The following is a 57,671-nucleotide window of genomic DNA, read 5'->3' as shown; positions in this document are numbered from 1 at the left end:
GAAAAAATCTCGCTAACTCCTATCGAATTTTCGTTACTCGGACTATTTTTGCAAAATACAAACCGTGCTTATAGCCGAGATGATTTAATCGAAAAAATTTGGGGCTATGAAACAGATATCGAATATAGAACAATTGACTCACACATTCGTAATATCCGTGATAAACTACGCAAAAAAGGATTTCCGATTGAAGATTACCTAGAAACGGTCTATAAAGTCGGATATAAATGGAAAAGTGAATAATTACTTCGGTCAGTGGGAAATCGTATACCACTGACTCTTTATTATGAATAAGGTATGGTGAAAAAATGAGTAAACTTTCCCTTAAAATTGGGACATACTTTTTAATATTAGCTTTATGTATTGAAACAATTGCTTTCGTATCTTTTTATAAAAGCCTTTCAAAAATGCGTATTGTAGAGGAAACAGATGCTCTTTTAGAGAAAGGTAATCGCTATAGTAAAAAAATTAAAAGCCGCGAGAGACGGGATGAATATTATAAAGAAATGAAACACGCTGAACATAATAAAAATCCTAAACGTCCTGTGTACCCTGAGTTCGATATTACGAATGAGGCTGCACACTTAGTTGAATCGGAATCAATTTCTAACTCCGATATAGCTATCATTATTACTGACCATAACGGCAAAATTATTTCCACCTCAGAACCCGTAACAAAAGATATGCAAAAACAACTTACTTGTAAAACAGAAACTGTCCCAGACGGCGGGTTGGTCGTTGAAAGGAACTGGAAAAAATCAAAGTTCATCACAACAGTAAGTCCACTTAACACAACAAAGTTTCAAGGAAAGCTATATATGTTATTAAAAACATCTTTCCTAGAAAATATGTTACTTAAACTCATGAACCAATTTCTTATCATTAGCGTTTTAACAATTATTTTAACAACAATTTCTGTCTTTGTTTTTTCACGCGTTATTACAGAACCACTTGTAAAAATGAAGAGAGCGACAGAAAAAATGTCAAAATTAAACAAGCCAATTCAATTAGGTATTAAACGAAATGATGAACTCGGAAGTTTAGCAAAAACAATTGAAGATTTATCGAGTGAACTTACGTATATGAAAAAAGAGCGCAATGAATTTCTCGCTAGTGTCGCTCATGAACTATTAACTCCATTGACCTATATGAAAGGTTATGCGAAGGTAGCAAAGAGAGACTCTTTAACAAAAGAGGAGCGAGAAGAATACTTACAAATCATTGAGGATGAAACGGATAGTGTAACCGATCTCGTCCAAGATTTATTTATGCTTGTACAATTAGAACAACACCAATTTGTTATAAAAAAACAAAAAGTGCTTCTTCAGCCATTTTTAGAACGAATGGTAGAAAAAACAAAAACAACATTAACAAATAAGCAAATGCAGCTTCATGTATATTGCAAAGATGATTTAGAAGTTTGTATAGACGAAAGACGTATGGAACAAGTTATGTTAAATTTATTACACAACGCTTATCAACATTCGCCAGAAAACACAGCCATTACGATACGTGTACTTACAAAAACAGATTCTTTTACAATAAGTGTACAAGATGAAGGTGAAGGTATTCCTGAAGAAGATATCCCGCATATATTTGACCGTTTTTATCGTGTCGATAAATCTAGAACACGAGCTACAGGCGGAAAAGGTATCGGGCTAGCTGTTGCAAAGGAAATTGTAGAATTGCATAACGGTTCTATTCTAGTAACAAGCCAATTAGGAGCGGGAACAAACTTTATAATCGAGCTACCTTTTGAATAATATGCGTGTGAAAACACCAGTAGTAGTAAACACTACTGGTGTTATTTTGTTCATAAAAACAGCTCATATAAGCTAAGCTTTTGAAATTATTCTTATTTCAATATAAAATAAAGGTACATTTGCAAAGATTTGGAGGGTGATATAATTGGATATCCATGTATTAACAAAAGACGAAGCAGAAATTTACTTAGAACTTCGCGTAGAAGGATTAAAGCAAAACCCTGAAGCATTCAGCTCTTCTTATGAAGATATTATTAATAAAGAGTGTGCGATTGAATATAAAGCACAAAAATTAGCACAAGATGAAAACTATACGCTAGGTGCATTTAAAGATGGAAAATTAATCGGGGTTGCAACACTGGAAACGAAACCATATGTAAAACAAGAACATAAAGCTAAAATCGGTTCTGTATATGTATCTCCAAAAGCACGCGGACTTGGAGCAGGAAAAGCACTTATTAAAGAATGTCTTGAGCTTGCTAAATCTTTAGAAGTAGAACAAGTTATGCTTGATGTTGTCGTTGGAAACGATGGAGCGAAAAAACTTTATGAATCATTAGGTTTTAAAACATTCGGTGTACAAGAACGTTCATTAAAATATAACGGACAATATTGGGACGAAGAGCATATGGTCTTATTCTTAGATGAAAATAAATAATAAAAAACATCCTCATGTTTGGAGGATGTTTTTTACTTTCTTGTAAACCATGCCTTATGTAATAATTGAATCGCTTTCGCAATCTCTTCCTCTGATAATATCGCAAACCCAAGTAAAACTACACTCTCAGGTGCCGTACCGTCTTTATAGTACGTAGACACAGGATATATTTTGATACTATGTTTCGCAGCTTCTTGAATTAATTCTTCTTCCCGCATTCCATTATGCACTTTTAATAAAATGTGTAATCCCGAATCTTCTCCTATCACTTCAACACGATTAGAGAAATACTTCTCTATTTCAAAAACAAGTCGATCTCTCTTCTTTCGGTAGACAACACGCATTTTATGAATATGTTTTTCCCAATATCCTTCATTTAAAAATCTTCTAATCACTTCTTGATCTATTCTTGAAACACTTTGTGTATAAAATAAATATTGCTGTTGATACTTTTTAATTAATTTCTTCGGCAACACCATATAGCTCATCCGTAGCGATGGCAATAATGCTTTAGATAGCGTCCCCATATAAATAACTTTCCCCTCTGTATCTAACCCTTGCAGCGCCGGTATAGGCTTTCCAGAATAGCGAAATTCACTATCATAATCATCTTCAATAATATACCTGCTCTCTTCTTTCTTTGCCCATTGTAAAAGCTGCACCCTTCTCGTAATAGGCATAATCATTCCATATGGAAACTGATGGGAAGGTGTAACAAATACAACATTCGCATTGCTATTTTCTAAATCTGCAATACAAATTCCATCTCTATCTAAAGATAACATTTGGACTCTTGCTTCTCCTTGTTCAAAAACAACCATCTTCCTATGATACCCTGGGTTTTCAACTGCATAATTGCTTCCCTTTAACAATTGAAACAATAGTTTCACTAATATTTGTGTTCCCGCTCCTAATACAATTTGACTAGCTGAACAACGCACACCTCTAGATTCATACAAATAATTCGCAATCTCTTCTCTTAAGCTTGCTTCTCCTTGAGGGTGTCCTAGAAAGAGAAGTTCGTTATTATGCGGCTGCCATACTTCATTTACAATTTTCCGATACATATTGAATGGAAAAGCATTTGTATCAATTCCTGTTTGTGTAAAATCAAATTTATAACTCTTCTCCTGAAACGGTACTTCTTCTATTCTATCTCCGCTATCCTCTACATGAACCATTTGCTCAATTTTGCATACAAAATAGCCTTTTCTCGATATCGACTCAATATAACCTTCTGCAAGTAATTGTTCGTACGCTGCCTCTACTGTATTTTTACTTACCTGTAAATGTATCGCTAACTTTCGCTTAGCCGGTAATTTCGTAAAAGGGACAATCGATCCATCTTTAATTTCTTTTTTTATATACTCATACAATTGCACATATAATGCCTTTTTACTATTCATATTTAAATTAGGCGTTAATTCTAACATAGTATCTGACCCCTTAATAAAACTAAAATCTGATACTTTTTATGGTACCAGAAGTTATATATAATTCCTTTTATCATGTCACACATAAAAAATCAAATACTGGAGAGGAGAAACATGATAATGAACAATGGTAGACGTATCGGACTCATTATGATTATTACAGGGGCTACATTATGGGGATTATCTGGTCCAATGATTCAGTGGCTATTTCAGCATACTAATGTATCCTCAATTGATTTTTTAACAATTCGATTGTTGCTTGCAGGAATATTTATTTTGTCTTTCTTACTTATAAAGAAACAAAACATATTTCAAATTTGGAAACACCCTAGATATTCTATACAACTTATTATTTTCTCTATTCTCGGCATGCTTGGTGCGCAATACGCCTTTATCGAAACGGTTCATATTAGTAATGCAGTCACAGCAACACTATTTCAATTTCTAGGTCCTGTTCTTATTACCATGTATGTTGCATTTGAACAAAGAAAATTCCCTGCTTCCATGCAACTATTCGCAATTATAGCCGCGCTAATAGGAACATACTTTATTATTACAAATGGCTCAATTGAAAATATTGTTTTATCCAAAGAAGCTATTATTTTTGGACTATTAACAGCAATCGGATTTGCATTTTATACCCTTCATCCGGCTTCTCTCATTAAAGAATGCGGGACAACTGTAGTAATTGGTTGGGGAATGTTAATCGGAGGAATTGCACTACTTATTTATAATCGTTCATTCGGGTGGAATCAATTTTCACAAACCCTCACACTAAAAACTTTTTCTATGCTTATTCTTATCATTATTAGTGGTACCCTTTCTTTCCTTCTATATATCGGTAGTCTTAAATATTTAGCAGCAACAGAAACAAGCATTTTATCTAGCATTGAACCCCTTGTAGCTGCCATCGTTTCAATCACTTGGCTAAATGAATCTTTTGGAACATATCAATTATTAGGCGGCGTATGTATCGTTCTGTCCGTTATTTTTTTGACGATGCCTCAAAAAGAAACCGAACCAACCTATACAACGGAACAAATATAAAATGAAACTTTAATTAGTGGGGACTATCTCCCACTAATTATTAACCTACACCAATCGGGCTTTTACGGGATAAAAATGTCAAAAGAGGTCGTACAAAACTTACGACCTCTTTTTATACTTTAAAGGAATTGTCCCGCCTTCTAGCAAATACAATTACACTAACAATAAAAACTAGGAGTGTGGCACCATGAAAAAAATTGGAACTATGCTACTTCTCTCCTTCCTCATCACTGGATGCACACAAGCACAACCTGATTCAAAAGCATCTAAAACTGAAGCTGTCGCAACGTCATCCACTCAAGTGAACGCACCTTCCTTCTTTCACCTTAGTGTTTTAAAAGATGTAAATTGGGAAGAAACACCTTCTTTCATAGAAGGAAAAATGCCTTTAAAAGGCATCGAAGGTAAAGTCGCAATGGCTGATAGTCCTATTATCGCAAATGAACAAAATGAAATAATGTGGTACTTTCTAGATTCTGAAATACCAACTGGAAAATTGTCTATTATTGCGCTAAAACAAGGATCTGTAACTCCAACACCAGTACTCTTTCAAAAAGAAACTTCCAAACAAACTTGGACTACTTCAAATACAATCGATTCTACTACAAGCGAACTCCCTCTCGCTATGTCACTACCTTCACCTGGATTATGGTTATTAAATATATATGTGAATGAAAAATATTATAATCAGTTTGTAATCACCGCTAAGTAAAGTGACAAAGATAAATCACTTCCTTACAACAATGTAATTTCTACGTCATGTACTTCGATAGTTGAATTATCTCTCTTCTCTTATACTTAAAGTAAGAAATGAAACGAGGAGAGATGAGAGATGAAAAAAATGATAGAAGTGATCGTAGCAGTAACTGAGGTTTTAGTGAATGGTAAACAAGTTGCAATGGAATTAAATAAATAGTGAAGAAACATAAATAATTCTACACTTCTTCATTATTTTGATTTCTTATCTCAAAAAAGCAGTGCCTTTTAGGCACTGCTTTTCGCTATTAATAACGTGGTATTTTCGTAATTTGCGCGACGCCCGAATCAATAGCTGCTTTCGCTACTGCTTCTGCAACACTTGGAACAACTCTTTTATCTAATGGATTCGGGATTACATAATTCGCATTACGTTCTTCATCAGTAATGATGTTAGCGATCCCATATGCTGCCGCTAATTTCATCTCTTCTGTAATATCAGTTGCGCGCACATCTAACGCACCGCGGAATATTCCGGGAAACGCCAATACATTATTTACTTGATTCGCATAATCCGAGCGCCCAGTTCCTACTACAGCTGCCCCAGCCTCTAATGCATCCTCAGGGAAGATTTCTGGAATTGGATTCGCCATTGCAAACACAATTGCTTTCTCATTCATCGTCTGTACAAGTTCTTTCGTTAATACGTTAGGAGCAGATACGCCAATAAAAATATCAGCTTGGTGAATCGCTTCTTTTAACGTTCCACGCACATGTTCACGATTTGTCTTTTTTGAAACTTCAATTTGTGCTTCGTTCATCCATGTTTCACCTTCACAAACAATACCTTCTAGGCTAACTAGCGTAATGTGCTTTGCACCAGCCTTTAATAATAATTTTCCAATTGCAATTCCTGCCGAACCCGCACCGTTAATAACGATTTTCACATTATCCATTTGTTTGCTAACAACTTTTAATGCATTAATAACAGCTGCTAAAACGACAATAGCTGTTCCATGTTGATCATCATGGAATACAGGAATATTCGTTTCTTCTTTTAATCGTTTTTCAATTTCAAAACAACGCGGTGCTGCAATATCTTCTAAATTAATCCCTGCAAATGTAGGCTCTAAATTTTTTACAAGGGTAACGATTTCATCTACATCCGTTGTGCCTAAACATAATGGGAAAGCATCTACATTCGCAAACTTCTTAAACAAAATACTTTTTCCTTCCATAACAGGCATAGCCGCTTTCGGTCCAATGTTTCCTAAACCGAGTACCGCTGTTCCATCTGAGACAACTGCCACCATATTGCCACGTGCTGTATAGTCATACACTGTTTCTTCATCTGCCGCAATTGCTTTACACGACTCCGCTACACCTGGTGTATACGTCAGGCTTAAATCATCCGCTGAATTTACCTCCACTTTACTTGTAATTTCAATTTTCCCTACTAATTCTTTATGCAATAACAATGATCTTTCATTAATTTGATTTGCTAACATACTTATAATCTCCCCTTAATTTGACAAGCTAGCTATATGAATATAGCTAGCTTGTTTGATCATGAAAACATTTTTAATAATATTGTCGCCGTTACAACCATTGCCGCCCCGCCTAAACGAGTTGAAATTTGCGCGAACGGCATTAATTCCATACGATTTGAAGCCGATAAAATAGCAACATCTCCAGTTCCACCTAAACCGCTATGACATCCAGTTACAATCGCCGATTCGACTGGATACATTTTCATCACTTTCCCTACAAGAAAACCTGATGCTACCATTGTAAGAACAACCGATGCGCACACAACAACATATCCTACTGAAAGAACTGCTGCTACGTCTTTTAACGGAATATATAGCAATCCTAATCCAACCATTAAAGGCCAAGTTAAATTCTTCGAAATAAATTTATATAAATGGAATGCTCCTTGCTCCATTTTTGCTGGCATTAATTTAAAGTATTTCACAAGTGCTGCTGAAAAAATCATAATGATTGCCCCAGGAATACCGATGAACTTAGAAGCAAATCCTCCGAAGATGAAGAACGTACACGCAATTAATAAACCTGCTCCCATTAATGAGAAGTCAATTGGCTTCTCTGTATTTTGTTCTTTTAATAATTCTGCTTGATTGTCTGTTTTCACTAATACACCGTTACCACTAAGCTCCGGTTTCTTCTCACCTAAACGCTTCATATACCCTGCACTTACAATTGCGAACATATTTCCAATAATAGCTGCTGGAATAAGCTGTGATACAAACGTTGCTGATGATTCATTTAAAATATCACTATACGCTAGCGACAATGGTAAAATCCCTTCCCCGATACCACCACTTACAATTGGTACGATGATAAAGAAGAATGTGTGCTTCATTTCAAATCCAAATAATGAACCGACCAATAACCCTACTGCTACAGAAGCTAACGTCCCTACTACTAAAGGAATAAACATGCGAACGAAACCTTGTACTAACACTTTACGGTTCATTCCTAAAATACTTCCGACTACTAAACAAGAAATATATAAATATAAAAAGTTCGATTTTTTCATTAACATAGTCGCAGCTTCCATTGAAGCTGGATTCATCCAGTTAAAAAATACAAGTAATGATGGAATAAATAACGAAAGTATTGCTGGACCGCCAATATTTTTTAAAATTGGAATTCTCATCCCAATATCGCCTAAGAAAATCCCCATGATCATAATAACTGCAAATCCACCAATCATATCTGCTGGCAATTTATTATATACAGATGCCCCATAAATAATAGCAGCCAATACTACATATAACGGTAAAGGTATAACACCGATTTTTACATTCATAATTTTAGAAGCGAAAGATTCTCTTTGTACTTCATTTCCTTCAGAAAATGATACCGCTTCCACATTCTTTTGAATTCCCATATGGCACCCCCTCGTTTTCTTAATAACAATATTAAAACGCTTTCAATAGTAAAAATAGTTTTTGTAAGTTTTGTAATTGATTTTGTAATTAAAAAAAGTATAAGCGACTTATACTAAGTCGCTTATACGTAAAACTCTATTTTCTTTTGATCAACACATCTTAATTTACTTACAGGTCTTCCCACATGTTGGTACATCATTTCGTTTTCTAACACCCCAATGTCAGTCAAAAACATTACATATTTTCGAATAGAAACTCTTGAAATTCCAACTAATTGTGCCATTTCATCTGTTGTAAACACCCTTCCATTCAACGACTCGATCTTCTGCCAAATTAATTGCAATGTTTGCTTCGTTAACCCTTTCGGAAGCTCTTTCGTGACAGTAGGCGCCCTTTTTTCTTTTTGTAAAATTAACGAATCTAATTCCGATTGACTAATTTTTTGTTGTTCTTTCATAAAAGTAAGTTTTTCTCGATATATAGTTAATGCCTCTTTAAATCGTTCAAATGTAAATGGTTTAATTAAATAATCTACTACGCCATATTGTAATGCTTTTTTAATACTTCCCATATCATGTACAGCTGAAATCATTATAATATCGATTTCTTTTTCTTGGTTCCGGATATACATTAAAAGCTCAAAACCAGTCTCTTCAGGCATAAAAATATCAAGTAATACTAAATCTACTCGTGATTTCTCTAATATTTCTATCGCCGACTTTACTGAGTTAACTGCTTGAACAAGCTCAAACCCTCCTACTTGCTCTAAATAATGCGTATTTAACATTGCTACCATCGGGTCATCTTCTACAATTAAAACTTTAATCATATTTGCCTCTCATCCCTACCTTTAGGTATTTCAATTGTTATCGTTGTTCCCTTTCCTACTAATGAATGCATATGAATTTCCCCATTTATTCGCTGTATACTTTCTTTTACAAGATACAAACCATAACCGCGGTTATCTCCCTTTGTGGAATAACCTTTCGTAAATAATTCCTCTATTTCTTTTTCTTGTATACCTTTTCCCGTATCTTGCACTGTAATAGTTAATATATCCCCTTGTTGTATCTTAACTTCAACTTGTTTCTGTTCACAATTCGTAACTGCCTCTAATGCATTATCAATTAAATTTCCAACAATCGTAATAAGTTCATGGATAATACTTTCATCATCTATTTCCGGCATATAAGAATCTTCACTTATAATTAATTTTATATTTTTCTCTCTAGCATAGCTGAGCTTCCCGAGTAAAAAACCAGCAAATACTGGACTTTTTATTCTTTTCATAACTCCACCAATTTCATATTGATGCTCTGATACCATGCCGCTTATATACTTCTGTAATTCTTCATACTGTTTCATATGTGTAAGCCCTAATACGACATGCATCTTATTCATAAACTCATGAGATTGTGCCCGTAATGCTTCTGCATATAGTCTAATACCAGTTAGTTCCTCTGCTAGTTTTCTAATCTCTGTTTTATCACGAAATGTTGCAATTGCACCAACTATTTCTCCTTTTACATATAAAGGAACTCGATTCGTCACAATCGTAATTCCGTAAATATTTTGTTCTTCGTTTAATTGTACTTCTCCCGTTTGCAATACTTCTTTTATACGTGAATTTGGCATATACAACTCAACATCTTTACCGATAAAATCTTCTTCAAGTCCGCTTTTTTTAAATAGACGTTTCGCTTCATTATTAATTAACGTTACTCTAGCCTCTTTATCTACAGCAATAATACCTTCCTTTACAGATTGTAGCATCGTATTTCTTTCTTCAAGAATTTTTGCTATCCTGTGCGGCTCAAGACCGAATAAACTTTTCTTTATATGTCTAGCTAGCAATATTGCTCCTATAATTCCGACTAATACACCAACTCCGACACCAATATAAATGATATGTCTACTTTCCTTAACTCTCTCTTTTACATTATCTGCTGAAATACCAACAGCCACTGCTCCAAGTTGTTCACCTGTTTCAGAAAATATTGGTACAAACACTCGCATGGAAATACCTAAAGTTCCTTCTGCTAACGATACATGTTCTTTTCCTTTCAATACAGGCCCTTCATCCCCGCCAATAAAATGATGACCTATTTTTTGAGGATCTGGATGAGATTTTCTTATTCCATCCATGTCCATAACTACAATAAATTGAACACCTGTGTTTTTTAATATCCTATTTGTATACGTTTGGATTGCAGAGGTATCTGCTTTCCCAACCAAACCATCGATTACAATCGAATCATTCGCCACAATGTGTGCAATTGTTTTTGCCTTCTCTGATTGGCTATCCTCCGTCGTCCGTTCCACATTATGACTAATTAATACATCTGTCACAAGTAAAGAAAAAATTACAACTGTACAAACTAACAATGTAATCGTTTTCCACAAATTCCATAGTCTTTTTCTTTTTTTCATTCCGTTAATGACTCCCCTAATTGCTGAATAGAAAAATAAGTAAGGTGATATTATTTTCACCTTACTTATCTGCTATTATTATACTTTAAATTTACTAGTCATCGCTTGTAGTTCTTCGGCCATCTCAGCTAAGTTTTGCGAAGCTGAACTAATTTCTTCCATGGAATTAACCTGTTCTTCTGTTGAAGCTGCAACACTTTGCATACTAGCTGTATTTTCTTCTGCAGCAGCTGCAATTTCATCAATAGCATTTGTCACTTCATTTGCATCTCCAGCAATTCTCTTCGTTGTTTCTACCATTTGATTAACTTGAGAAACAATATGTGTAGTAGAACTTAAAATTTCCGTAAAACTTACTTTCGTTTTTGTTACAACATCAAGGCCTTGTTGAACTTCTCCATTCACATTATCCATTGCCTTAACAGTATGTTCAATATCCGCCTTAATTTCTGCGATTAAATTTGCAATCTCTCCAGATGACTCTCCTGATTGCTCTGCTAATTTTCTAACCTCATCTGCTACAATAGCAAATCCTCGTCCCTGTTCACCTGCTCTTGCTGCTTCAATAGCCGCATTCAAAGCTAATAAGTTCGTTTGAGTAGCGATGTTTTGAATTGCTTCAGAAATAGCCCCTACCTGCTTTGATTTCTCATCAAGAAGTTTAATAATAGCATCTGACTCGGATACTGATTTAGAAATAGACTGCATTTGTTTTGCGGTTTGTTCAACTAAATCTTCTCCCTCTTCAGCTCTTTCTCGCGCATGTAATGAGGAAATAGAAATTGACTCTGCGCTTCCAGTTACATCTTGAATTGCTGTATTTACTTGTTGCAATGTAGCCGCACCTTCTTCAACACCTTGACTTTGTGATTCGGCCCCACCTGATACTTGTTCCATTGCAATTGTAATTTGGTCTGTCGCATCATTTGCTTGCTGTACGCTCGCTGTTAACTCTTCTGCCGATGCTGCAACATGTTCTGCTGAAAAGCTTATTTGGGTAATAACATCTTGTAAAGACGTAGACATTTCATTAAATGAATTCCCTAATTTTCCTATGTCATCCTTGGAATGGATTGTAATTTTCTCTGTTAAATCTCCCTTACTAATTTTATATGCCGATTCAGCTATTTTTCGTAATGGCCTTGTAATAGACTTTGTAATGAAATAAATTAATACACTACCAAATGCAATAGCGATAGCAATGACAATCAAAGTCTTATAAAACACTGGACTGGCAGCTTGAGTAATTTCTTCATCGAACATAACGCCAACTACTTTCCAGCCTGTTTTCTCATTTGTTGCAAAGATTAAATTCTTTTTATCATCTTGTTCTGTATAAGACACATTTCCTTGTTTATCTTCATAAATTGGTTTAATCCAAGGATCAGTAACTTTTGCACCTGGTTTTCTAGATGGATGACTAACAATTTGCTTATTTTGATCTAAAATAACTGCATAACCTTTTTCACCAATGTTAATCATTTTGGAAATTTTTAAGATGTTATCTAAGTTTAAATTAATTCCTATAACACCTTTACCATCTTTTACTTCTTTCGCAATTGTCACTACCATATTTTTTGTAGATGCTGATTGATATGGTGCAGTAACAATTACTTTCCCTTTATTTTCATGTGCTTCTTTATACCAAGATCTATCTGTTGGATTATACCCATCAGCCATTTGGATAAATGGTTCTCTTATAAACTTTCCCGTCTCTGTTCCAATATAAATACCTTCTACTTCTGGATGAAGCTTTATATATTGTGCTAACTTCGTTCTTACTATTTCTTCTTGTCCGTTTGGATATGTATCCTCTGTTAAGATGTCTGCAAAGTACGTCGCATCAACAAATTTCTCTTCTATATTTTGAGAAATAACAGTATTTAAAACTGAAATATTCTCCTTTGCTTTATCTGTCATTTGATGTTCAAAATTTGTTTTGGCAGTTTGATATGAAACACCACCGATAATAATTCCTGGTATAGTTAAAATAATAAAAAATGAAATGATTAATTTTTTATTGATACTCATACATTTAACCCAGTTAAATATTTTTTGCATAATAAGCCTCCTTTATGTAATGTGGATACTTGTGTCATTTTATACAATTAACATATATAAAACAATATATAATGATAACATGTAATTTTTTCGTCAATTATGCATTTTTGCATATTCAATCCTTATACGTATTTTAATCATAAAAATAAGAGAACTTTAGCATTATATATGCTAAAGTTCTCTTATTTCTTAACAGCTTCTACTCTATAAAACTTTTCTTATAATCCTCAAATGTTTTATCCTTCCCCTTATAGTCATATTACTAAAAATCTTCGTCCTAATTTATTTAGCGCTCTTTACATAACTAATTGCCTGACTTCCCATTTGTACCCATGCCTGTTCAAAGGCTTCTCTCGGTACTTTTACATCTAAGCTATCCTCAAGTGGATCTCGAATATATACAGATTCCTGATCATACCCAATAAGTACAACACAATGTTCATTATACGTAATAGAAACATCTCCACTATTTGTTTCCCATGTAGTAAATTCATCTTCATCTAATGGTGCAAATGTTGCATTCGTGATCATGACTACAGGTTTCCCTGCTTTTACACTCTTATAAATTTCTTCTATATTCTTCCCTGTTAAGTCTACAGCTTTATTAGGTAAATATTTTTCCGCTAACTGAAAAAGTGGCCCATGATATACACCGTATCCTGATTCAGAGAATGTATAAATATTACCTACAAATCCTTCATTTGGATTCCCGCGCACACCATTGTCTATAAAATCAACTTTTTTTATTTCATTTGCTAATGTCATCTTATCCACTGAAACACCAGCGTATTGTAACATCATCGCTAAGCTTGTCACTTCACAGCCTCTATCCAATTCTGGTAACTGCTGAATTAATGGAACATTTGATAAGATGACTTTTTCATCGTTATTACTAAACTCCGTTTCTTTTCCTCTTTGTATATTTGAGAATGTTAACTTCTCTACATACTTTGGAATTCCATTTGTATATACACTCCATATTGCTGTACCTAGTAAAGCTGTACATATATACCACTTCAATTTTCTTATCGCTTTCACGCCCTTATTAATTCGTTAAATAAGAATAAAATGCGTCAGCATCCGTTCGTATCATCGGTACAAAATTTAGTTCTTTTCCTTTTTCAGGCTGATCTTTTTTTATCTTTTCCGCTAACTCTTGAATATTCATATTCATTTTATCCATATTAAGCTCATCTGCCATTTGTAGCACCATTTGTTCATTAATTTCTCTTAATATTTGATATATATCTTTACCATACAAATCAATATGATATTTTTTTGCTTCTTCCTGTACTTTTTGTTCGTACACTTCTTGTGCTAACTCTTCAATTTCTTTTCCTTTTTGAGAAATGTCTAACTTTCCTGCTTCTTCTCTTACTTTCTTTCCGTAGATTTCTTCCGCGATGTCTTCGATTTCTTTTCCATCTGTCGAAATACCTAATTTATCTGCTTCATCTTTAATTTTAATCGCATTAATTTGAGTAATTAAATCTACAATTGATGTATTCTCTATAGATATACCTAGCTTTAATGCTTCTTGCTTTACTTTTGTTTCATAGATTTCTTCTGACAGCGTCCCAACATCTTTTCCTTCAATCGATATGCCTAACTGCTCTGCTTCCCTTCCTACTTCTGTTTCATGAATTTCTTTTTCTAGTGTAATTTGTTCTTTTCCTTCCGTTTCAATACCTAGTTTCTCTGCTTTTTCTTCTGTATGCACTGCATGTATCTTACCATTGTTCAATTGTTCTTTACTGCGCTGCGTGTAATCAGTCTTTCCTTTTGATGTTTCAGAAGGAGAGGCACCCCCTAATATAATTAAACTCATTACTCCAATAGCGAATACCGTCATCATTTTCTTTTTCAAAATTAATTCCTCCCTCTTATACTTTCTTTCCCATCATTCCCCTAGTTTTTTTAATACTATACATACATCTCATCGCTGCTTGAGATAACATTATGATTGATAAAACTCACTCACATACACCTAGTCTCTTCTTCATGTAACGAACTTTCTTTATGCCATACATAATATAAATAGTTTCTTAACTTTATCTTAAAAAAAGACGACCTTGTAAAAACAAGATCGTCTTCTTACTTATATTCTTTGATTTTTAGGGAATATCACTTCAAAGCAAGTTCCATCTCCCCATTTGCTCTCTACTGATATTTTTCCATAATGCTTTTCTACAATCCAATTTGCGATTGAAAGACCTAATCCAGCTCCTTCTGACGTACTTCTTGCTTTATCCCCTTGATAAAAACGATTAAATAATTTCGGAATATCCTCTTCTTTCACTCCTATCCCGTCATCTTTCACCTGTATACGAATTGAACTACTCGTTTGCGTGCAATCGATTTGAATATGCCCACCTTCGTTTGTATACTTCATCGCATTATCTAACAGTATGACCATCATTTGATGAATCCGCTCTCTATCCCCCATAAAAGATACACCACGTTCTACTTTTAGCATCATTTCTTTTTCTTGATAAGAAGCAATCTCCTTATATGGAGCTACTATTTCTTCTAACAATTTATCAAGTTCAAATGTTTTCTTATCCATCTCAATTTGATTAGAATCAGAACGTGCTAGCAATAATAAATTACTAACAAGTTTCGATAACCGCCTACATTCTTTTGAAATTGTAGAAATATCCATCGCTTTTTCTTCTATCGTAGCGGATGGTGACTGGAATAAAACATCCGTTTTTGATTGAATAACTGCAAGTGGTGTCCTTAGTTCATGTGATGCATCAGAAACGAATTGTTGCTGTTTCTCCCATGAATTTTGAATAGGTACAAGTGCTCTACCAGCTAGGAAAAAGCCGATACCTATCGCACAGAGGCTTCCTATGCTACAACCTATAACGAGAATTAAAAATAAAGTATTTAACATTCCTTCTTCCGCTGTTATATCTCGCACGATTTGAACTATCTCTCCATCTTTTTGAAGCGAAAATGCTCTAAAATATCGTCCTTGTACTTCAATATCTTGTAAATCCTCTAATTTTTTTGGAGAAAACTTTTCCAAATTCTCTTCAAAAATAGAACGAAATTTACGGTTATCGCCCTCTATTTTCACTATTTTTCCATTCCAAGTTATTCTAGTTACTCGCGGATCTCCAATTTGGATATTCTCCATGCGTTTTCTTGGTGGTATTTTAACATCTAATTTTTCTCTATACTGAGCTATCATTTTTATAGATTGATCCACTTCATTATAAATACGCTTATATGTGTATGAATAAATAATACTACCTAATATACCTATTAATAGAATAAATACTAATGAGTTCACTATAGTCAAACGAATGCGTGTTTTTTGAAACATACTTCCGTTTTTCATTGTTCTTTTAATATATATCCAATACCTCGAACGGTTTGAATATCTTTCTGATAACCGGATGGCTCTAATTTTTTACGTAAATGATGCACATACACTTCTACAATCGCTACTGTCGTATCTGAATCAAATCCCCAAACACGATCAAAAATTTGTTCACGCATTAAAATCTTCCCGCTATTTTGAATGAGATACTCTAGTAGCTCATATTGTTTCAATGTCAGCTTAATACCTTGTCCATCTACTTGAACATCTTTATCTTTTCCGAACAATTCAATCCCTCTATAACGAATCGTTTGCTGCGTTGTTAAACTACCACTTCTGCGTAGTAAAGCGCGAATTCTCGCTTTTAATTCAGGGGCCTGAAATGGCTTAACGATATAGTCATCTCCACCAAAGTCCAATCCCTTCACCCGATCTTCTAAAGAATCTCTCGCTGTCAAAAACAGGACTGGTGTTTCAATCTTTTCATCACGTATTTTTTGAATCACTTCAAATCCGTCCATCCCTGGCATCATCACATCCAGCAAAATTGCATCATATATATTTTGAAGAGCTAAAAACAATCCATCTTCTCCATTTATTGCCGTATCTACTTCAAATTCATCACGCAAAATTTGTACGATAGACTCTAATAACGAAGCATTATCTTCTACTACAAGTAAACGCATGCTCTCACCTTCCATCAAATAGTTCAATTCTATTTATTATTACATTTCTTCTCTTCATAACAAAAGAATGTAGTTGCATTACGTAATTTCATTTTTAACTATTTCCTTCTAAAATTTTGAAGTTTTATTATAAAAACTTTGTCTTAAATTTAGCTTAATAAAAAATTGAAAGAAATAAGATTCCTCTTATCTCTTTCAATTTTTTATTACATATACCTTTTTACTCGGCAACTCTAAACAATTTAGCTGACCGCCATACACAGCCCCGCCATCAATTCCAATAATACGATTACTACCAAAATACACTCCGCACTCCTCACTACCATGAAGCGTTTTTGTTTCCGTATGCCCAAATACAACAACCTTTTCACCGCTATATCCATTATGAAATTCATTACGGATCCACATTAACGTATATGGTTCAGATTCAGAAACTCGTTTCATCGGTTCAACCCCAGCATGTACAAATATATACTCTTCTGTTTCAATATAATGATCTAATTCTTGAATAAACTTTATATGTTCCTCTAATACACGAGAGTGTAAAATTGGTTTTTGGAAGTCTTTCTCATTAACCACAATATCTTCTTCTACAAATCCATAGCTATATAATGTCTTATCTCCACCATTTCTTTTTACCCAATGGTTCCATGAACGTTCCTCATTTGTCGTTAACGCCTTAATCATCATATCTTCATGATTTCCCTTTAAAATGAGTGCTCCCTCTTCTTTCAATTCTCTTACCTTTTCAATTACAGCACGCGCATTTGGACCACGATCTACATAATCTCCCAGTAAGATTAATTGATCCTGTTTCGCATCATATTGAGCTTCTTCCAATAACTGTTCAAACTTTTCTATCTCTCCATGAATATCACTAATAACAAGAATTCTTTTCATATTATCCCCCCTCTTTCTAATTATAGTTCAAAACAACGGAAAATTCCGAATCTTAACCTTGAATCATATTTATCACGCATTAACGGGCCGTAAGACCCCCACTGATTAAAGTTTCACTTTATTACAAACTAAACTATTATCCTTACAACAATGTAAGTCTCTTGTCATCCAATTCGATAGTTGTAATTACTGTATTTCCTTATACTGAAAGTAAGAAATGAAACAAAAAACAAGGAGAGATGAGAGATGAAAAAAGTAATGGAAGTTGTAGTAGCGGTAGTAGAGGTTTTCGTAAATGGTAAACAAGTCGCAATGGAGTTAAATAAATAATGAAAAGGACAACATTCACTCTAGACCCTTTACTCATATAAAAGAGATAAGACTTCATCATTTCTTTGATCCCTTATCTCCCTATAAAGAAAGCCGTATCCCTTTTAAGGATACGGCTTTCTCTTATTTTTGACTCGTACGAGCTGAAATGCTAATTGCTCTATCTGTTGCTTTGGCAGCTTCATCTAACGCTTCTTTACTATTCTTCCCGTCATACATCGCTTCTAATGCTTTTACAACTGCATCTCGTGATTCTGGGAATACACTAATTAAAGCCCCTTGTGTTGCTGGAGATTGCTTCGTCGCTTGCAATTGATCTACTGTTACTTTCAACTGTGGATATTTTTCATATTGCTCTTTTACTAATGGCTCATTATATGCATCTGGATTAATTGAGAAATAACCTGTTGCAGTATGCCATTTTGCTTGTACGTCTGGCTTCGTTAAATATTTCATAAAGTCCCAAGCACCTTGTTGCGTTTCTTCTGAAACCATATTCGTCATCCATAATGATGCTCCACCAATAACAACACCATTTTGTTTCGAATCCTCTGGATACGGAATATATGAAACACCTACATTAAACTTAGATGCATCAATTAAATCACGAACACCTGCTGAAGAATCTAAATACATAGCAACTTGTCCAGATTGGAACGCGGCACGAATATCATCCCAACTTGCTCCATACTTTCCAAGTGCGCCAGCTTTATTTAAATCATCTAACATTCCAAATACTTTCTGTCCTTCTTTACCGTTAAATACCGCCTTCTTTGCAGCATCTTTACGGCCGTTTTCGTTATCTACATATAAAGCACCTTGTGTCGCTAACAATTCTTCAAAGAACCAACCGTAGTTAAGCATGGAGAATCCATATTGTTTTACATTTCCGCCTTCTTTAATCGTTAACTTTTTCGCTGCTTCTTGTAATTCCGCATATGTTTTTGGAGCTTTCTCTGGATCTAAGCCCGCCTTTGCGAAAGCATCTTTATTATAAATTAATACTGGTGTAGATGAATTAAATGGCATAGAATACATTTTTCCATCAACTGAATAATAATTTGTAATTGCTTTTTCTAATTTTGACGTATCGTACTTATCTTTTTTTATCCAGCTATCAATTGGTGTGATTTTTTTACTATCAATCATATATTTCGTTGTAATTTCACTCGATTGAACAAGAGCTGGCGCTTCTTTCGTTGCAGACATCGTTCTAAATTTCGTTAAAGACTCTTCATATGTCCCTTGGAACTCTGCCTTTATCTCATATTTATTTTGCGACTTATTATAGTCTGCAACAAGACCATCTAATACTCCTTGTGTTTTTCCACCCATCGCATGCCAGAAGCGAATTACAGTTTTATCACCATTTTTTTCAACTGGTGCTACTTTTTCCTGTGCTTCAGGTTTTCCCTCTGTTTTACTATTTGAACAAGCTGCACTAGATAATGCCATTGTTGCTACCATTAATAGAGCAGCACCTTTTTTAACTAGACTCATTTAAATCTCACCTTCTCTTAGTTATTTAATTGCACCTTTTGTTAATCCTTGTTGTAATTGCTTTTGCCCTAAAAATAGTAAAATCAATGTTGGAATAACGATAACCGTAACACCGGCCATTACGCTTCCCCAATCAGTTGCAACTTCTTGAGACTGAAGCTGCTTTACACCGATTTGCACTGTTCTTACTTTTTCATCAGTGGTCACTAAAAGTGGCCATAAATACATATTCCATGTTGTTAAAAAGCTATATACTCCAAGCGTAATAAAACTCGTTTTACAATACGGTATTACAACGCTGAATAAAAACCTTATATTTCCAATCCCTTCAATAAAAGCAGCTTCTTTCAGTTCATTCGGGAGTGTCATAAAATGTTGACGTAACAAGAAAATACCGAAAGCTGTTGCAAAAAACGGCACTGTCATCCCAGCGAAACTATTGATCCAGCCAAAGTTTTGAATCGTTAAAAAGTTAGGTACCATCGTTGCTTCCCACGGAATAAGCATCGTTGAAATAAACAGGAAGAAAATTAAGTTTCTCCCTTTAAATTGAAGAAAAACAAAAGCATACGCCGCTAAGCTTGATACGATAAGTTGTCCAATCATAACGACTATCGATACAATTAAACTGTTATATAAGTATGTAAAAAGTGGTACTTTTTGAAAAATATTAATGAAATTATCAAAAGTAAATTGAGTTGGAAATAACCTTCTCATTTGAATATCGTCTGGTGTCATAAAGCTTATTAAAAACGCATACAGTACAGGAAAAAATACCATTACTGCACTAATTATGAGCAGCATGTATAATAGGAAATTTTGCTTCCACTGTTTAACAATCATTTATAATGCACCTTTCTCTCAGCAAACTTAAATTGAAGTAATGTAGCAATGAAAATGAAAACAAATAATACCATCGCTTGTGCACTTGCTGTTCCAAATTGATGATTCACAAACGCCTCTTTGTAAATCGAGTACACAATTAAATTCGTTGCATCATTCGGTCCACCGTGCGTTAAAATATCAATTTGTCCAAAGCTTTGGAACGCACTAATTAACGTTACTGTTACAATAAAGAATAAAGTTGGCGATAGCATCGGTAATGTAACACGGCGAAGCTTATATAAATAACTAGCACCATCTATAGATGCACTCTCATATAAAGACGTATCGATATTTTGTAAACCACCTAATATAACTAAAAATGCAAACCCTGTATTCACCCAAACTGTTGTAACTGATACAGAGAATAGTGCCCAGTCCGGACTCGTTAACCATGCGATTGCAGGAAGATTCATAGCGGCTAATATATTATTAAATAATCCTACACTTGGATGAAATAAAAATAGCCAAATCACTGCACTAGCAGCTACTGAAATTCCCATCGTCGAAGAAAACAGAACTCGGAATAACCCAATACCTCTTACCTTTCCATTTGCAATCAATGCAAGAAACAAAGCAAATATAATACTTGTAGGCACTGTATATAAAACAAATAGTAAAGTTGATTTTATACTTTTGTAGAAGGCTGGATCAGAGAATAAATATTGATAATTTTCTAAGCCAACGAAAAGATTAGCTTCTCCATGTATATCGGTTAAATAAAAACTATAGTAAATCGTCCTAAACAATGGATAGAACAGAAAAATCGAAAATAGCAAAATAGATGGCGCCAAAAACAATAATCCTATTCTTAAATCTTTCGTTCTCCCCCATATTTTTTTCTTTTTTGACACCTTTGTTTGAACTGGTAACTTACTTACTTCGATCATTATTTCGCCACCACTTTCAACTCTTCTTCAGCTACCACTTTTAAGCGTTCATTCGTGTTTTCGTTAAAGAAGCATAACTTTTCTTGTGAGAATAATAATTTTACTTTGTCACCTTTGTTCAAGAGTAACTGTCCGATGACTTTCGCACTCCAAGTTGTTCCATTTACCGCAAAGTTTAATATAGATTCATTCCCTAATACTTCTACAGATTGCAGCGTCACTTCTTGTCCTTCCTCAGACAGTGCAATATGCTCAGGACGCATGCCTATACGAATTATTCCTTCTGGTAATTGCTTTAACTGTCCAATAGATAATGGAATTTGCAATTTCCCTATATGTAATACACCTTTTTCTTTATCCACTTCTCCATCATTTATATTCATAGAAGGAGAACCTATAAAGCTTGCAACAAATTCGTTTGCTGGTTCGTTATATATGTCAAGTGGTGTTCCAACTTGCTGTATACTTCCTTTATTTAAAACCATGATACGATCTCCCATAGTCATCGCTTCTATTTGATCGTGGGTAACGTAAATCATCGTAATTCCTAATCGCTGCTGAATTTCTCTAATTTCAATTCTCATTTGCGCACGTAATTTCGCATCTAAATTCGAAAGTGGTTCATCCATTAAACAGATTGGTGCTTGACTCACGATCGCCCTAGCAAGCGCAACACGCTGTCTTTGTCCGCCTGATAATTGACCTGGTTTCATTTTCACATACTCTTTCAGTCCTACCATTTCAATAGCTTCCATTAGTCGCTTTTGTCGCTCTTCTTTTTGTACTTTTCTTACCTTAAGTCCAAATAAAATATTTTCTTCTACAGATAAGTGTGGATATAATGCATAATTTTGAAATACCATTGATAGATTACGGTCTTTCGGCTCTAGATCATTTGCAACACGTTCATTAATAATTAAATCTCCCGAAGAAATCTCTTCTAAGCCAGCGATCATTCGTAATAATGTGCTTTTCCCGCATCCCGAAGGTCCAACTAAAACAAAAAATTCGCCCTTCTTAATATGAACCGATACGCCTTTAACCGCTGTCTCTTCTGCATTTTTATATACCTTTGAAACATTTTTCAATTCAATCACAAAGTTGCACTCCTTTTTTCTTCATGTATCCATACTTCATAATGACTTGTTGAAATCGCACTTGCTCCTGCACGAATTGCAATTTCCGCAACTTCTCGCGTTTGAATCAACCCGCCTGCAATAATAGGAAACTCTATTTCCTCTACTAGCTGTTTAATTATAGAAGGCATAATCCCCGGCATAATCTCTACTGCATTTGGTCTAGTCGTTTTACAATTTTCAATTGATTTAGTAAGAGATAAAGTATCTACAATAAAAATACGTTGAATTGTTTTCAATCCAATTTTATTAGCATTTCGAATTGTCGAACCCTTTGTTGAAATAATACCTTGTGCCCCGATAACATCTTGAATATACAAAAGCGCTTCCTCTGTATTCGTATTTAAACCTTGTATAAAATCACAATGAAGAAATACATCATGTCCATGTTTCTGCAATTCATATACACGCTCTGGTAATTCCAGCATTGAACCAGTCATAAGAAAAACTGTTTTCGGCAATTTTTTGTATGCTTTGTATCCTTTCCAATCCTTTATCATCGCAATATAAGGTTCTTTAAACATTTATTCCACCTAACTGTTCTATTTTTATCCAAACTAAAAACACCTACTTACATAGAACGCCTTTCTCCTTATTTGAACTCTAGGGAATAGAGCACACCTAAGAAAGTGGCACATTATATGTAAGTGGGTGTTCTCAAATGTTCTCTACCCTAGTTATTTTGTTACCTTTACTATATTACGCATTTATTAAGTCAGTTTTGATAGATTGTTAATTAGGTGTTAACCGAATGTTAATATTCACCATATCACCATTTACATTAATCTATATATTTAAATACAAACAAATAGAACGAAACAATACTTAAAATTCAATCAATATGTAAATTCATTCCATAGTTAATAAGTTTTAGTTTGCTTGCCACTGCTTGCGAAGCAAAGTTATCCCAAGCAGTACTATAAAGTGGAATGCGCTTTTCCTCTTGTATTGATAAGGCCCAGGCTGTAACAACATCAGTACCATATCCATTCCCTTGAAATTCCGCTAAAGTTTCCACACTTGCCTCAGCAGCTACGGGCGTACTTCTGGCACTGCAACAAACAGAAACTACCTTTTCATTTTTTACAATTGCAAAATAAGGTTTCCTCCATTCCATCTGTTCTATTAGATTAGGAAAATTTTCTCGCAAAAGCTCTCTATTCTTCTCAGTTATTTGTATTGTTCTAGTCGGCTTATGTAAATTACTATGAAACATGAAAGCAGGACCCATCCAAATATTTTCCACTGTTCTTTCTTCATTTAATATATTAATAATCTTTGCTATCTCTATATGCTTTGAAGGTTCTCGAATTAACTTCTCAATCTTACTTACCGTTTCATCATCCACATTACAATGATATCTCGTTATACTCCCTTCACGAGTTCTGCCAAGAAAAAAACGTGGTGCTTTCGGATTCCCTTGTTCATTTACATATTTCATTTTTCCTACTCGATTATGAACAAATAAAACCTCTGCCTGAATTACTATTAAATCAAGTTTTGAGAGCCTCATTTTTATCCTCCTTATTTACTCCATTTACCATCCATTCATAATCTATTTTTCATGTTCAAAATAAAAATCCCATTTAAATACACATTACTGAATCCATCATACTAACTGATTTCTTCATTCTGTCTATCTAAATGGGATTATTTTTCGTTTTTTACTCTACTGGTTGTTGTGGCTGTACTACTTCATTCGCTCCAGCTAACCTCAACATATTTACAATATCTTTAAAACCTCTTTTTTCAGCGTATTGCAGTGGCGTCAGATGTTCCTTGTTAGCCATGTTTACATCTGCACCGTGATCAATAAGCAATTGAATTACTTTCTTATGGTTTTCACTACCATTTCCTAATACAATTGCTTCTAATAGCGCTGTTCCACCACGTTCATTTTTATAATTCACATCAATATCTGTATGCTCTAATAATTCTTTAACAACCTCTACATGGCCACGTTCAGATGCAGAAATAAGTGCTGTCCCACCTGACCTAGTCGTTTCTTTCGTATTAACTCCTGCATTAATTAATACTTTTACAATATCCGTATATCCTTCTCTACTTGCATAAAGAAGTGGATTACTTTTTTTCTCATCTTTAATTTCAATATTAGCACCTGCACCAATTAATGCTTTAACTGTCTCTACATGATTTTGGTACGTCGCTGCAAGGACAGGCGTTTCTCCGTTGTCACCTTCTACGTTTATATTCGCTCCATCCTGAATCAACTTCATAGCTGTCTCTGTGTCTCCAAGAGTAGCTGAAAGTAACAACTGTTTGTCCATTAAATTTATACTTTTCTCTTCTTTAGATTCTTCCTGTTCTTTATGCTTCTCTTTTTTCTTTTCATTTTTCACATGAACCGGTTTCGATTCTGGTTCTTCTTGCTTATCGCAAGCCACTACCGTCATTAAAAGTCCTAATAAAATACATAATAAAATTTTTTGTTTTCTCACAACTACAGCTCCTATGAAAGATAATGTTTTCTTAACCATTCCTCCATCACATACAATAACTCTTCTTGAGTACATTTATCCATAAGCCCTTTAGATTCCTTCTTTAATCGGATTATCTTAAGCTTATACTATGTTTCTCAACCTATTGAAATGATACGCCTGATGGCCCCATCATTAACATTATGAAGCAATTAGTTTAGCACGTTTTTACCGCATTTGTATATATTTCTAAAAAGTACATAAATGATTGCTTTAGGTTACTATATTCCATTGTAACCGTTCTGCTAAAAATTTTACACCTTTTCTATATTTGCACCTGAGTAATAATAGAAAAAGACAACTACATAGTTGTCTTTTTCTATTAATGATGTCCACCATGATTTCCTGCTTTCGGTTTCCCCATCATCTCTTTATTCATTTCCCATTTATGCTCTGCTAGCTCTTTATACGAAAGAACTTTCCCCTTATAGTTAGATACAAAGCTCTCTGCATCTTTTTTATTTTTAAATGAAATTACATTATAAGCCATCGGTGTCGTTATTGTTTTATCATATACGTAAGTAGCGTCTTCTAACGAAATCCAATCTTTCGAATCATAATCTCGGACAAATTTCTCTTTCGTCTTTTCATCTGAGTTGATCTCCATCCATTTATACATACAACCGATATCATCAAACTTTAACGCTTTTCCATTTTCTAAAATAATTTCTGTTGCAAATTGATTATCTGTTACCCCAATTTGGCAAATATCACATTTATCATGTTTCTCATCAATGGCAACAGCTGCTGTTTCCTTTTTCCCACACCCGACTACCGTAAATACGAAACATAAACATATAGCAAGTACGACATATTTTACTTTCATCAATATTCCTCCCTAGAAACCGTATACTCCACGAAAAGAATACCAAAAGGTTGTGTGAGATTTGTGAAAAAACAATGTGCTTTTTGTAATATAGGAAACAAAAAAAGATGTGTAGTTATTTCTACACATCTCTCATCACTCACAACCTGTAATTAATAAATCATCTTCTAATTTAACTAATAATGTATCCGCACTAATTTCCTGTCCAACTTCTACATTTACCAATCTTATATTTCCACTAATCCCGACTGCAATTTTTTTTAGCTCACCGTCATTTTTTCGGATCATCAGTAATTTTTCCCATTCATATACGTAAGAAGATTCATTAATAAAAATCTCCTCTACTTTTCCTTCATAAGAGCTATAAATCTCTTCTATTCTCGTTTTCATATAACATCTACTCCCTATTTCACACTTCACTATTTTCATCTTATTCTACCATTCTTACGAGAAGCGGCTTACTTTTTAAAAATTCAAATTAACTACCGTGAACAAAATGAACAAAATAAAAATTATGCTTCTAATGATGTTATTTTTCAAATTATTTACCATTTGAATAAATGCTTTTATTATAAATAAAAAACCTTTTTCTGAATTTTTATTCTATTTTGAAAGCGCAATCATTCTTTTGAGGGGGAAATTACATGTTAGCACTACTTGGATTTGCGATGGTATTTGTCTTTATGTTTTTAATTATGACGAAACGTATGTCAGCGCTAGTAGCATTAATATTAATTCCGAGTGTTTTTGCAGTAATTGGCGGATTCTATGCCAATATGGGACCAATGATGTTAGAGGGGATTCAAAAATTAGCACCTACTGGTATTATGCTTATGTTCGCTATTTTATATTTTGGCATTATGATTGATAGTGGTTTATTCGATCCTGTCATTAGTAAGATTTTAAAATTTGTAAAAGGAGATCCTTTAAAAATCGTTGTCGGAACGGCTATATTGACTATTATCGTTTCTCTAGATGGTGATGGTACAACAACATACATGATTACAGTTTCCGCAATGTATCCACTATATAAGCGCCTTGGAATGAACCCCCTCATATTAGCTGGAGTTGTTATGTTAGGGGCAGGGGTAACAAATCTTACACCTTGGGGTGGACCCACAGCTCGTGTTATGAGCGCACTTGGACTTGAGGCTTCCGAATTATTTACACCTCTTATTCCAGGAATGATTGCTGGTGCAATTTGGGTTGTTTTCGTTGCCTACTATCTTGGAAAAAAAGAAAGAAAACGTTTAGGAATTATGGATGTACAGTATTTAAAACAAATGCAAACAATGGACGAGCAAGCTGCAACTGTCGAAGCCGCAGTGCATAAACGTCCTAAACTTCTATGGATTAACTTTTTATTAACCGCTACATTACTTGTCTGTCTCATACTAGAAGTTATGCCGTTACCTGTTTTATTTACAGTCGCTTTTGCTATTGCTGTTATGATTAACTATCCAAACTTACAGCAACAGAAAGAACGTATTGCTTCTCATGCAGGGAATGTATTAGCAGTTGTTTCTCTCGTATTTGCTGCCGGTATTTTCACTGGTATTTTATCTGGAACAAAAATGGTAGATGCAATGGCTAACAGTGTAGTAACTCTTATACCAGATGCACTTGGACCACAATTGCCAATTATTACAGCACTTCTCAGTATGCCATTCACATTTTTCATGTCTAATGATGCATTTTACTTCGGGGTATTACCTATTTTGACGAAAGCTGCTGCTACTTACGGAATTAGTGCAGCTGAAATGGGACGTGCTTCCTTACTTGGGCAACCCGTTCACTTATTAAGTCCTCTTGTCGCTTCCACTTATTTATTGGTCGGAATGGCAAAAGTTGATTTCGGTGAACATCAACGCTTCACTTTATTGTGGGCCGTTGGAACGACAATGGTTATGTTAATTACCGGAATTGTGATTGGGATTATTCCAATATAAGATGCAAAAAAACAGTAGAAGAAATAAAATCCTCTACTGTTTTTTATTATGAAGAAACAAGAAAATAACGTCTCTCCGGTCTCCCAACACTTCCATATATTAGCTCTGCGTGGACTTTCTTCCTAGATATCAAATACTCTAAATAGCGCCTTGCCGTTGATCGGCTTACTCCAATCATTGAGCTTAACATTTCTGCTGTAATCCCTTCTTCATTAACTGTTAACATATGCTTTTTTACTTTCGCTAAAGTATAAGGATCTATCCCTTTCGGGGCATATTCTATTTGATCTCCCTTCACGCCTCTTTGAGACCATAAATATTCAATTTGCTCCGTAGATAATTGATTGTTTTTCTTTAACTGTATAATCTTTTTTTGATAGCCTTCCAGACTTGCTTTAAATCGGTCAAACATTAGTGGCTTTACGATATAATCTGTTACTCCACCTCGCAGCGCGTGCCTTACTACTTCTGTTTCCGATGCCGCTGTAATCATAATAATATCTGTATCGTGCAAATGATGCCTAATATATGTGACAAGTTCCGTTCCTTGCATATCAGGTAAGTACACATCTAATAAAACAAGCTGTGGCTTCACAAGCTCTAGCCATTCTTTCGCTTGTTCTCCAGTCGTTGCCGTTCCAATTACTTTAAATCCCTCAATTTTTTCAGTAAAACGACGATGAATGTCTGCAATCCGAATATCATCTTCTACAATTAATACTTCAATCTCCTCACCCATTACTATTCGCCTCTCTCTTTCGGTAGTGCAATAATAAATAACGCACCACCTAAATCCCCTTTTTCGATTGCAATACTTCCATTTAAATCTTCTACTAACTCTTTCACTTTTGCTAATCCATACCCTCGCTCTCCTCCTTCTTTCGTCGAAAAGCCTTTATAGAATATGCTAGTAATTATTTCATCATGAATCCCTTGCCCTGAATCTTCCACTTCAATTAATATTTCTTCTCCAATATCAGTTACAAACATCCTTACTTTCTTATCATTCTCTTCATTTTTTTCAATTGCTTCAAATGCATTCGTAATTAAATTCCCTAAAATAGAAACGACATAATTACTCTCAATATGTGGACTTAATTTGTCTAAACCACTTTCTCTATCTAGCATAAAATCAATCTTCAACTCTCGTGCTCTATTATAAAATCCAATTAAAATTCCACCTAGCCATGGATTTTGAATCCGCTTCATAATAAATTGAACAAAATCTTGATATACCGCTGTTTCCTTATGAATAAGCTCTAAAGCATCTTCGTATGATTCTAATTGGATAAGACCTGAAAGCGTATACAATAAATTGTTATATTCGTGCGTTTGCGCTCGTAATGCCTCTGTATATTGCTTCGTCTGAGATAATTCTGCTGTTAACTGATCCATTTCAGATTTCAAACGTAAGCTCGATACAACGCCAGTTACTTTATTCTTTACTTTAATAGGTAGACGGTTCGCAATAACAGCCTGTCCTTTTATATTTAATTGACGATCAAACTGTTCTTCACCAGTTTGAAGTACATCTAGTATCGTTGAATTAGGAATTACATTTAAAATAAATTCCCCAATAATATTTTGTTGCTTATCTAGCGAAAGAATATCATAAGCTGCTTGATTGACTAAACTAATCATGCCATTTTTATCGATTACAATAATCCCTTCACGTACAGATTGAATCACTGTACTATGCTCTTCATATAAAGATGAAATTTCTTCTGGTTCCATCCCGAACATCATTCTTTTTATACTTGCCGCTAAATATATAGAGCCGATTATCCCAATTAAAAGACCTATTATTGTAATCCAAAATACACGCTTTCCATACACTTCTACCGCTCCATGAATATCAGCCATTGAAAACCCAACAGACACCACACCAATAATTTCATTTTCCTGGTTACGGACTGGGACTTTCCCACGCAACGAAGGGCCTAATGATCCATTAGCTTTAGAAACATAAGATTTCCCTTCTAATAAAACGCCTTTATTATCTCCGCCAACCATTTTTTCTCCTATTTTATCTCGCTCAGGATGTGCATAACGAATCCCCTCTTTGTTTCCAACTACAATAAAGTCAGCCTCTGTATCAATTCGAATTTTTTCTGCGATTGGCTGAATAATAGAAGCTGGATTTTCTTTTTGAAAAGCTTCCTGAATTTCTGGTATCGCGGCAACTGTTTTCGCAACATGCAAAGCCCGTTTACCAATTTGCTCTTCTACCGTTTCAGATAATATGTAATAAAATAAATAACTCGTTAGCATAAGTACAACTAAAATAAGTGTACTAATAGTTAATGTAATTCTCGGTTGGAGTTTTAATTTTTTAAATTTCAAAACCATTCCCCTAACATGATTAAAGATAGAATTTAAAGAAAATACAGTTTTTTATTATCATAACACGGTTACTATATATTTCTTTCTTTTTTATCTTCATAAAAAAAGAAACGAAGCATAAGTACTACTTCGTTTCTTAACAGTTTATTATTATATTTTAAACTTACCAATCATCTCTTGTAATTCTTCTGCCATTTGTGATAAATGGACTGCTGCTGCATTTATTTCATCTACTGAAGCTAATTGTTCCTCAGAGGAACCAGCAATATTTTGAACACTTGCGGCATTTTCTTCAATCGTAGCTGCAATTTCATTAATAGATGCACTTACTTGTTTTGCATCTACCGTCATTTGTTTTGCTACATCTACCATGCTATCAATTTGTACAACTGTATCATTTGTAGACTTCAATATTTCGACAAAGCTTTGCTTCGTTTCATTTGCAACTACAAGTCCTGATTGTACTTCTGCTCCAACTTGATTCATAGAGCTTACTGTTTCTTTTATATCAAATTGAATCTCTTTCACTAGTTTCCCAATTTCCGTAGAAGACTGTCCTGATTGTTCTGCTAGCTTTCGCACTTCATCTGCTACAATTGCAAATCCTCTACCTTGCTCTCCAGCTCTCGCAGCCTCAATTGCCGCATTTAACGCTAATAAATTTGTCTGTTCTGCAATATGTTGAATTACTTCAAGGATTGCTCCAATTTGTTTCGACTTATCGTCTAACAAACCAATGATTTTGTCTGACTGTGAAACAGACTCATGAATTAATTGCATTTGATTCACAGTTTGTTCAACTAACTTCCCACCATTTTCAGCTTTTTTCTTCGTATACATAGAGGCTGTAGATACTAATGAAGAACTATCTGCAACACGCTGAATTCCTTCTGTAACTTCTTCTAACAATGTTGCTCCTTCTTCAACTTCTTTCGTTTGTATTTCTGCACCACTTGATACTTGCTCTATAGCCTGTGTAATTTGTTCCGTTGCTTCGCTTGTCTGCTTCATACTAGCTGTTAATTCTTCTGAAGATGCCGCTACATGACTTGCTGAAGTGTTTATATTGGAAATGACACTTTGTAACGATGCAGCCATCTCGTTAAAACTTTCTCCTAGCTGTCCAATTTCATCTTTAGAATGAACTGTAATTGATTCTGTTAAATCACCTTCACTAATCTTCTTCGATGATATGACAAGTTGTTTTAACGGTTTAATAATAGACGCAATTATGAAGTAAATTACAATCCCACCGATTATTAGTGAAATTCCAAGAACAGTTATTGTTTTATAGAAAATAGGTTCAGCCGCTTCGATAATTTCTTTGGAAGGCATAATTCCTGCTATTTTCCATCCAGTTTTCTTATTCGTTTTAAAAGTGATATTGCGATCTTCACCATCTAATGAATAATGAAAATCCCCAGCTTCCTGTTTATACAATTCTTTACTAAGTTTCTCTTCTAATTTCTCTCCTGGCTTCATTTTCGGGTGCGCTACTACATTTTTATCTTGATCAAATATCGCTACATATCCTTCCTTACCGATATTAACCATCTTAGAAGTAGTAACAATATCATTAATGATTAAGTCAATCCCAAGAACTCCACTTTTATCCTCGTTTTGTTTTGCTAGTGTAATAACAATATTTCCTGTCGTTTTTGACTTATATGGAGCAGTTACAATTACTTCTCCGCTTTTCTTCACTGCCTCTTTATACCAATCTCTTTCTGTAGGATTATATCCATCTGGCATCTGAATAGCTGGTGATTGAATGAACTGTCCATTACTAGATCCTGTATAGATTGCTTCCATTTCTGGATGCAGTTTATTGTATTCTTCTAGTTTATTCTGTATGTTTTGAATTTGATCTGCTTGGTAACTTGATTGTGTAAATAATTTCGTAAAATAAGTTGCATCTATTTTTTTACTATCCAATTCCTTATTAATTACATTATCCAAAATTTTTATATTATCTTTCGCCGAGTTTAAAATTGTTTCATTAAAATTCGTCTTCGCCTGTTGATAAGACGTCCAACCAATTACAATACTTGGAAGAATTAAAATAATAATAAATGATACAAGTAACTTTGTTTTTAAACTACTACTCCTTAATTTCCCTTGAAACATACTTCTACCCCTCCATACCGTTTTAAATGTAATTAATTAACATTTAATCTTTCTATAAAAATAATACGATTTAAATGTATCAATGAGACTCTCTATCTTTTTATACATCTAAAGAATTGATACATATCTTTTTCATTCTATATAAATTAAATAATTAAAACAATGTATAAAAATGTATATTATTCGAAATATTATAATTCATAGGAGAACCTCTAGTATTTCACTTACTAGAGGTTCTTTCCACCTTACTATTCTTTATCTACTTCTTTTTTCTCATCTTCTACTACAGATACAACAGGTTTATCGCTTGATAATTGTTGTACCGCTCCTTTTCCTGCAAATCCTTCTAATAGCTCTTTTAAGTCAATGCCAGAAGAAGCTTTTAACGTTTCTTGCATCGTTGCCATTAAATCAGTCGCATAACCCGCAACTTTTCCGGCCCCGCTATTTTTACCACCGCCGCCTGTATCGACAACTGTGATTTTATCAATATTACTAAGCGGACTTGCAAGTTCCTTCGCATAACTTGGAAGCATTTTAAGAACCATATCCATAATTGCCGCTTGACCATATAATTCAAATGCTTCTGCGATTTTTTGTTTCGCTTCTGCTTCTGCTAAACCTTTTAATCTAATAACATCTGCCTCTGCTGTACCTTGCGCTTTTTGTACTTCCGCTTTCGCTTGACCTTGTGCTTTTTCAATTTCCGCCTTCGCTAAACCTTCTACACGTACTTCTTCTGCACGTGCTCTCGCTTCTGCTTCAATCTTATATTGATCCGCATCGGCTTTTTTAATTTGTTTTACTTTTTCTGCTTCCGCTGATTGCTCAACAGCATAGCGATCTGCATCGGCTTTTTTCTTAACTTCTGCATCATATTGCTTTTCACGACGCGCAATTTCTTTTTCTTCTAACTCAATTTGCTTTTCACGCTCAATGATTTTAACGCGCATTTGCTCTTCTGTAACACCTTGTTGTGCTTTCGCTTGTTGTAATTCGTAAGAAAGATCCGCATCTGCACGCGCTTGTTCTTGTTCTCTCTTATAAGACTGTACTTTTAATTCTTTATGTTTTTCAGCTTCAGCGATTTGTGCATCACGTTGATATTCTGCTTCTTTTGCCTCTTTTTCAGCACGGGCTTTTTCAATACGTGCTTCTTTTTCACGCTCTGCATTCGCAATTGTTGCATCACGCTTAACTGTCGCAATTTGGGGCTGACCAAGCGCATCTAAGTATCCGTTTTTATCCATTATTTCTTTAATTGTGAAAGAAACAATGCGAAGTCCCATCTTCTTTAAATCTGTAGAAGCTACTTCATGTACCTTTTGAGCAAATTGCTCTCTATTACTATACGCATCTTCTACTGTCATAGAAGATAAGATAGCACGGAGATGCCCTTCTAAAACTTCTTTTGCTTCTATTTTTAACTCTTCTGTTTCTTTTCCTAAATATTGTTCAGCTGCTGTGGAAACTTCTTCAATTGTTGATCCCACTTTAATAATAGAAACACCGTTTACTGTGATCGGTACACCTTGTTTCGTATACGTATCACGTGTACCAACTTCTAATTTATAGTTTAATAAGCTTAAAGGCTCTGCTCTCTGCATAATTGGAACTACGAAAGTACCGCCCCCGCGAATAATCTTAATCTTCTTTCCATCATCAGTGGTAACTACATTCTTTCCTCCACCAAGCCAGTTCCCTGTAACAATTAACGCTTCATCCGGACCAACCGTACGATACTTCGTAATAAATACTAAAATGAGTAGAATTAAAATTGCGAGTAAAACTCCACCGATAATTAATGGAATCGTCATGTAAATTCCCCCTTATAATTTTGGTTTCTTTAAAGAATAAGCGATGTTTTGTACAAGTAAAACACCATCTTGGACTCCCTCGATAATAACCTCTGTTCCTTGCGAAATATCTTTTTTTCCAACAGTTTTAGCTGGGATTGCATTACTTCCAAATTGGGATGAAATTAATACTTCACCAAATCCTTCTGTAGGAATTGTCGTAATGACTTCTCCTTTGCAACCGATAAATTCATCCATACGTTGCATCGTATTTTGTTCTGCTTCTGCAATCGGTTTTAAAATTAGTATTTTCATGATGAAAACACCGATAAAAGATATAGCAAATGCAGCCCCGAAAATAGTAATACTATTAAAGGAGAATAAGTACTCTCCTATATAACTAAGCCCACATAACATGGCGAAAAAACTAAGTAATAAAGTAACAACGGATACAGATCCGCCCCCAAAACTAAATATCGATTCAAATATATCTCCAAAAAAGATATAAATAACAGTGAGTATAGTAGCAATAATAAATCCGTATAAATAAATTGTTTCAAGTGGATAACCAAACAAAGCCATTTCTTATCCCCCTCTCTTAAACAATCCCCTTTTTTGTTATGTGTATGCCCCACCTCTTTCAAAGATTATTGTTCTTAATTTTCAGTCATTTACCTTTTAAATAAAAGCCTGTAAGACAGGCCTCTAAAAAAGAACAGGAGAAACCTATTGTGACAGGCTCCTCCTAGAAAATAACCGATATATTATATATCTATATAATATACTATTTTCCACAAAAAGTAAAGTTAAACATACATTGGAAAAGCACTTATTTTACTGACAATTCGTATGTTCCATCGCCATTATCATATTTATATACATACAAGTAATACTTACCTGGTTTTGCATTAAATTTTGCTTCTATATGATTCCCATTAGCTTGACCGTAAGCCGCATAATTTTGCATATCTGATTCATGGTGAAGTACCCATGTCATCCCAATTCCATACTCATTTAAAACAGAAATATCGATATCTTTCGCTGATGCTACATTAAATGTATAAACATCAGTGTGGTCCCCGCCAATAAGACTACCTTTTATCTTACTATTTAGCTCGATACGATTTGCTTCCTCTGGACGATTATTTGGTTCTGATTCTGTTAAACTTCCATCTTTAATCGTAACAGTTGTTTCGCTTCTGCTCTCTTTTCCTTTATCGTCTTTTACTCTTAACGATACTTTATAAGAACCTTCTTTTTCATATACATGTACTGGATTCACTTCTGCACTTGTGCTTCCATCTCCAAATTCCCATAAATAAGAAACAATTTTTCCATCTTCATCGTTTGAATCATCACTTTTAAATTGAATTCCCTCTTTTACAAGCCCATTATAAGGGCCATTTATATTAACTGTTGGAGCTTTATTTTCTCCATCATCTTTCGCAATTCCATGGAAGACTACATCATATTCAAATTCATTTGAACTATTCACACGATAATTAACGAAGTAAGCTGTAACAGTTTTGTAGCCACTCCATTCTTTTTGCGCCAATTGTTCTAAAGATTCATTTACTCTTTTACTCATTTCTTTCCAATCTTCTGATTCACCTTTTGTGACACTTCCTGTATACGTACCTTCTAATGTAAATGTATTAAAGAATTGAGAATTATGTTTTGTCATTTTTGTATCTTTCATAGGCAACGTATCACTAATTTCTTTCTTCACCGCTGTTAATGACTTCGTTGCATGTTCAGCTAAATAATCACCAGCTACTTCTGGTACAGTGTATGTATCTTGATTATCAATTAACTGCTGCATATACTCTTGATACTCTTTATTTAACTTAGGATCTTTACTTAGATTTTCACGATATGCATCATAATTTTTCACATCATTCGCACGAATCAAATCTTGAATTTTATCAAATGTTTCAAACTGATGCGTATATAAGTAAGACTGCAATGCGAACGAGTAATTATAGAAATCCCAAGAACCGTATTTAGCAAATAGTGTACGCTCTGCTGTATAACGGCTTGCAGGATCAGATGATAATCCGCTAATTATGCTCTTTCTTGGTACAACGTTATTCGTACGAGTAGATCCTGCGAAAAACTCTGCATTTCCTTCTTGGAACCAAGTTAACCTTTCATTTTGATACATATCTCCTCTTCCAAATAGACCTGGTACTTCATATCTACCTTGCAGGTAATGAGTAAATTCATGACGGAATAACTCTTCTAAACTATAAATACTTTGCTCTGGTGTACGCTCATATGTAAAGAATGTACCTGTCTCTTCAATATAAATTCCACCGTTGTTTGTTTCATATCCATACAATTGTCTATTTAACTGATATTCATCTGGACTATTATAAATTACGATCGTTAATACATCATCCGCATTTCCTGGCTCTAACGCTTTGTCATTTCCAATTACACGGTGATACTGTGCCTTTACTTCCTTCGCAGCCCAATATAGTCTCTTAATTTTTTCTTCTGATACTTTATCTCCTGTTTTGAACACAATTGATCCATCGTCGAATGTATACGTTTTTGGTAAGTATTGCTCTTTTCCTTCTTTACGTATTTTCTCTAAATCTACTGTATTCCCGCTATAATCTTTACCATTATAATTTGTTGTAATTTGTTCTACCGCAACAAAATAAGGTTCACTTAAGAGCGGGTACATATGCATGGCTTTTGTAACAACCTCTAATCCTTTATTTAGATTGCTATGAAACTTCCCTAAACGGCTAGCAAAATAAATTCCATTATTAACGAGCCATTTATTTTCTGACGTTACTTCATTTAGAAGAGCAATACGATTTATTTCATTAATAAACCCATCTACTTTTCCATACCACATCGTTTCATTCGCTTCTTTACGAGCCTCAGTTAAGTACGACTGTATATCATAGTCAATACCTTGCATAATATCGTATATTGCTTGTCCCTTCATTCGATCATTTACATAAGTAGTATAATTATCATTGTATTGCTTTAAAATATTCGATGCGTATTGAACCGTTTCAACATCGCTTGAAGCATTACTAATTAATTTACCGTATGCAGATACGACTGTATCTTGTTCAACTGTACCAAGCTTAAAGTTTGGATTTTTTGCGATTGCTTTTAAAGCAGGTAAACAGCTATCCTGGAAGCTTCTTTCATTTAAGTCGCTTAATTCACTATTATAAAATGCAAGATAAAAAGCTGAACGCAACACTTCAGTAAACGTTTGAATTCCTTTTGAATCATCTTTCGTAAATGTACTACCTCTATGAGCTAATTCATCTATAATGACTTGCATTTTTCCTTTATCTTTATAAAAAGCCTTTGCATCTTCATTAAACTGGAATAAGTCTGTAATTTGGTGCCACTTAATACTGCCTAACGTTTCAACTAATTCTTGATCATTCATTTTGTTTAAATCAGCCATTGAATAGCTTTCTTTAACTTGCTTTACTGCAGTTTTCTTCGTAATAGATGCTGGTCGCTGTGAAAAATCTCCTACTTTTAAACGTTCTTGAAATGATAACGTTTCATCAACTTTTGAAATATGTCCAACTTCATCTACCGACTTTTCAATTCCAACCGGTTTCGTTTTCAACACGTTATACGGTACTTTTTCTTCCGCTGCTGCATGAGTTTGAAGTGCCCCTAACGATAAAGCCATTGTACTAATGCTAAGCATCACTTTATTGATCTTTGATTTCTTGTTCATATCCTTGCCCCCTATTTTAATATTCCATTCAAGAATTTAACATAAAATCTGGATGTAACAATATAAAATGCAATATTTCATATTATTTCTTCCTATAATTTGTACATATCGTGAACGCATTGCTCTTTACCTCCCTAAAACAAATTACATCCTTTCATGTTACAAAAAGAGAATTTTTTGACAATTAAAAACTTAATTGTTATGATTATTATAATTGTTAACTTTATTAAATAAGGGTGGGATTCTATGATAAAAAAAGAAAACAGTGTATTTTATATCTCCTTCTTGCTAACAACATTATTCATTATATGGGGAATTACCCCAGCAAGTTGGATACAAGGCTACGATTTACAAAGTGTTACATCTTCTTTAAACTCATTTATCCTCAATAAATTTGGGTGGTTTTACTCTCTACTTATGACTACAATGATTATTTTGGCTGCTTATTTAGCATTTTCTAAGTACGGTTCTATTCGTCTTGGTAAAGATGGAGAAAAGCCAAAATATAATTATCCATCTTGGCTATCCATGTTGTTTGGGGCAGGAATGGGAATTGGACTCCTCTTTTATGGAATCGCTGAACCGATTTCACATTTTACAGATCCATTAACAGGAAAAGCAGGTACAGAAGAAAGCGCCAAACTCGCTATGCAATATTCATTTTTCCACTGGGGACTCTTTCCGTGGTCACTATACGCAATGGTCGCTTTAACAATTGCATATTTCACATTCCGCAAACAAAAAGGTAGCACTATCGGGGCTACAGTTACTCCATTATTTAATCGATCGAAAAATTCCCGTATCGGAAAAACAGTTGATATTTTAGCTGTTTTAGCCACAGTGTTTGGCATTGTACCATCTGTTGGGATTGGTGCTCAACAAATTGCTGGAGGATTAAGCTATTTATTCCCTTCCATTCATAACAGTTTACTTACCCAGCTCGTACTTATAGCTATCTTCGCTGTTTTATATTTAACAAGTGCACAAACTGGCTTAGATCGTGGGATTAAATATTTGAGTAACTTGAATTTCTCTCTTGCAGGTATTTTACTCATCTCTTTCTTACTTTTAGGGCCAACCGTATTTATTATGAAATATTTCACATCTACACTCGGTTCTTATATTGGAGCTTTGCCTAGTATGGGATTAAATTTAGGAGCATTTAATGAAAAATCTTCTTCTTGGATTGAAAATTGGACTATTTTCTATTGGGGATGGTGGATTTCTTGGTCTCCATTCGTCGGCACATTTATCGCACGTATTTCTAAAGGGCGTACAATAAAAGAATTTATTTTTGGAGTTGTATTAGTCCCAACTCTTATCTGTACATTTTGGTTTGCAGTATTTGGTGGTACCGCAATTCATATGGAAATGTTCCAATCGCTTGGAATAGCTGATGAAATTGCAAAAAATGGTACAGAGATTGGATTATTTGCTGTTATTTCACATCTACCATTCTCTACATTTTTAACGATTATCGGGTTAATTTTAGTAGCCACATTTTTCGTTACTTCTGCTGATTCAGCAACATTTGTTGTTTCCATGCAAACGAGTAACGGAAGCTTATCACCGAAAAATAGTTTAAAACTTATATGGGGATTAACAATCGCGATAATTGCCGCTATTTTATTACAAGCTGGAGGATTAAATGCACTACAAATCGCAGCTATCATCGCAGCACTACCATTTTCTATCGTAGTCGTTCTTATGGTCATTTCGCTCTTTAAGGAGCTGCGAAAAGAAGATGTTAATTTGCAAACAAAAGAAGTATCTCAAAAAATAAAAAAGGTTATGTAACGATTAGCACCTCAAATTACTTCTGAATCCGTAACAACTGAGGGAAAAGTAGATTAATAAAACCCATTCGTATGAAATATAATTTTCATACGAATGGGTTTTCACTCTATTATATAGTGTTGTAAACATGCCTTCTCCTCAAATCCTACTTTCTTGTACAATTTCATCGCACGATCATTATTCGTATTCAAACATAATTCTATCTCCTTCATTCCTTGGAAGGAAATAATATACTGAATTGCCTTTTGTAATAACCGCTCTCCGACACCTTTTCTTCTACTATTTTCAGCGGTTGCAATAAATTCGATATTCGCTTCTTGAAACTCTGGATTTACTTCCACATATACATAACCTTCTAACTTATCATTCTTCATACTTACAAATAATTTATTCGTATTACTTAAACGTTCAATAATTTCGTTTCCGTCATAATACGTATTAGAAAACACATGATTGTGTAAAGCGATAAACTGCTCAAACACTTGTGGTAAAGCCTCTTCTACATTACATATAATACGGTGCTTCACAATATTATTTAAAACGAGAATACTATGTCGACCTTGTTCTTTTGCATGTAAATTCCTCATTAAACGGGCACAATTATTATTTTCCACATGATAAAAACCATAAAATCTCTCAATATGAAAAGGCACCTTTTCTATAAGTTCCTTCCACATATGTAAAGCAACTTCTTCCCAATTCTCTGCGATAATAAACGGTCCCCATATCTCTGCACATTTCTTTACTTCATCCACATCAAATCCTAATAAACCTATTAAATTATTATTCTCATAAGTAGCAACAAAAGATTGTTCCCAGCCTATATCTGAAAAATCATGAATAATTGTCTGTAACAACTCCTCTTTCTCATCTCCACAATAGCCAACATGATGAGTAGCATCTTTATTCATATTCGCAATAAATGCTGCCACCTCTTCAATTTCCAAAATAGAACTGACATACATAACCTCTCCTCCTTCACTAATATATTCACACCTTTTCCATTTATCTCCTTCTAAAAAAGACATCACCATAAGCATATTTCAAAATGAAATCGCCATGATAATGTCTTCTCAAAAACTCATATAATCATCTTACGTTATAATAAGATAGAACGTTTTTTATTTCTTAAATAATCTCTTTCTAAATACAAACATACTCAGTGCTGAAAGAACTAACGCTATGCCTGAAAGTAATGTTGATGTATTCTCTTGTCCACCTGTTGCTCCTAATGATTTCTTACTTTCTTCTTGCTTATTAACAGCTGGTTTATTTTCTTTCACAACTTGATTATTCACGTTTTGTTCTTGGACTACTGCTGATTGATTTACCGCGTCTTTTGAACCTTCAATTTCTTTTCCTGTTTCTTTTACCTCCGCTTTCGATCCTTCAACTCCTGTTGTTGGCTCGTCCACTTCCTCTTTCGCTTCTTCAACTTCTTTCGTTGGCTCTTTTACTTCCTCTTTTACTTCTTTTACCGGTTCTTTCACTTCTTCTTTTGTACCTTCAACTTCTTTTACCGGTTCTTTCACTTCTTCTTTTGTACCTTCAACTTCTTTTATCGGTTCTTTCACTTCTTCTTTTGTACCTTCAACTTCTTTTATCGGTTCTTTCACTTCTTCTTTTGTACCTTCAACTTCTTTTATCGGTTCTTTCACTTCTTCTTTTGTACCTTCAACTTCTTTTATCGGTTCTTTCACTTCTTCTTTTGTACCTTCAACTTCTTTTACCGGTTCTTTCACTTCTTCTTTTGTTTCTTCAACTTCTTTTACCGGTTCTTTTACTTCTTCTTTTGTTTCTTCAACTTCTTTTACCGGTTCTTTTACTTCTTCTTTCGTTTCTTCAACTTCTTTTGTTGGCTCTTTTACTTCTTCTTTCGCTTCTTCAACTTCTTTTGTTGGTTCTGTCACTTCTTCTTTTTCAACTATATTTTGGATTACCGTTCCGTTAAACCTTATGCTAATTTCATCAGAATCTAAATCAAATTTATACACCTTTTCACCTGGGGTACTCCATTTTATTACTCCGTTATTAAACGTCCCTCCCTCACTTACCAATTGAATATTTTCAATACTTTCTCCTTCTAAATCATATACAGGAACTTGAATTTCTTCGTTTATTTTTGCATCATTTAAAATGATATTTTGTCTTCCAACATCAATTGTAAACCACTGACCTAATTGTATTAACGGCCTTACATAACGAATCTCATTTCCAGCTAAATTTAAGCTAAATAAGTTTAGCATGGAACCAATAACCGTTAAATCTTTAATATGATTGTCCGCAAGATTTAACCACTGTAAATTTTCCAATGAAGATAGTGGTGTTATATCTTCAATTTGATTATGAGATACATTCACATTATTCAATTGTTTCAAGTTTGAGATAAACTCAATATTTTTCAGGCCTACTCCTTCTAAAGTGAGTTTTTCTAAGTTCGTCATGTATTCTAAACCTGTTATATCTTTTATCTCATTTCCTTTTTCTTTAAGTATCTCTAATTTTTTAATCTGTAATAAATCTTCTTTTGTGATAGGAGCGTTTACATTCTCTCTACCTAAATTCTCTTTATTAATATGTTGTTGTAAAGTTTTATCGAGAATTACATTTTGACTTTCTTTTTGTTTTTCAACTATATTCTGTATAACCGTGCCATTAAATCTTATTTTACTTTCAGTAGAATTAGTATCTAGTTTAAATTCATATATTTTTTCTCCAGGACTATTCCATTTTATAAATCCGTTATTCAGAGTAGCCCCCTCACTTTGTAGATTAATATTTTGAAGTGGCTCTCCTTTAAGGTTGTATACTGGGATTTTTATTTCTTCATCTACACTTGCTTCATTTAAAAAGATTTTTTGTCTTTGAATGTCAATTGAAATTCGCTTACCTAATTCCTCAACAGGCCTTACGTCAGAAATTTCATTTGCTCCAAGATTTATCTCATGTAAATTTGTTAAGGTGCTCAGCGGCGATACATCAGAGATATAATTCTCTTCTAAATTCAGCACTTGTAAATTTCCTAATTGAGATAGTGATGATATATCTTTTATTTCACTATCAGAAATTTCTAGTTCAATAAGATTACTCATTTTACTAATAGATTCAACATTATTAATTTTATTGTTCCCTATCCATAATAGTTCCACATTATTTAATCGATCAATTCCCGTAAGATCACTGATTTGATTATTTGCTAAGTATAATTGTTTCATAGTTGATAATGTAAATAATGGCTGGATATCTTTAATGTTATTACCGATTAAATCTAATGTTTTAATTTTTTTCATTTTACTTAATGGTGTAAGATCAGAAATTTTATTATCTCTTAAAAAAAGCATATTAATATTCTCTAGCTGCTCAATTGGGTGAATACTTTCAATTGAATTAGACGTTAAATCAACGTACTTCAAACCTCTCAATTTCGAGATGGCTGATATGTCTTTTACATTAGACTCTCGTAACGTCAACTTCTCTAAATTTGTCATATACTCTAAACCAGTTATTTCATTTATTCCTTTACCAGAATAAATGGATAACGTTTTAATTTTTAATAAATCTTTCTTTGTGATTGGCGCATCAACATTATCTCTATCTAAGTTGTATTTATTAATATATTTTTGTAATTGCTTATCTAATATTACATTTCCGTTTTCATCTTGTTTCTCCTCTTTATTTTCCTTTTGTTTTTCAGGAACATTGTTCTCTAAATTCAATGTATTTACTTCAAACTGTACTTGGTACTTATTGTCATAGGCCATTGTTGGAATATAAATATGCATTCGCATATTATACCTTTTTCCTAATTCCCCTACTTCAAACTGAATCACTTTCGTTCCATTTTTCTTTTTATCTTCTGATATTACTTTCACATCATGAAACACACCTGGAGTATGAATATCCTCTGTTTTCAAGTATTGAAAGAAATCACTATCACTTAACGTTGCTGTTACAATTTTCTTTCCATTCTCAATTGTTAATTTCGGATCCTTTATATAAACAGCTGCCATAGACTCTTCATTCGTTTTATCTTTATAGGCTTTAATAACAGCATCAAATGTACCATCTTTTAAACCTTGTCCAGTTTTATTCGCCTCAATCGCTACCGCTGCTAAAGCAGGTGTCGAATACACAGCAAACGGAAGTGATAACGCCGCCGCTATAATCATTGCATTTATACGTTTTCTTTTATTTTGTTTCAACTTTACATCTCCTCTGAAATATATAATTCGAAATGTAATCATTTCTCGAATAAATGATAATGATTTTCATTATCATTGTCAACTAGAAAAATAAAAAGTTTACAAAAAAAGAACCTCTTTACAAGAGGTTATGCCATTTTCTCACCTGATTCTTCTCTAAAAAAGCTTTTCATCGCATGAAATACGTCTGCTTTTTGCTTTAAAATATAGTATCTAAAGTTTTCATCTTTAATATTTTTATAGGCTGACATGAGTGTACTGTGGCGATTATACTGGTTCACTTCCCCATACCCAAACATATTACACTTCTTCATTAATTCTTCCACAAGCTTTACACATCTAGCATTATCTGATGTTAAATTATCACCATCTGAAAAATGGAATGGATAAATATTATAGCGATCTGGTGAATATTTATTATCGATTAGCTCGAGTGCTTTTTTGTATACGGAGGAGCAGATTGTTCCACCACTTTCTCCTTTTGAAAAGAACTCTTCTTCTGTAACGACTTTCGCTTCTGTATGATGAGCAATAAATTCAATATCAACTGTTTCATACTTTGTGCGTAAAAATCTTGTCATCCAGAAAAAGAAGCTACGTGCCATATACTTCTCCCACATTCCCATCGATCCACTCGTATCCATCATCGCTAAGACAACAGCCTTTGAATCTGGCTTTAATACTTCATTCCAAGTGCGGAACTTTAAATCTTCTTGATGAATTGGATGGAAAGATGCTTTACCACGCATCGCATTTCGTTTATATGCGGATATCATTGTTCGTTTCTTATCGATATTTCCCCATAATCCTGTTTTTCTAATGTCATTAAATTCAACATGTTCAATCCGGTTTTCATCTATTTCTTTTCTCTTTAAATTAGGCAGCTCTAACTCTCTGAAAAACGCTTGCTCTAATTCTAAAATAGAGACTTCAGCTTCATAGTAATCTTCCCCAGCTGCCTCTCCTGCTCCTTGCCCTTTTCCTGGCCCTTTTTGTTTTTGACCACCTGATCCATCTCTCGCAACGACATCACCAACTTTGCTGTCACCGTTTCCTTGCCCAACATGTTTATTTTTATCATAATTGTATCTAATCTTATATTCATCTAGAGAACGAATTGGTATTTTTACAACATCCTTGCCATTAGACATAACTATACTTTCTTCTGTTACAAGGTCGGGTAAATTATTCTTAATTGCCTCTTGTACTTTTTCTTGATGGCGCTGTTGGTCGTCATATCCTTTGCGATGGAGGGACCAGTTTTCCTGTGAAATCGTATAATTTGGTTGATTTTCTTCGCCCATTCCTTTCCCTCCTTACTGTAATTGTCTTCCTGTATGAACAGCAAGCTACAAATTTTGTTCTGTAATGTGCAAGCTAGAATATTTGAAAGGTAACTGCCCATAGAAAATCATCCCATAAACATTTATAACGTTTTTCATACAATACCCCGAGCATCCTAAACAAAATTTTGCCACTCACATAATAGAAAGAAATATTCAGCCACTGATAAGAAAGAAACACAATGCATTGTTGCACACATTTTTACTTTGCAACATATTGTATTGTGTTGGCTTTTTTCGTATGAATGGTTGGTTACTCTATCATATGCATATTGTAAAAATAATTGACAATAAATTCATGAAATTGCATCTTAATTTATTACATTTGGACAAGGTATGACACTTTACACACATATGACCGGATAATAAAACGCTGTCCCGCAAAATACAAGAGACAGCGTTTTGTTATCAAACTATCGGTTTAACAAGCTACCTACATAGCGTAGTAATTCATTTGCTGAAGAAGAATTATATCCATGCTCATCAATTAAACGCGCAACAACATCATTGATTTTCTTAAGCTGATTTTCGTCCGGTGTTTTCGTTGATGTTGTAATTTTCACTATATCTTTTAAATCAGCAAATAGTTTTTTCTGAATCGCTTCACGAAGACGTTCATGTGAATTATAATCAAAGCGTTTTCCTTTACGGGCATAAGCAGAAATGCGAATTAAAATCTCTTCACGGAATGCTTTCTTAGCATTTTCTGAAATTCCAATTTGCTCTTCAATTGAGCGCATTAATTTTTCATCTGGACTCATTTCTTCCCCTGTTAACGGATCACGTAATTTCGATTTATTGCAGTACGCCTCGACGTTATCTAAGTAATTATCCATAAGCGTCTTAGCTGATTCTTCATATGAATAAACAAACGCTTTTTGTACTTCTTTCTTCGCGATTTCATCGTATTCTTTTCTCGCTAATGAGATGAAATTCATATAACGTTCACGGTCTTCATTACTAATCGATGGATGCTGATCCAGCCCATCTTTTAAAGATCTAAGTACATCTAACGCGTTAATAGATGGTACCTCTTTTCGAATGATTGTAGACGAAATTCGGTTTATGACATAACGAGGATCAATACCCTTCATACCTTCATCTTGATATTCGCGTTGTAATTCTTCTACATCAATCGCATTATAACCTTCTACCGTTTCTCCATCATACAAACGCATCTTTTTAATTAAATCAATATCCGGACGCTTCGGATCTTTTAAACGAGTTAAAATAGTGAACATTGCTGCAACGCGAAGTGTATGTGGTGCAATGTGAACATTCGACACATCACTTTCACGAATCATTTTTTCATAAATATGTTCTTCTTCACTTACTCGTAAATTATAAGGAACTGGCATTACAATAATTCTTGAGTGTAATGCTTCATTTTTCTTATTTGCTATAAATGAGCGATACTCTGTTTCATTCGTATGCGCTACAATTAATTCATCTGCTGAAATAAGCGCAAATCTTCCTGCTTTGAAATTCCCTTCTTGCGTAAGCGATAATAAGTGCCATAAAAACTTCTCATCGCATTTTAACATCTCTTGGAACTCCATCATTCCTCGGTTTGCCTTATTTAATTCTCCATCAAATCGATACGCACGCGGATCTGATTCTGAACCATATTCTGCAATCGTAGAAAAGTCCAGACTACCTGTTAAATCTGCAATATCCTGTGATTTTGGATCAGACGGGCTAAATGTACCAATCCCTGTACGGCGATCTTCAGAGAAGAAAATACGCTCTACAACTACATCCTCAATTCTTGATCCGTATTCTTGCTCTAAACGCATGACATTTAGTGGTGATAAATTCCCTTCAATTCTAACTCCATACTCATCAAAGAAATCATCTCGTAAATGATGTGGAATTAAATGCAGTGGATCCTCATGCATTGGGCATCCTTTAATTGCAAAAATTGCTCCGCGATCTGTTCTTGAATATGTTTCTAATCCTCTTTTCAACATCGTAACTAACGTTGATTTCCCTCCACTAACAGGACCCATTAATAATAAAATTCTTTTTCTAACATCTAATCGTTTTGCAGATGGATGAAAATATTCCTCTACAAGACGTTCTAGAGCATCCTCTAATCCAAAGAGCTGATTACTAAAGAAGTTATACTTTCTTCTACCATCAACTTCTTCAATTCCGGCATCTTTTATCATATTGTAAATGCGAGAGTGTGCTGTTTGAGCCACCCATGGTCTTTCTTTCACAAGCTCCAAATACTCCGCAAACGTACCTTCCCATTGTAAACGTTCTTCTGCTGCTCGATGCTGTTCAATCTTTTTTAGAATATCCATTATAGCTCCTCCCCCATCTCCTTGTTCAATCGGATTATTATAAAAGGTATGCTAGGATGTCCTTAAACATTCTTTAAATCAAAACGAAATATATAATAGCACGCTAAAATTCTCTCCAAAATTCAAAGAAAATTCTGTATAATATAGGTATTAACGTTTTTACACTGCTATTCATTATAAATAAATTCTTTTCTTCTAAGAACCTTACATACATTTTGGGTAATAAATAAAACTCGTGAACCGAAAAAAGTAAGGAGGATATTAGTATGAAATTATTATTAATTTTAGGTGTATCACTCACATTTCTTACAGCTATTTTTACATCCGGTTACAATGACAAACCAGGTACACATAAAAAATGATGTGCTTTTAGCACATCATTTTTTTATGCATTATTTATAATACATATTTTCCATATCATATTTGGATAGTGGTCGGCTATAATAATAACCTTGTACAAGCTTCACATTCTTTTCTTTCAAAAACTGTATTTGCTCCTTTTTTTCTACTCCCTCTGCAATTACATTCAATTCTAAAGTATGAGCTAAATGAATAATTGCAGCTGTAATATTCGTATCACGTTCATCTATATGTATACCTTCCATAAAAGAACGATCAATTTTTAAAGTATCAATTGGATATGTTTTTAAGTAACTTAAAGATGAATAGCCTGTTCCAAAATCATCTAAATGAATCTTTAAATTTTGTTCTTTTAATTGTAGTAACACTCTCTTCGATATATCTTTATGTATAAGAGCTCCTTCTGTAACCTCTATCGCTAATAAATAAGCTGGTACATTGTACTTATTTAAAGCCCGTGTAATCATCTCTATTAATGTAATAGAGCGAAAGTGTCTAGCTGAAATATTAACTGCAATTGGGACCACTTCATATCCTTTATTTAACCATTCGCGCAGTTGCTGACACACTTGATTTACTACCCATTCATCGAGCTTAATAATAAATCCTGTTCTTTCTGCCAACGGAATAAATTGGTTTGGAGAAACAAATCCTAATTCCTTATTCTCCCACCTTATTAAAGCTTCCATACTAGCTATTTTTTTCGTTTCAATATTAATTTGTGGCTGATAATATAAGAAAAACTCGTTTTTTTCTATAGCACGATGTAACTGGTTTTCTATTATAAACCTTTGTTCACGCTCACAGTCTAATCCACTACAATAAAAATGATAATGTCCTTTTCCTTTTTCTTTTGCTTTTTCTAAAGCAGCATCGACCCTCTGAAATAGTATTTTTTCATCTTCTCCATCTGCTGGAGCCATTACAATTCCAATTGACGCACTTAAATATACATCTTCTTCTTCGATTACAAAATATTCACTAATATTTTTCAGTATGCTTTTTGCAACTTCCTCTACACATTCTTTCGTTATATTTTCTATCAACATAACAAATTGATCATCGTGTTCTCTAAATAAGTGCATACCTTCTATTTTTAGATTGCTTAAACATTCTGTAACTTTTTGTAATACTTTATCTCCCTCTTTATGACCAAATGTATCATTAATACGATGAAACTCATCTAAATCTATAAATACAAGCGCAAAATTTATACTCTCATTTAAAAAAGTATTTAACTTATTTGCACATGAAATTCTATTCATTAATCCCGTTAACTGGTCATAGTAAGCTAAATATTCTGTTCGCATTTCGTTTAATACTTGCCTTGTAACATCTCTCGTAACAATATAAACTCCAACAATTTCACCGTTCACAATAATCGGGATAGTTCTCAAAGAAATATATAGCTCGTACCCTTCTTTATGAATATATTTCTTTGAAACAATTTGTTTTGCTTTTCCTTGCATCGATCCCTTAAATATAATTTGAAAATCTTTTTCATATTCTTTATTAATGAATTCAAAAATAAATTTATTATTTAATTCCTCATACCGGTATCCAAATATTTCATACGTTGCCGGGTTTGCATATGTAACTCTCCCTATAGAATCTATAGATATAATTGAGTCATTATTATATTCCAGTAATGACTTAAATAACATTTGTTTTTCCTCTATCTCTGTCTTCTCCTCAATTTGAGCTGTAATATCTCTTGTAATACAAATAACAAATTGACATATTCCTTCTTCATCGCAGACAGGATTAAGTGAAGATTCATAATGTATCTCACCTTTTGGTAATTTGACTACATCACAAAAAGTGTGTGCTTTCGCTTCTCTCACTACTTTTTCATATTGCCTTTGCAATATCCCCGCTATATCTTTTGGTAATACTTCTGCAAAAGTTTTTCCATAGCACTCTTCGCTTAACCTAGCATAATCCATTCCTATTTTATTCACATACATATATTTAAACGTTTCATCATCAATAACTTTTAATATAAATACTAAATCTTGAATAGCATGTAATAACCCTTGTCTAATTAAATCCATATCTATCATACTTAAAAAGGTATTTTGATTACTATATTCTTCCTTCATATTTATCTCAACCCGTCTTATCTATTTTTAATCATATATCCCATTCTATATGATTATGTCCTCTCTTTTAAACGTATGATCACATATTATTTTTATTTTATAAAAAAAAGTCGCCATATGGCGACTTTTAATAAACGATTTCTAAATCTAATCCAGGGTAATTTTGTTGACGGAATGCTTCATAAATTAAAATTGCTGCTGTATTAGATAAATTTAATGAACGTACTTTATCTGTCATTGGAATACGTAAACAATGATCAAAGTTTTCTTCGATTACATTAGCTGGTAAGCCGTTTGTTTCTCTTCCAAATACAAAATAGTAATCCTTCTCGCGCTTGCTATAGTCAAACGCTGTATGAGCTTTCTCGCCATACTTCGTTAAATAGAAGAATTCACCATCTTTATTTTTTTCATAAAATTCTTCAATTGAATCATAATACGTAATTTTCACGTGCTGCCAATAATCTAATCCGGCACGCTTTAACATTTTATCATCCGTTGAAAATCCAAGCGGTCTAATCAAATGTAATTCTGTTCCAGTTGCTGCACAAGTACGAGCAATATTTCCTGTATTTGCTGGAATTTCTGGCTGATATAAAACAACATGTACTCCCACGCGATATTCACCTCTGTTTTTTGTCTACTACGTATTATACCACTTGAGCGAAAAATCTCTACCCATTAATAATATGAAAGAATTTATATTTCATTTGTGGTGTATATTTACTAGAGTCTTCATAGTTCCAATAACGTCGACGGCTATTCGCTGAATGTGCATTTACAAGCGGCATACCATCTGCATCTTTTGCTACTACAATCGTCGTATGATTCCATCTTCCGTCATCCTCGAAATCATAAGCAATTACATCTCCAAGAATAAGTTCTTCTGGCCTCTCTACCGCCTCTGCTCGAAGTCCTGTTGTAGCACCTGACAAATACCAATAAAAAGAATGTGCAACAGCCCAGCTCCAACTCCACTGATTCTCCCTTTGCCACCATCCTTTACGAATATTAGGATATCCGTTCATAGGTACTTCTCCAGTATGAAGACATTGAGAAATGAAATTCGTACAATTATCAGGGAAATTACGATACATAGGATTTCGGTCATCCCACCAACGCTCTGCATATTTCACTGCCTCTAAACGATTATACTGATAAGAACCGTACTTCTCTTTCGTAATTTCCCTTTCTAATGTCTCACCCATTCTAATTTCTTCTGACACTTCAATATCATAATCGCCTATAATCCGACTATTATTTAAACAAACTCTTCGTTTTAATTGTTCCTCTTCAATATAAAATAATTCTTTATGCTTAATTAAATATTTAAAATGTATTTGATAATCAATTTCTTGATGGTCATTACTATTTAATTGTCTAATGAAAGAAACATCCGCAGTTGCTTTCACTATATGTGCACTACGCCTTTGAAACAATTGTTTCTTTCTCTGTGCCATTTGTAGTAAATCCTCAGCAATACCATCCACGTCTGTTCGTTTCTCTGTGATATATGCTAAAAACTGTTGTACTTGCTTTTCAATATTCATTTTTACAGCCATTTCGTTTCCCTCCCATATTACAATATGAAAAAGGGAAATATTATCTACTCTTTTTTCTGTGCTAACAATTCAAGCCCGCGCTTCATTTCATGAAGTACTTCTTCATCTTTCTCACGTTCAATCGCTTTCTCAATCGCTTCGCCTACTCCATCTCCCCCAATTTTCCCAAGTGCCCATGCTGCCGTTCCGCGCAATACCGGTCTTGGGTCATCTTTCATAACACCAATTAAATCAGGAATTGCCGATGCTTCTTTAAAATGTGCTAATGCTAAAATCGCATTTCTTTGCAGTGGCTTTTTCCCTCTCCATGACCCTGACATAATCCCATATTTCTCTTTAAAATCACGATTACTAATTGTTAAAAGTGGCGTTAATAATGGTTTAACTAGCTCAGGATCCGGCTCCATCTCAGGATGATTATGAAAATCCATTCCTTTATTTTTCGGGCAAACAGTCTGACACGTATCACATCCATATATACGATTTCCTATTTTATCGCGATATTCTTCAGGTAGGAATCCTTTCGTCTGTGTTAAAAACGCAATACACTTCTTCGAATCTAACTGTCCCCCCTGTATTAAAGCACCTGTAGGACAAATATCGATACATTTCGTACAGCCCCCGCATTGATCTTCTATCGGCTTATCTGGCGGGAATGGAACATTTGTAATCATTTCCCCTAAGTATACGTACGAACCGAATTCAGGTGTAATAATAGCACAGTTTTTCCCACTCCAGCCAATGCCTGCACGCTCTGATACAGCTCGATCACTTAATTCACCTGTATCAACCATGGACTTCACTTCTATATCTGGAAGTTTTTCAATTAAATATGCTTCTAATTTTTGCAAACGATCTCGTAAAACAAGATGATAATCTTGTCCCCAAGAAGCACGGCAAAAAATTCCACGGCGTTCTCCACGCTTACTTAATGGTGCATTTTTTAATTTTGAAGGATATGCTAAAGCAATCGCAATAATTGATTTAGCACCCGGTAATAAAAGTTGCGGATTCGTTCTCTTCTCTATATCAGGCTCTTCAAATCCAGATTGATAATTTAATTGTTGTTGCTGGATTAAGCGCTGCTTTAATTCCTCAAAAGGAGAAGCACTCGCAAAGCCTATTTTATCTATGCCAATTGTTTTACTATACGTAATTACATCTTGCTTTAATTTTTCAAAATCCACTCTTAATCGCCTCCTCAGATGAATCCATCATCCCTTATGTAACGACTTTATTGGTTAGTAATTCACTTTTGGAATACTATTATTTACTTCTATTTTCGCATGTAATTATATTTTTCAAACATTAAAAAACGCAATGCCTCGTTTATCTCGGAAACGAAACACTGCGTTGATCACAATTTATAGAAAAACATTTAATAAAATTTGGAGCGGGTGAAGAGAATCGAACTCTCGACCAGAGCTTGGAAGGCTCTTGTTTTACCACTAAACTACACCCGCAAATATGAATTACATATAAGATATTAGAATAACTTATGTAAAGTAGTATAGCATGTTAAAAAAATAGAGGCAAGAATTTTATCGAAAAAAGTCGAAAAAGTGATGAGAGACCTCATCACTTTTTCAATTCTTTATCAATGGCCTTCTTCATACTATCGAAATCAGGGTTTGCAAGATTTCCGTTTACATATACTGAAGGAGCACCCTGAACTTTTAATTTTTGAGCACGATCTGAATCTTTACGTACTTTTTCTGTAATTTCTTTACTGTGTAAATCTTTCTTAAATTGCTCTACATCAACTTTTGGAAGTTTCTCTTTCACAATGCTAAGAAGCAAATCTTCTGTAATCCATTCTTCCGTATCTTTCTTTTGATTTTGATAAATCTCATCATAGAAAATCCAGAATGAATCTTTATCTTGTTTATAAATTGCTTCACCAGCTGCTGCACCTAAATCCGAGTCTTTTCCGATAAATGGGAAGTTAATAAAATATAACTGCACTTTGCCTTTATCAATATACTCTTCTTTTAATCGAGGTAATACTGTTACATCCCAAGTACGACAAGCAGGACATTTAAAGTCTCCAAATTCAACTACCTTAACTGGAGCATCATCTTTCCCTAAAGATTGTTGCGTAGAATAAGCAAACATCTCATTCCCTTTATCTTTTTTGTCATTTATGATGCTATACGCAATTGTTCCAATTACAATCAATACTGCGATAGAAAAAACTATACCAAGAGCCATGAGTTTATTTGATTTCATATACATTCCTCTTTAATTTCATATTCTGTATACAGCATTGTACACAATACACATAATATCAACACTTATATACGTCACGCAATGAACACGCTCACATAAATTACAAAAACACAATAATTGTGACGATATTGTGTCACAATTTGTCACAATTTATTCAAAAAAAGAAGCTCCTCTTTAGGAACTTCTCTTAACTTACTGCTTTTTTACGCGCACTATTTAACATCGACTGCTCTATTTTTATATCATGACGAATTACTAATTTCTCACTAACTGCTTGAACATACTCATCATGGCTTATATAGCCTTCTTTCTCCATTAGTCTCAAAACGACATTTCGTCTCTCTACTGCTTTATCATAATTTTGGGCAGGTGAGTAATAAGCAGGTGCTTTTACTACAGCAGCCATCATTGCACTTTCAGCCAACGTTAATTGGTTCACCTTTTTACCGAAGTAAAGGTTTGCTGCTTTTTCAATTCCCCATGCTCCTTCACCATAATAAATGTTACTTACATATAATTTTAAAATTTCATCCTTCGTAAATGTGCGTTCAATTTTTTTCGTATAAAAAATCTCTTTCCACTTACGAGAAAATGTACGCTCATTAGTTAAAAAAGCATTTTTAGATAGCTGCTGTGTAATCGTGCTTCCTCCTTGCACGACACCACCAGCCTTTATATTCTCAACAGAGGCCCTAATAATTGCTATATAATCTAAACCGTTATGATGATAAAATCTTTTATCTTCTGTCGCAATAAATGCATGTGTTAATGATTCTGGCACCTCTAAATTAGCCGGTACATGTAATTTACTAATGTCACTTTTCTCAATCATTACATTTCCAATGAATAATAACGTACAACTTAACAATAATAATAATATAATGGCTTTATAAAAAAGTTTAGTCATTGGATTTAATGCAACTTTTTGATGATAGTTCACCCTAGATAATACTCGTTCTTTCATCTTGAACACCTCTTTTCCACACAGCATATAACTCTTACTTTAAGAATACATTGTTGTAAAAAAATATCCCATCGATTTCTCTTACACGTACCTTACATCATTGTAAGGTATAAAGTGAAACTTTAATCAGCCCTCACCAATCACGTTCCCGGCAAATAGCGGGGTAAAAAAGTATTGTATCACAGACCTTTTTTATCTACTATTCATCTGAAATATTGAATATAGATTATATTCAATCATGAATAACCAATAACAGAGTAAGCCTTAAAGCTATTATATTTTCACTTTACACTTTAATTATATCATCTACAAATATATATACTTTTGACTATCTAGTAATCTTAATGTATATAACATATACATTATACAGAACAAACGTTCTATAAATCAATACTAACACTATTATTATTTTGACCTTTTTCTTAAACAGTATACAAAAAAGAGTAGTGATTTGAATGTATCTCAAATCAGCTACTCTTTTCTTTACAATCTTCCTATTAAATTATATGGCTGTACTTCCCACGTTTCATACGGAATACAATGTGTTACTCTCATTGCATCAAGCGTTCTGGATTTCATATGAGGACGCGTTATATACTCATCTATGTTCTCTTCATTTAAATCAACAAATTTAGCCTCTTGTATTTCTTCAGGTTGAATTTTTATTTCGCCACTCACATATGCTACTTTAAAAACAACAGCTAGAATGTGCACAGAGGCATTATAATAAACCCCAGTAATTCCGATAGGCTTCACCGTTAACCCTGTTTCCTCTTTTATTTCCCTACAGACAGCTTGATCGAGTGCTTCTCCTTCTTCTACCTGTCCTCCTGGCATTTCCCACGTATCAGCTCGCCAGTGTACCTTTGTTAATAACACTTCATTTTTCTCATTTGTTAAATAACCTGCTACGGCAACTATATGCTTTGGTGTCTTATGTTCCATACTAAGCCTCCTAGAAATAATGGTTATTTCATATATCCCTATAAGCATATTCCCTATCTACACCAAAATACCTTTAATAATTCATCACCTTAATTAACTTCATAAAAAAAGCCCCTATTCGTTAAACGAAAAGGGGCTTTCATCGTATTACTCTCCTAAGTCTACGTTGTGGTAAACTTGTTGTACATCTTCTAAATCTTCTAATGCATCAACCATTTTTTCAAATTGTACTTGAGCATCTTCAGGAAGTGTAACATCACTTTGTGCAAGCATTGTTAATTCTGCAACTGTAAATTCTTCAACACCAGCACCTTTAAGTGCAGATTGTACTGAATGGAATTGATCTGGTTCAGCATACACGATAACAGCATCTTCTTCTTCTAGAATGTCACGTGCATCTACATCTGCTTCCATTAAAATTTCAAGAACTTCATCTGATGTTTTACCTTCAAGGCCGATAACAGCTGTCGCATCAAACATGTAAGCTACAGAACCGTTTACACCCATGTTACCACTGTTTTTGCTAAATGCAGCTCGTACATCTGCTGCAGTACGGTTTACGTTATTTGTAAGTGCATCTACAATAACCATAGCTCCATTTGGTCCAAATCCTTCATAACGAAGCTCGTCATAATTTTCCTCTGAACCGCCTTTTGCTTTTTCAACTGCACGATCAATAATTGTTCTTGGTACATTGTATGTTTTCGCACGTTCTAATACGACTCTAAGCGCTTGGTTTGATTCTGGATCTGGCTCGCCTTGTTTTGCCGCCACATAAATTTCACGTCCAAATTTCGCGTATATACGGCTTGTATTTGCATCTTTTGATGCTTTTTTGTCTTTAATATTGTTCCATTTACGGCCCATACTTTCCACTCTCTTTCTCGTTTTAAATCTACATAAAAATATTAATATGAAATATAATGTGTGTTCAACACATTTTTAAAAGAAATATAAAAAGTTCATTTTTGATTCATATTACAGACATAATATAAATCACTATCATTTTGTTCTTTCGACAAGTTATATTATACATGAATTCCTAAGTTTATTACGAATTTTAGCATCACATAATATAATTTAACAAAAAAGACTCTAAGATTTCTATTAGAGTCTTTTTATATTGTTGATACTTATTTCCATAATATCCCTATAATTACTTTCTACTGTTGTATAATAAAAATAGGAAAAAATTTAAAGAAAAGATGAAGGGAGAATTATGACACATTCAAATGAAAAAAAATCACATGCTTTTAAAGGAATAGGAGAAAAGTTAAACCCAACTATCTATCAAGTAAGATTCATGAAATTAGATGAACCAATCCAATTTGAGGCGTTTCCTGAATTGAAGGAATTAGGGGACTGGTTAAGTACTTCAACGCAAATGTGGGCGTGCCACTCAACAATGTATAAGTACAACAGAGAAAAGTTTAAAAAGAAGTTTTTAGAAATTACAAACTTAACCGTTGATAATGTACTAATATCTACTGGTGGTGTCGGATTTAACCTCATGTCACCGGGTGGAGAAATTCTCTCTAAATACCGCAATTAAAAGGATAAAATTGAATGTTTGTTTTTATCCTTTTAATGTTTCGCAGTTTACTCACCGTACACTTTTTGTGCTTATTTTGTCATGTAATGAAAAGAAAACAAAAAAACTCTATACTAATTGTATAGAGTTTTTTTACGACGTTCATGATACCGATGGTCGGGGTCGAACCGACACTCCCGAAGGAACACGATTTTGAGTCGTGCGCGTCTGCCAATTCCGCCACATCGGCACAAAAGAAAAGGCGGCAACCGGATTTGAACCGGTGATAAAGGTTTTGCAGACCTCTGCCTTACCACTTGGCTATGCCGCCATATTAAATTTTATTGGAGCGGAAGACGGGATTCGAACCCGCGACCCCAACCTTGGCAAGGTTGTATTCTAC

At 34.1% G+C, this 57,671-nt stretch carries 45 protein-coding genes, 3 tRNA genes and 2 pseudogenes (1 of these 50 running past the window's edge); 8 read left to right on the top strand and 42 right to left on the bottom strand.

Annotation, left to right across the window (positions count from 1 at the left end):
* From CQ064_RS26300 to CQ064_RS26290, 3 genes are all read left to right on the top strand, one after another.
* A protein-coding gene (locus CQ064_RS26300) for a response regulator transcription factor (RefSeq protein ID WP_000238956.1) crosses the window boundary here: on the top strand, window positions 1–243 show its 3' portion. 429 nt of this gene lie to the left of the window's left edge; the window shows 243 of its 672 coding nt (coding positions 430–672); its start codon lies off the left edge, out of view; the stop codon is at window positions 241–243.
* Between the two features lie 65 nt (window positions 244–308).
* The gene (locus CQ064_RS26295; RefSeq protein WP_000041023.1) at window positions 309–1,763 is read left to right on the top strand and encodes a HAMP domain-containing sensor histidine kinase; all 1,455 of its coding nucleotides are present in this window, start codon (window positions 309–311) and stop codon (window positions 1,761–1,763) included.
* 145 nt (window positions 1,764–1,908) lie between these two features.
* A complete protein-coding gene (locus CQ064_RS26290; protein WP_000351212.1) occupies window positions 1,909–2,421 on the top strand; it encodes a GNAT family N-acetyltransferase in 513 nt (170 codons plus the stop codon).
* 32 nt (window positions 2,422–2,453) lie between these two features.
* On the opposite strand, the gene pdxR is transcribed toward CQ064_RS26290, so the two are convergent.
* Window positions 2,454–3,854, bottom strand: a complete 1,401-nt coding sequence (gene pdxR, locus CQ064_RS26285; RefSeq protein WP_000891883.1) for a MocR-like pyridoxine biosynthesis transcription factor PdxR — start codon at window positions 3,852–3,854, stop codon at window positions 2,454–2,456.
* Window positions 3,855–3,974: 120 nt separating this feature from the next.
* Here pdxR and CQ064_RS26280 point away from each other — a divergent pair, with 120 nt between their 5' ends.
* Together CQ064_RS26280 and CQ064_RS26275 are read left to right on the top strand one after the other, a co-directional pair.
* Window positions 3,975–4,901 (top strand): DMT family transporter, encoded by a 927-nt coding sequence (locus CQ064_RS26280; protein WP_001059054.1) that lies wholly within the window; start codon window positions 3,975–3,977, stop codon window positions 4,899–4,901.
* Window positions 4,902–5,088: 187 nt separating this feature from the next.
* Window positions 5,089–5,613 carry a DUF4871 domain-containing protein gene (locus CQ064_RS26275; RefSeq protein ID WP_000719683.1) on the top strand — a complete coding sequence of 175 codons (525 nt, stop codon included), beginning with the start codon at window positions 5,089–5,091 and terminating at the stop codon, window positions 5,611–5,613.
* 292 nt (window positions 5,614–5,905) lie between these two features.
* Here CQ064_RS26275 and CQ064_RS26270 read toward each other — a convergent pair whose 3' ends face one another.
* The 19 genes from CQ064_RS26270 to CQ064_RS26180 all read right to left on the bottom strand — a co-directional run bounded on the left by CQ064_RS26270 (window position 5,906) and on the right by CQ064_RS26180 (window position 26,372).
* Window positions 5,906–7,105 (bottom strand): NAD(P)-dependent malic enzyme, encoded by a 1,200-nt coding sequence (locus CQ064_RS26270; protein ID WP_000880780.1) that lies wholly within the window; start codon window positions 7,103–7,105, stop codon window positions 5,906–5,908.
* A gap of 59 nt (window positions 7,106–7,164) precedes the next feature.
* Complete coding sequence (locus CQ064_RS26265; protein WP_000512722.1) at window positions 7,165–8,511, bottom strand: 2-hydroxycarboxylate transporter family protein; 1,347 nt, start codon at window positions 8,509–8,511, stop codon at window positions 7,165–7,167.
* A gap of 122 nt (window positions 8,512–8,633) precedes the next feature.
* Window positions 8,634–9,341 carry a response regulator gene (locus tag CQ064_RS26260; RefSeq protein ID WP_000598664.1) on the bottom strand — a complete coding sequence of 236 codons (708 nt, stop codon included), beginning with the start codon at window positions 9,339–9,341 and terminating at the stop codon, window positions 8,634–8,636.
* Window positions 9,338–10,942: a sensor histidine kinase gene (locus CQ064_RS26255; protein WP_000746429.1), complete on the bottom strand. Its 1,605-nt coding sequence runs from the start codon at window positions 10,940–10,942 to the stop codon at window positions 9,338–9,340. Before CQ064_RS26255 ends, CQ064_RS26260 begins: the two co-directional genes overlap by 4 nt.
* Window positions 10,943–11,020: 78 nt before the next feature.
* Complete coding sequence (locus CQ064_RS26250; RefSeq protein ID WP_001169215.1) at window positions 11,021–13,003, bottom strand: methyl-accepting chemotaxis protein; 1,983 nt, start codon at window positions 13,001–13,003, stop codon at window positions 11,021–11,023.
* Window positions 13,004–13,285: 282 nt separating this feature from the next.
* Entirely contained in the window at window positions 13,286–14,041 is a 756-nt protein-coding gene (locus CQ064_RS26245; protein WP_000644447.1) for a C39 family peptidase, read from the bottom strand.
* A gap of 7 nt (window positions 14,042–14,048) precedes the next feature.
* Window positions 14,049–14,870, bottom strand: a complete 822-nt coding sequence (locus tag CQ064_RS26240; RefSeq protein ID WP_000728574.1) for a hypothetical protein — start codon at window positions 14,868–14,870, stop codon at window positions 14,049–14,051.
* Between the two features lie 231 nt (window positions 14,871–15,101).
* Window positions 15,102–16,352 (bottom strand): sensor histidine kinase, encoded by a 1,251-nt coding sequence (locus tag CQ064_RS26235; protein ID WP_000788471.1) that lies wholly within the window; start codon window positions 16,350–16,352, stop codon window positions 15,102–15,104.
* A complete protein-coding gene (locus CQ064_RS26230) occupies window positions 16,349–17,020 on the bottom strand; it encodes a response regulator transcription factor (RefSeq protein WP_001238624.1) in 672 nt (223 codons plus the stop codon). Before CQ064_RS26230 ends, CQ064_RS26235 begins: the two co-directional genes overlap by 4 nt.
* Before the next feature lie 195 nt (window positions 17,021–17,215).
* Window positions 17,216–17,920, bottom strand: a complete 705-nt coding sequence (locus tag CQ064_RS26225) for a metallophosphoesterase family protein (protein ID WP_000821972.1) — start codon at window positions 17,918–17,920, stop codon at window positions 17,216–17,218.
* 453 nt (window positions 17,921–18,373) lie between these two features.
* The gene (locus CQ064_RS26220) at window positions 18,374–19,750 is read right to left on the bottom strand and encodes an ABC transporter substrate-binding protein (RefSeq protein WP_000060607.1); all 1,377 of its coding nucleotides are present in this window, start codon (window positions 19,748–19,750) and stop codon (window positions 18,374–18,376) included.
* Window positions 19,751–19,771: 21 nt separating this feature from the next.
* Window positions 19,772–20,593, bottom strand: a complete 822-nt coding sequence (locus tag CQ064_RS26215) for a carbohydrate ABC transporter permease (RefSeq protein ID WP_000635939.1) — start codon at window positions 20,591–20,593, stop codon at window positions 19,772–19,774.
* Window positions 20,590–21,522, bottom strand: coding sequence for a carbohydrate ABC transporter permease (locus tag CQ064_RS26210; RefSeq protein ID WP_000573794.1), 933 nt, complete (start codon window positions 21,520–21,522; stop codon window positions 20,590–20,592). Before CQ064_RS26210 ends, CQ064_RS26215 begins: the two co-directional genes overlap by 4 nt.
* On the bottom strand, window positions 21,522–22,619 hold the full coding sequence (locus CQ064_RS26205) for an ABC transporter ATP-binding protein (protein WP_000571382.1): 1,098 nt from the start codon (window positions 22,617–22,619) through the stop codon (window positions 21,522–21,524). Before CQ064_RS26205 ends, CQ064_RS26210 begins: the two co-directional genes overlap by 1 nt.
* The gene (locus CQ064_RS26200) at window positions 22,616–23,182 is read right to left on the bottom strand and encodes a glycerol-3-phosphate responsive antiterminator (RefSeq protein WP_000472004.1); all 567 of its coding nucleotides are present in this window, start codon (window positions 23,180–23,182) and stop codon (window positions 22,616–22,618) included. Before CQ064_RS26200 ends, CQ064_RS26205 begins: the two co-directional genes overlap by 4 nt.
* Before the next feature lie 308 nt (window positions 23,183–23,490).
* Complete coding sequence (locus CQ064_RS26195; RefSeq protein ID WP_001239779.1) at window positions 23,491–24,171, bottom strand: GNAT family N-acetyltransferase; 681 nt, start codon at window positions 24,169–24,171, stop codon at window positions 23,491–23,493.
* A 151-nt stretch (window positions 24,172–24,322) separates the two neighbouring features.
* On the bottom strand, window positions 24,323–25,192 hold the full coding sequence (locus CQ064_RS26190; RefSeq protein ID WP_000287335.1) for an ankyrin repeat domain-containing protein: 870 nt from the start codon (window positions 25,190–25,192) through the stop codon (window positions 24,323–24,325).
* Between the two features lie 286 nt (window positions 25,193–25,478).
* The gene (locus tag CQ064_RS26185) at window positions 25,479–25,982 is read right to left on the bottom strand and encodes a nitrous oxide reductase accessory protein NosL (protein ID WP_000865665.1); all 504 of its coding nucleotides are present in this window, start codon (window positions 25,980–25,982) and stop codon (window positions 25,479–25,481) included.
* Between the two features lie 135 nt (window positions 25,983–26,117).
* Window positions 26,118–26,372, bottom strand: a complete 255-nt coding sequence (locus tag CQ064_RS26180; protein WP_000857376.1) for a hypothetical protein — start codon at window positions 26,370–26,372, stop codon at window positions 26,118–26,120.
* A 254-nt stretch (window positions 26,373–26,626) separates the two neighbouring features.
* Here CQ064_RS26180 and CQ064_RS26175 point away from each other — a divergent pair, with 254 nt between their 5' ends.
* Window positions 26,627–27,931, top strand: coding sequence for a CitMHS family transporter (locus CQ064_RS26175; RefSeq protein WP_000880477.1), 1,305 nt, complete (start codon window positions 26,627–26,629; stop codon window positions 27,929–27,931).
* 46 nt (window positions 27,932–27,977) lie between these two features.
* On the opposite strand, the gene CQ064_RS26170 is transcribed toward CQ064_RS26175, so the two are convergent.
* From CQ064_RS26170 to colA, 7 genes and pseudogenes are all read right to left on the bottom strand, one after another.
* A complete protein-coding gene (locus CQ064_RS26170; protein WP_000503464.1) occupies window positions 27,978–28,670 on the bottom strand; it encodes a response regulator in 693 nt (230 codons plus the stop codon).
* A 2-nt stretch (window positions 28,671–28,672) separates the two neighbouring features.
* Window positions 28,673–30,280 carry an ATP-binding protein gene (locus CQ064_RS26165; protein ID WP_003269387.1) on the bottom strand — a complete coding sequence of 536 codons (1,608 nt, stop codon included), beginning with the start codon at window positions 30,278–30,280 and terminating at the stop codon, window positions 28,673–28,675.
* A 144-nt stretch (window positions 30,281–30,424) separates the two neighbouring features.
* On the bottom strand, window positions 30,425–31,285 hold the full coding sequence (locus CQ064_RS34460; RefSeq protein ID WP_369812832.1) for a methyl-accepting chemotaxis protein: 861 nt from the start codon (window positions 31,283–31,285) through the stop codon (window positions 30,425–30,427).
* A gap of 81 nt (window positions 31,286–31,366) precedes the next feature.
* Window positions 31,367–32,401: pseudogene (locus tag CQ064_RS34455) on the bottom strand (HAMP domain-containing protein); the annotation flags it as partial.
* Window positions 32,402–32,649: 248 nt separating this feature from the next.
* Window positions 32,650–34,218, bottom strand: coding sequence for a flotillin lipid rafts scaffold protein FloT (locus tag CQ064_RS26155; RefSeq protein WP_000154998.1), 1,569 nt, complete (start codon window positions 34,216–34,218; stop codon window positions 32,650–32,652).
* A 12-nt stretch (window positions 34,219–34,230) separates the two neighbouring features.
* The gene (locus tag CQ064_RS26150) at window positions 34,231–34,779 is read right to left on the bottom strand and encodes an NfeD family protein (RefSeq protein ID WP_001173146.1); all 549 of its coding nucleotides are present in this window, start codon (window positions 34,777–34,779) and stop codon (window positions 34,231–34,233) included.
* Window positions 34,780–35,026: 247 nt separating this feature from the next.
* Window positions 35,027–37,924: a collagenase ColA gene (colA, locus tag CQ064_RS26145; protein ID WP_001036420.1), complete on the bottom strand. Its 2,898-nt coding sequence runs from the start codon at window positions 37,922–37,924 to the stop codon at window positions 35,027–35,029.
* 246 nt (window positions 37,925–38,170) lie between these two features.
* Between colA and opuD the strand changes: the two genes are divergently transcribed.
* Complete coding sequence (opuD, locus tag CQ064_RS26140; RefSeq protein ID WP_000591569.1) at window positions 38,171–39,721, top strand: glycine betaine transporter OpuD; 1,551 nt, start codon at window positions 38,171–38,173, stop codon at window positions 39,719–39,721.
* 101 nt (window positions 39,722–39,822) lie between these two features.
* On the opposite strand, the gene CQ064_RS26135 is transcribed toward opuD, so the two are convergent.
* The 13 genes from CQ064_RS26135 to CQ064_RS26060 form a co-directional block, all read right to left on the bottom strand.
* Window positions 39,823–40,686, bottom strand: coding sequence for a GNAT family N-acetyltransferase (locus CQ064_RS26135; protein ID WP_000289526.1), 864 nt, complete (start codon window positions 40,684–40,686; stop codon window positions 39,823–39,825).
* A 156-nt stretch (window positions 40,687–40,842) separates the two neighbouring features.
* Window positions 40,843–43,923, bottom strand: a complete 3,081-nt coding sequence (locus CQ064_RS26130; RefSeq protein WP_105559711.1) for a leucine-rich repeat domain-containing protein — start codon at window positions 43,921–43,923, stop codon at window positions 40,843–40,845.
* Window positions 43,924–44,051: 128 nt separating this feature from the next.
* The gene (gene yhbH, locus CQ064_RS26125; protein WP_000503522.1) at window positions 44,052–45,227 is read right to left on the bottom strand and encodes a sporulation protein YhbH; all 1,176 of its coding nucleotides are present in this window, start codon (window positions 45,225–45,227) and stop codon (window positions 44,052–44,054) included.
* 452 nt (window positions 45,228–45,679) lie between these two features.
* A complete protein-coding gene (locus tag CQ064_RS26110) occupies window positions 45,680–47,575 on the bottom strand; it encodes a PrkA family serine protein kinase (protein WP_000353273.1) in 1,896 nt (631 codons plus the stop codon).
* A gap of 392 nt (window positions 47,576–47,967) precedes the next feature.
* Window positions 47,968–50,037 (bottom strand): sensor domain-containing protein, encoded by a 2,070-nt coding sequence (locus CQ064_RS26100; protein WP_000657160.1) that lies wholly within the window; start codon window positions 50,035–50,037, stop codon window positions 47,968–47,970.
* A gap of 127 nt (window positions 50,038–50,164) precedes the next feature.
* Window positions 50,165–50,653, bottom strand: a complete 489-nt coding sequence (gene trmL, locus CQ064_RS26095; protein WP_000538147.1) for a tRNA (uridine(34)/cytosine(34)/5-carboxymethylaminomethyluridine(34)-2'-O)-methyltransferase TrmL — start codon at window positions 50,651–50,653, stop codon at window positions 50,165–50,167.
* 58 nt (window positions 50,654–50,711) lie between these two features.
* The gene (locus tag CQ064_RS26090; protein ID WP_000279323.1) at window positions 50,712–51,599 is read right to left on the bottom strand and encodes an amidase domain-containing protein; all 888 of its coding nucleotides are present in this window, start codon (window positions 51,597–51,599) and stop codon (window positions 50,712–50,714) included.
* Between the two features lie 44 nt (window positions 51,600–51,643).
* A complete protein-coding gene (gene queG, locus CQ064_RS26085) occupies window positions 51,644–52,786 on the bottom strand; it encodes a tRNA epoxyqueuosine(34) reductase QueG (RefSeq protein WP_000345152.1) in 1,143 nt (380 codons plus the stop codon).
* Between the two features lie 202 nt (window positions 52,787–52,988).
* A tRNA-Gly gene (locus CQ064_RS26080) sits at window positions 52,989–53,062 on the bottom strand.
* Between the two features lie 115 nt (window positions 53,063–53,177).
* Entirely contained in the window at window positions 53,178–53,828 is a 651-nt protein-coding gene (locus CQ064_RS26075; RefSeq protein WP_000841308.1) for a DsbA family protein, read from the bottom strand.
* A gap of 187 nt (window positions 53,829–54,015) precedes the next feature.
* Window positions 54,016–54,792 carry a transglycosylase domain-containing protein gene (locus CQ064_RS26070; protein WP_000664716.1) on the bottom strand — a complete coding sequence of 259 codons (777 nt, stop codon included), beginning with the start codon at window positions 54,790–54,792 and terminating at the stop codon, window positions 54,016–54,018.
* 483 nt (window positions 54,793–55,275) lie between these two features.
* Window positions 55,276–55,737: an NUDIX hydrolase gene (locus tag CQ064_RS26065; RefSeq protein ID WP_000400464.1), complete on the bottom strand. Its 462-nt coding sequence runs from the start codon at window positions 55,735–55,737 to the stop codon at window positions 55,276–55,278.
* A gap of 147 nt (window positions 55,738–55,884) precedes the next feature.
* Window positions 55,885–56,604: a YebC/PmpR family DNA-binding transcriptional regulator gene (locus CQ064_RS26060; RefSeq protein ID WP_000532943.1), complete on the bottom strand. Its 720-nt coding sequence runs from the start codon at window positions 56,602–56,604 to the stop codon at window positions 55,885–55,887.
* A gap of 352 nt (window positions 56,605–56,956) precedes the next feature.
* On the opposite strand from CQ064_RS26060, the pseudogene CQ064_RS26055 reads away from it, so the two are divergent.
* Window positions 56,957–57,276 (top strand): annotated as a pseudogene (locus CQ064_RS26055) (DUF3884 family protein).
* A 160-nt stretch (window positions 57,277–57,436) separates the two neighbouring features.
* Here CQ064_RS26055 and CQ064_RS26050 read toward each other — a convergent pair.
* Window positions 57,437–57,518, bottom strand: a tRNA-Leu gene (locus CQ064_RS26050).
* 10 nt (window positions 57,519–57,528) lie between these two features.
* Window positions 57,529–57,599, bottom strand: a tRNA-Cys gene (locus CQ064_RS26045).
* Window positions 57,600–57,671: the final 72 nt, after the last annotated feature.

Source organism: Bacillus sp. MYb78 (assembly GCF_002975115.1).
Taxonomy (GTDB): Bacteria; Bacillota; Bacilli; order Bacillales; family Bacillaceae_G; genus Bacillus_A; species Bacillus_A cereus.
The sequence above is the reverse complement of the archived record's forward strand: the minus strand, read 5'-3'. Positions and strand labels throughout refer to the sequence as shown.

Coding starts and splice junctions, on each gene's coding strand:
- CQ064_RS26235 (WP_000788471.1), bottom strand. CDS start 16,352: ATGAAAAACGGAAGTATGTTTCAAAAAACACGCATTCGTTTGACTATA.
- CQ064_RS26165 (WP_003269387.1), bottom strand. CDS start 30,280: ATGGTTTTGAAATTTAAAAAATTAAAACTCCAACCGAGAATTACATTA.
- CQ064_RS26265 (WP_000512722.1), bottom strand. CDS start 8,511: ATGGGAATTCAAAAGAATGTGGAAGCGGTATCATTTTCTGAAGGAAAT.
- CQ064_RS26075 (WP_000841308.1), bottom strand. CDS start 53,828: ATGAAATCAAATAAACTCATGGCTCTTGGTATAGTTTTTTCTATCGCA.
- CQ064_RS26185 (WP_000865665.1), bottom strand. CDS start 25,982: ATGAAAGTAAAATATGTCGTACTTGCTATATGTTTATGTTTCGTATTT.
- colA (WP_001036420.1), bottom strand. CDS start 37,924: ATGAACAAGAAATCAAAGATCAATAAAGTGATGCTTAGCATTAGTACA.
- CQ064_RS26110 (WP_000353273.1), bottom strand. CDS start 47,575: ATGGATATTCTAAAAAAGATTGAACAGCATCGAGCAGCAGAAGAACGT.
- CQ064_RS26135 (WP_000289526.1), bottom strand. CDS start 40,686: ATGTATGTCAGTTCTATTTTGGAAATTGAAGAGGTGGCAGCATTTATT.
- CQ064_RS26295 (WP_000041023.1), top strand. CDS start 309: ATGAGTAAACTTTCCCTTAAAATTGGGACATACTTTTTAATATTAGCT.
- CQ064_RS26155 (WP_000154998.1), bottom strand. CDS start 34,218: ATGACGATTCCATTAATTATCGGTGGAGTTTTACTCGCAATTTTAATT.
- CQ064_RS26210 (WP_000573794.1), bottom strand. CDS start 21,522: ATGATCGAAGTAAGTAAGTTACCAGTTCAAACAAAGGTGTCAAAAAAG.
- CQ064_RS26230 (WP_001238624.1), bottom strand. CDS start 17,020: ATGCGTTTACTTGTAGTAGAAGATAATGCTTCGTTATTAGAGTCTATC.
- CQ064_RS26255 (WP_000746429.1), bottom strand. CDS start 10,942: ATGAAAAAAAGAAAAAGACTATGGAATTTGTGGAAAACGATTACATTG.
- CQ064_RS26275 (WP_000719683.1), top strand. CDS start 5,089: ATGAAAAAAATTGGAACTATGCTACTTCTCTCCTTCCTCATCACTGGA.
- CQ064_RS26215 (WP_000635939.1), bottom strand. CDS start 20,593: ATGATTGTTAAACAGTGGAAGCAAAATTTCCTATTATACATGCTGCTC.
- CQ064_RS26195 (WP_001239779.1), bottom strand. CDS start 24,171: ATGAGGCTCTCAAAACTTGATTTAATAGTAATTCAGGCAGAGGTTTTA.
- CQ064_RS26220 (WP_000060607.1), bottom strand. CDS start 19,750: ATGAGTCTAGTTAAAAAAGGTGCTGCTCTATTAATGGTAGCAACAATG.
- CQ064_RS26200 (WP_000472004.1), bottom strand. CDS start 23,182: ATGTTTAAAGAACCTTATATTGCGATGATAAAGGATTGGAAAGGATAC.
- opuD (WP_000591569.1), top strand. CDS start 38,171: ATGATAAAAAAAGAAAACAGTGTATTTTATATCTCCTTCTTGCTAACA.
- CQ064_RS26100 (WP_000657160.1), bottom strand. CDS start 50,037: ATGAAGGAAGAATATAGTAATCAAAATACCTTTTTAAGTATGATAGAT.
- CQ064_RS26090 (WP_000279323.1), bottom strand. CDS start 51,599: ATGGCTGTAAAAATGAATATTGAAAAGCAAGTACAACAGTTTTTAGCA.
- CQ064_RS26180 (WP_000857376.1), bottom strand. CDS start 26,372: ATGAAAACGAGAATAGAAGAGATTTATAGCTCTTATGAAGGAAAAGTA.
- CQ064_RS26270 (WP_000880780.1), bottom strand. CDS start 7,105: ATGTTAGCAAATCAAATTAATGAAAGATCATTGTTATTGCATAAAGAA.
- pdxR (WP_000891883.1), bottom strand. CDS start 3,854: ATGTTAGAATTAACGCCTAATTTAAATATGAATAGTAAAAAGGCATTA.
- CQ064_RS26260 (WP_000598664.1), bottom strand. CDS start 9,341: ATGATTAAAGTTTTAATTGTAGAAGATGACCCGATGGTAGCAATGTTA.
- CQ064_RS26060 (WP_000532943.1), bottom strand. CDS start 56,604: ATGGGCCGTAAATGGAACAATATTAAAGACAAAAAAGCATCAAAAGAT.
- CQ064_RS26150 (WP_001173146.1), bottom strand. CDS start 34,779: ATGGCTTTGTTTGGTTATCCACTTGAAACAATTTATTTATACGGATTT.
- CQ064_RS26225 (WP_000821972.1), bottom strand. CDS start 17,920: ATGAAAAGAATTCTTGTTATTAGTGATATTCATGGAGAGATAGAAAAG.
- CQ064_RS26250 (WP_001169215.1), bottom strand. CDS start 13,003: ATGCAAAAAATATTTAACTGGGTTAAATGTATGAGTATCAATAAAAAA.
- CQ064_RS26070 (WP_000664716.1), bottom strand. CDS start 54,792: ATGAAAGAACGAGTATTATCTAGGGTGAACTATCATCAAAAAGTTGCA.
- CQ064_RS26065 (WP_000400464.1), bottom strand. CDS start 55,737: ATGGAACATAAGACACCAAAGCATATAGTTGCCGTAGCAGGTTATTTA.
- CQ064_RS26175 (WP_000880477.1), top strand. CDS start 26,627: ATGTTAGCACTACTTGGATTTGCGATGGTATTTGTCTTTATGTTTTTA.
- CQ064_RS34460 (WP_369812832.1), bottom strand. CDS start 31,285: ATGAAGCAGACAAGCGAAGCAACGGAACAAATTACACAGGCTATAGAG.
- CQ064_RS26170 (WP_000503464.1), bottom strand. CDS start 28,670: ATGGGTGAGGAGATTGAAGTATTAATTGTAGAAGATGATATTCGGATT.
- yhbH (WP_000503522.1), bottom strand. CDS start 45,227: ATGGGCGAAGAAAATCAACCAAATTATACGATTTCACAGGAAAACTGG.
- CQ064_RS26190 (WP_000287335.1), bottom strand. CDS start 25,192: ATGTACTCAAGAAGAGTTATTGTATGTGATGGAGGAATGGTTAAGAAA.
- CQ064_RS26280 (WP_001059054.1), top strand. CDS start 3,975: ATGAACAATGGTAGACGTATCGGACTCATTATGATTATTACAGGGGCT.